The organism is Kineosporia mesophila (assembly GCF_021129235.1).
Lineage (GTDB): Bacteria > Actinomycetota > Actinomycetes > Actinomycetales > Kineosporiaceae > Kineosporia > Kineosporia mesophila.
In genome coordinates, this window is the sequence record NZ_JAJOMA010000033.1 from 1 (window position 1) to 57671 (window position 57671).

47 protein-coding genes and 1 riboswitch (1 of these 48 running past the window's edge) are annotated in these 57671 nt (G+C 70.8%); of the genes, 17 read left to right on the forward strand and 30 right to left on the reverse strand.

Annotated elements, in window-relative coordinates:
• The first annotated feature begins 138 nt into the window (after positions 1-138).
• Positions 139-1110 carry a nucleoside hydrolase gene (locus tag LR393_RS31350; RefSeq protein WP_231488819.1) on the forward strand — a complete coding sequence of 324 codons (972 nt, stop codon included), beginning with the start codon at positions 139-141 and terminating at the stop codon, positions 1108-1110.
• A 111-nt stretch (positions 1111-1221) separates the two neighbouring features.
• Here the strand turns inward: LR393_RS31350 and LR393_RS31355 are convergent, their stop codons facing one another.
• The gene (locus LR393_RS31355; RefSeq protein WP_231488820.1) at positions 1222-1773 is read right to left on the reverse strand and encodes a GNAT family N-acetyltransferase; all 552 of its coding nucleotides are present in this window, start codon (positions 1771-1773) and stop codon (positions 1222-1224) included.
• Positions 1774-1877: 104 nt separating this feature from the next.
• Between LR393_RS31355 and LR393_RS31360 the strand changes: the two genes are divergently transcribed.
• Positions 1878-2711, forward strand: a complete 834-nt coding sequence (locus LR393_RS31360) for an oxygenase MpaB family protein (RefSeq protein WP_231488821.1) — start codon at positions 1878-1880, stop codon at positions 2709-2711.
• On the opposite strand, the gene LR393_RS31365 is transcribed toward LR393_RS31360, so the two are convergent.
• Entirely contained in the window at positions 2702-3169 is a 468-nt protein-coding gene (locus LR393_RS31365; RefSeq protein WP_231488822.1) for a MerR family transcriptional regulator, read from the reverse strand. The genes LR393_RS31360 and LR393_RS31365 overlap by 10 nt on opposite strands.
• A 166-nt stretch (positions 3170-3335) precedes the next feature.
• Positions 3336-4364: an NAD(P)-dependent alcohol dehydrogenase gene (locus LR393_RS31370; RefSeq protein ID WP_231488823.1), complete on the reverse strand. Its 1029-nt coding sequence runs from the start codon at positions 4362-4364 to the stop codon at positions 3336-3338.
• Positions 4365-4480: 116 nt separating this feature from the next.
• On the opposite strand from LR393_RS31370, the gene LR393_RS31375 reads away from it, so the two are divergent.
• Positions 4481-5422 carry a hypothetical protein gene (locus LR393_RS31375; RefSeq protein ID WP_231488824.1) on the forward strand — a complete coding sequence of 314 codons (942 nt, stop codon included), beginning with the start codon at positions 4481-4483 and terminating at the stop codon, positions 5420-5422.
• Positions 5423-5425: 3 nt separating this feature from the next.
• On the opposite strand, the gene LR393_RS31380 is transcribed toward LR393_RS31375, so the two are convergent.
• Positions 5426-7780 carry an arylsulfatase gene (locus LR393_RS31380; protein WP_231488825.1) on the reverse strand — a complete coding sequence of 785 codons (2355 nt, stop codon included), beginning with the start codon at positions 7778-7780 and terminating at the stop codon, positions 5426-5428.
• A 162-nt stretch (positions 7781-7942) separates the two neighbouring features.
• Complete coding sequence (locus tag LR393_RS31385) at positions 7943-8182, reverse strand: hypothetical protein (RefSeq protein ID WP_231488826.1); 240 nt, start codon at positions 8180-8182, stop codon at positions 7943-7945.
• Positions 8183-8326: 144 nt separating this feature from the next.
• Positions 8327-8442: riboswitch (cobalamin riboswitch) on the reverse strand.
• 155 nt (positions 8443-8597) lie between these two features.
• On the opposite strand from LR393_RS31385, the gene LR393_RS31390 reads away from it, so the two are divergent.
• Together LR393_RS31390 and LR393_RS31395 are read left to right on the forward strand one after the other, a co-directional pair.
• Positions 8598-8921 (forward strand): BlaI/MecI/CopY family transcriptional regulator, encoded by a 324-nt coding sequence (locus LR393_RS31390; protein WP_231488827.1) that lies wholly within the window; start codon positions 8598-8600, stop codon positions 8919-8921.
• Positions 8918-9655: a M56 family metallopeptidase gene (locus LR393_RS31395; RefSeq protein WP_231488828.1), complete on the forward strand. Its 738-nt coding sequence runs from the start codon at positions 8918-8920 to the stop codon at positions 9653-9655. Before LR393_RS31390 ends, LR393_RS31395 begins: the two co-directional genes overlap by 4 nt.
• A gap of 17 nt (positions 9656-9672) precedes the next feature.
• Here the strand turns inward: LR393_RS31395 and LR393_RS31400 are convergent, their stop codons facing one another.
• Complete coding sequence (locus LR393_RS31400) at positions 9673-10899, reverse strand: sugar efflux transporter (RefSeq protein ID WP_231488829.1); 1227 nt, start codon at positions 10897-10899, stop codon at positions 9673-9675.
• Between the two features lie 196 nt (positions 10900-11095).
• Here LR393_RS31400 and LR393_RS31405 point away from each other — a divergent pair, with 196 nt between their 5' ends.
• Together LR393_RS31405 and LR393_RS31410 are read left to right on the forward strand one after the other, a co-directional pair.
• Positions 11096-11374, forward strand: coding sequence for a DUF4235 domain-containing protein (locus LR393_RS31405; protein ID WP_231488830.1), 279 nt, complete (start codon positions 11096-11098; stop codon positions 11372-11374).
• Between the two features lie 47 nt (positions 11375-11421).
• Positions 11422-12111 carry a VOC family protein gene (locus LR393_RS31410; protein WP_231488831.1) on the forward strand — a complete coding sequence of 230 codons (690 nt, stop codon included), beginning with the start codon at positions 11422-11424 and terminating at the stop codon, positions 12109-12111.
• On the opposite strand, the gene LR393_RS31415 is transcribed toward LR393_RS31410, so the two are convergent.
• On the reverse strand, positions 12108-12404 hold the full coding sequence (locus tag LR393_RS31415) for a hypothetical protein (RefSeq protein WP_231488832.1): 297 nt from the start codon (positions 12402-12404) through the stop codon (positions 12108-12110). The genes LR393_RS31410 and LR393_RS31415 overlap by 4 nt on opposite strands.
• 160 nt (positions 12405-12564) lie before the next feature.
• On the opposite strand from LR393_RS31415, the gene pflB reads away from it, so the two are divergent.
• Together pflB and pflA are read left to right on the forward strand one after the other, a co-directional pair.
• Positions 12565-14835, forward strand: coding sequence for a formate C-acetyltransferase (pflB, locus tag LR393_RS31420; protein ID WP_231488833.1), 2271 nt, complete (start codon positions 12565-12567; stop codon positions 14833-14835).
• Positions 14832-15638 carry a pyruvate formate-lyase-activating protein gene (pflA, locus tag LR393_RS31425; protein ID WP_231488834.1) on the forward strand — a complete coding sequence of 269 codons (807 nt, stop codon included), beginning with the start codon at positions 14832-14834 and terminating at the stop codon, positions 15636-15638. Before pflB ends, pflA begins: the two co-directional genes overlap by 4 nt.
• A gap of 45 nt (positions 15639-15683) precedes the next feature.
• On the opposite strand, the gene LR393_RS31430 is transcribed toward pflA, so the two are convergent.
• The 3 genes from LR393_RS31430 to LR393_RS31440 form a co-directional block, all read right to left on the reverse strand.
• Positions 15684-16550, reverse strand: coding sequence for a helix-turn-helix transcriptional regulator (locus LR393_RS31430; RefSeq protein ID WP_231488835.1), 867 nt, complete (start codon positions 16548-16550; stop codon positions 15684-15686).
• Positions 16551-16633: 83 nt separating this feature from the next.
• Complete coding sequence (locus LR393_RS31435; RefSeq protein WP_231488836.1) at positions 16634-17704, reverse strand: histidinol-phosphate transaminase; 1071 nt, start codon at positions 17702-17704, stop codon at positions 16634-16636.
• Positions 17701-19338: an alpha-keto acid decarboxylase family protein gene (locus tag LR393_RS31440; RefSeq protein ID WP_231488837.1), complete on the reverse strand. Its 1638-nt coding sequence runs from the start codon at positions 19336-19338 to the stop codon at positions 17701-17703. Before LR393_RS31440 ends, LR393_RS31435 begins: the two co-directional genes overlap by 4 nt.
• Before the next feature lie 93 nt (positions 19339-19431).
• Here LR393_RS31440 and LR393_RS31445 point away from each other — a divergent pair, with 93 nt between their 5' ends.
• Positions 19432-19917: an Lrp/AsnC family transcriptional regulator gene (locus tag LR393_RS31445; protein WP_231488838.1), complete on the forward strand. Its 486-nt coding sequence runs from the start codon at positions 19432-19434 to the stop codon at positions 19915-19917.
• On the opposite strand, the gene LR393_RS31450 is transcribed toward LR393_RS31445, so the two are convergent.
• From LR393_RS31450 to LR393_RS31460, 3 genes are all read right to left on the reverse strand, one after another.
• Positions 19907-21133, reverse strand: a complete 1227-nt coding sequence (locus tag LR393_RS31450; RefSeq protein WP_231488839.1) for a trans-sulfuration enzyme family protein — start codon at positions 21131-21133, stop codon at positions 19907-19909. The genes LR393_RS31445 and LR393_RS31450 overlap by 11 nt on opposite strands.
• 380 nt (positions 21134-21513) lie before the next feature.
• Positions 21514-22917 (reverse strand): hypothetical protein, encoded by a 1404-nt coding sequence (locus LR393_RS31455; protein ID WP_231488840.1) that lies wholly within the window; start codon positions 22915-22917, stop codon positions 21514-21516.
• 94 nt (positions 22918-23011) lie between these two features.
• Positions 23012-23626, reverse strand: coding sequence for a DedA family protein (locus LR393_RS31460; RefSeq protein WP_231488841.1), 615 nt, complete (start codon positions 23624-23626; stop codon positions 23012-23014).
• An 87-nt stretch (positions 23627-23713) separates the two neighbouring features.
• Here LR393_RS31460 and LR393_RS31465 point away from each other — a divergent pair, with 87 nt between their 5' ends.
• Positions 23714-24505 (forward strand): MBL fold metallo-hydrolase, encoded by a 792-nt coding sequence (locus tag LR393_RS31465; RefSeq protein ID WP_231488842.1) that lies wholly within the window; start codon positions 23714-23716, stop codon positions 24503-24505.
• A 3-nt stretch (positions 24506-24508) separates the two neighbouring features.
• Here the strand turns inward: LR393_RS31465 and LR393_RS31470 are convergent, their stop codons facing one another.
• Positions 24509-25432 carry a glycoside hydrolase family protein gene (locus LR393_RS31470; RefSeq protein ID WP_231488843.1) on the reverse strand — a complete coding sequence of 308 codons (924 nt, stop codon included), beginning with the start codon at positions 25430-25432 and terminating at the stop codon, positions 24509-24511.
• 64 nt (positions 25433-25496) lie between these two features.
• On the reverse strand, positions 25497-27614 hold the full coding sequence (locus LR393_RS31475; RefSeq protein ID WP_231488844.1) for an alkaline phosphatase family protein: 2118 nt from the start codon (positions 27612-27614) through the stop codon (positions 25497-25499).
• Positions 27615-27743: 129 nt separating this feature from the next.
• Between LR393_RS31475 and LR393_RS31480 the strand changes: the two genes are divergently transcribed.
• Positions 27744-28310 carry an NADPH-dependent F420 reductase gene (locus LR393_RS31480; protein WP_231488845.1) on the forward strand — a complete coding sequence of 189 codons (567 nt, stop codon included), beginning with the start codon at positions 27744-27746 and terminating at the stop codon, positions 28308-28310.
• Positions 28311-28402: 92 nt separating this feature from the next.
• Positions 28403-29365: a nucleoside hydrolase gene (locus LR393_RS31485; RefSeq protein WP_231488846.1), complete on the forward strand. Its 963-nt coding sequence runs from the start codon at positions 28403-28405 to the stop codon at positions 29363-29365.
• Between the two features lie 41 nt (positions 29366-29406).
• Here the strand turns inward: LR393_RS31485 and LR393_RS31490 are convergent, their stop codons facing one another.
• The 3 genes from LR393_RS31490 to LR393_RS31500 form a co-directional block, all read right to left on the reverse strand.
• On the reverse strand, positions 29407-31593 hold the full coding sequence (locus LR393_RS31490) for a RelA/SpoT family protein (protein ID WP_231488847.1): 2187 nt from the start codon (positions 31591-31593) through the stop codon (positions 29407-29409).
• A gap of 128 nt (positions 31594-31721) precedes the next feature.
• Positions 31722-33968 (reverse strand): putative bifunctional diguanylate cyclase/phosphodiesterase, encoded by a 2247-nt coding sequence (locus tag LR393_RS31495; protein ID WP_231488848.1) that lies wholly within the window; start codon positions 33966-33968, stop codon positions 31722-31724.
• Between the two features lie 72 nt (positions 33969-34040).
• A complete protein-coding gene (locus tag LR393_RS31500; RefSeq protein WP_231488849.1) occupies positions 34041-35693 on the reverse strand; it encodes a PucR family transcriptional regulator in 1653 nt (550 codons plus the stop codon).
• A 169-nt stretch (positions 35694-35862) separates the two neighbouring features.
• On the opposite strand from LR393_RS31500, the gene LR393_RS31505 reads away from it, so the two are divergent.
• The 3 genes from LR393_RS31505 (at position 35863) to LR393_RS31515 (ending at position 40459) form a co-directional block, all read left to right on the forward strand.
• Positions 35863-37389, forward strand: coding sequence for a CoA-acylating methylmalonate-semialdehyde dehydrogenase (locus LR393_RS31505; RefSeq protein WP_231488850.1), 1527 nt, complete (start codon positions 35863-35865; stop codon positions 37387-37389).
• A 9-nt stretch (positions 37390-37398) separates the two neighbouring features.
• Positions 37399-38742, forward strand: coding sequence for an aspartate aminotransferase family protein (locus LR393_RS31510; protein WP_231488851.1), 1344 nt, complete (start codon positions 37399-37401; stop codon positions 38740-38742).
• 106 nt (positions 38743-38848) lie between these two features.
• The gene (locus LR393_RS31515) at positions 38849-40459 is read left to right on the forward strand and encodes an amidohydrolase (protein WP_231488852.1); all 1611 of its coding nucleotides are present in this window, start codon (positions 38849-38851) and stop codon (positions 40457-40459) included.
• Positions 40460-40475: 16 nt separating this feature from the next.
• Here the strand turns inward: LR393_RS31515 and LR393_RS31520 are convergent, their stop codons facing one another.
• The 10 genes from LR393_RS31520 to LR393_RS31565 form a co-directional block, all read right to left on the reverse strand.
• On the reverse strand, positions 40476-41084 hold the full coding sequence (locus tag LR393_RS31520; RefSeq protein WP_231488853.1) for a hypothetical protein: 609 nt from the start codon (positions 41082-41084) through the stop codon (positions 40476-40478).
• 250 nt (positions 41085-41334) lie between these two features.
• Complete coding sequence (locus tag LR393_RS31525) at positions 41335-41727, reverse strand: PLDc N-terminal domain-containing protein (RefSeq protein WP_231488854.1); 393 nt, start codon at positions 41725-41727, stop codon at positions 41335-41337.
• Between the two features lie 237 nt (positions 41728-41964).
• A complete protein-coding gene (locus LR393_RS31530) occupies positions 41965-42639 on the reverse strand; it encodes a response regulator transcription factor (protein WP_231488855.1) in 675 nt (224 codons plus the stop codon).
• Positions 42636-43838, reverse strand: a complete 1203-nt coding sequence (locus tag LR393_RS36775) for a sensor histidine kinase (RefSeq protein ID WP_231488856.1) — start codon at positions 43836-43838, stop codon at positions 42636-42638. Before LR393_RS36775 ends, LR393_RS31530 begins: the two co-directional genes overlap by 4 nt.
• A 1-nt stretch (position 43839) precedes the next feature.
• Complete coding sequence (locus tag LR393_RS31540) at positions 43840-46020, reverse strand: MMPL family transporter (protein ID WP_231488857.1); 2181 nt, start codon at positions 46018-46020, stop codon at positions 43840-43842.
• 458 nt (positions 46021-46478) lie between these two features.
• Positions 46479-47717, reverse strand: a complete 1239-nt coding sequence (locus tag LR393_RS31545) for an alpha-hydroxy acid oxidase (protein WP_231488858.1) — start codon at positions 47715-47717, stop codon at positions 46479-46481.
• A 10-nt stretch (positions 47718-47727) separates the two neighbouring features.
• Complete coding sequence (locus LR393_RS31550; protein WP_231488859.1) at positions 47728-49185, reverse strand: rhamnulokinase; 1458 nt, start codon at positions 49183-49185, stop codon at positions 47728-47730.
• Positions 49182-51218 carry a bifunctional aldolase/short-chain dehydrogenase gene (locus LR393_RS31555; protein ID WP_231488860.1) on the reverse strand — a complete coding sequence of 679 codons (2037 nt, stop codon included), beginning with the start codon at positions 51216-51218 and terminating at the stop codon, positions 49182-49184. Before LR393_RS31555 ends, LR393_RS31550 begins: the two co-directional genes overlap by 4 nt.
• A 45-nt stretch (positions 51219-51263) precedes the next feature.
• Positions 51264-52427: an L-rhamnose isomerase gene (rhaI, locus tag LR393_RS31560; protein ID WP_231488861.1), complete on the reverse strand. Its 1164-nt coding sequence runs from the start codon at positions 52425-52427 to the stop codon at positions 51264-51266.
• Positions 52428-52932: 505 nt separating this feature from the next.
• Positions 52933-55170, reverse strand: a complete 2238-nt coding sequence (locus LR393_RS31565; RefSeq protein ID WP_231488862.1) for a glycoside hydrolase family 3 C-terminal domain-containing protein — start codon at positions 55168-55170, stop codon at positions 52933-52935.
• A gap of 103 nt (positions 55171-55273) precedes the next feature.
• On the opposite strand from LR393_RS31565, the gene LR393_RS31570 reads away from it, so the two are divergent.
• The gene (locus LR393_RS31570; protein ID WP_231488863.1) at positions 55274-55876 is read left to right on the forward strand and encodes a TetR/AcrR family transcriptional regulator; all 603 of its coding nucleotides are present in this window, start codon (positions 55274-55276) and stop codon (positions 55874-55876) included.
• Between the two features lie 16 nt (positions 55877-55892).
• Here LR393_RS31570 and LR393_RS31575 read toward each other — a convergent pair whose 3' ends face one another.
• Both LR393_RS31575 and LR393_RS31580 read right to left on the reverse strand, forming a co-directional pair.
• Positions 55893-56267, reverse strand: a complete 375-nt coding sequence (locus LR393_RS31575; protein WP_231488864.1) for a nuclear transport factor 2 family protein — start codon at positions 56265-56267, stop codon at positions 55893-55895.
• A 47-nt stretch (positions 56268-56314) separates the two neighbouring features.
• A protein-coding gene (locus LR393_RS31580; RefSeq protein WP_231488865.1) for an MFS transporter crosses the window boundary here: on the reverse strand, positions 56315-57671 show its 3' portion. It continues 134 nt past the right edge of the window; only the last 1357 of its 1491 coding nucleotides appear in the window; the start codon falls outside the window, past its right edge; its stop codon occupies positions 56315-56317.

Below are 57671 nucleotides of genomic sequence, written 5' to 3' on the forward strand. Positions count from 1 at the left end.
AGGCCCGGCCGGCAACCACCAACACAAGGCAAGGGGTACGTCGTCCTTCATCCCTGTGCATGATCACGGAGGGGGAGAGAGGACTGCGGTGCGGACAGGTGGCACTGCGTTGGCTCGTCCATGGGTGAGGATAAGCGGGTGACTGACGACACCGCCCCCGCGCGCACGGTCCTGATCGACTGTGACCCCGGGCACGACGACGCCATCGCTCTGCTACTGGCCCAGGGCAATCCGTTGATCGATCTGGTGGCCGTCAGCACCGTCGCGGGCAATCAGACGCTGGCCAAGGTGACGCGCAACGCCCAGGCGATCGCGGCGGCCGGGGGCTTCAGCCATGTCCCGATCGCCCAGGGCGCTTCGCGAGGGCTGATCACCGAGCCGTTCGTCGCGGAAGAAATCCACGGCGAGACCGGTCTGGACGGGCCGCAGCTTCCTTCGGCCCAGGCCGAACTCGATCCGCGGCACGGCGTGAACCTCATCATCGACACCGTCATGAGCCGCCCGGCCCGGACGGTGACCCTGGTCGCGACCGGTCCGCTGACCAATCTGGCGCTGGCGGTACGGCTGGAGCCCCGCATCGTCGAGCGTGTGCAAGAAGTGGTGTTCATGGGCGGCGCCATCAACGGGGGCAACTACACGCCGGTGGCCGAGTTCAACATCGCGGTCGATCCGGAGGCCGCGCACGTCGTGGTGCACGAGAACTGGGACGTCACGATGGTGGGCCTCGACGTCACGCATCAGGCACTGGCGACGCCCCGGGTACGCACCGCGCTGGCCGCGGTCGGAACCCGGCCGGCGCAGATCGTGGGGGAGATGCTCGACTTCTACGGCGCCGCGTACACCGAGAGCCAGGGGTTCGAGCACCCGCCGGTACACGATCCGGTCGCGGTGGCATTGGTGATCGACCCGACGGTGCTCACCGTGCGCCGGGCCGTGCTCGATGTCTCGCTGGCCGAGGGGCCGACGCGGGGCATGACGGTGGCCGACCTGCGCAGTCCGGCGCCCGAGGGATGCCGCACCAGGGTGGCGGTGGGACTGGATGCCGACCGGTACTGGGAACTCGTGGTCGACGCGCTGACCCGGATCGGCGAGCCGAATCAGCCGGAATGAGACGGGCGCCCGTTGGAGCTTGGCCCCGGACGGTCACCCCTGAACACGCGATCCCAGCCTTCGGACGGGGAAGGTTTGCATGATCACGGAGAGAGGGGTGGGGCGCCGCAACTAGGAGCGGTCGAGCCACTCCTCGCGGGTGATCGCGTACTCCACCTCACCCTGCTCGGAACCCGGGATCGGCTCGTCCCAGTGCTGATGGAACGTGCGCACGTGACGCAGGCCGATCTTCGACATCGTGGCCCGCGAGCCCTGGTTCACGGCCATGGTCGCGCCGAACACCCGCTGTAGCCGCAGGTCTTCGAATGCGTGACGCAGGAGCTCCACCGATCCTTCGGAGGCCAGGCCGCGACGCCAGAAGGTGGGCAGCAGCCGGTACCCGATCTCGGCCTCGCCGTCGCGCCCGATGGAGGGTTCGAGCAGCCACCAGCCGACGAAGGCGCCGTCGAGGAGACCGGCCCAGAAGCCGTACCCGGGATGGTCTTTCCCTACGGCCAGGCGCCGGTGATGAGCTGCGACGATGTCTTCGAGGGGGCGGGGCCGGCCGTTGAACAGGTACCGCATCACGTCCGGGTCGGAGTCCAGCTCGATCTCCTGCGGCAGGTGCGCCGGCGTGAGGGGAACGAGCACGAGGTGGGACGTTCGCAAGGGCGCCTGGGTCATGGTCGCCAGTGTGCCGGACCCAGCCACCCCGGAAGGTGAGCTGAGGTGCGTCCACCATGTGAGCTTTTGGACGCTTCACAATGATTTAGCACTAGATTGCGCCAATGGTGGACGAATCGGCACGCGTGCAGTTGCTCGACCGGCGTTACCGCGAACTGGCCATGTCCACCTTCGTCTTCGAGAACCGGCTGGCCCACCGGCTGAGCTATCTGCGCGTGTTCGCATCACCCCGGATTGCGGGGCTGCTCAAGCACACCGGCCAGATACAGGCCGAGCCGCGGCGGCGCGCGCACGACACCGGTCTGCTCATGTACTCACTGATCGAGGCCGGCCTGGAGTCGCACGACGGTCGTCACGGGGTGGCCCGCCTCAACGAGATGCATCGTCGCTGGAACATCACCAACGACGACTACATCTGGGTACTGGGTACTTTCGCGGTGATGAGCATCCGCACCATCATGACTGCGGGTTGGCGACCGATCACCGAGGCGGAGAAGCAGGTGGTGATCGACTGGCACCTGGAACTGGGCACCCGGATGGGCATCGCCGACGTTCCTACGGATTTCGATTCCTACGACGCCTGGTTCAGCGCCTATGAGGCGCGCATGCTGCACCGCACCGAGGCCGGCGAGCAACTACGTGACCTGGCGCTGGGCGTACTCCTCACCCCGATCCCGCGTCCGCTGCGGCGCGCGACGAAGGCCCTGATTCCGGTTCTTATCGATGAACCCGCCCGCCGTGCGCTGGGTTTCCGTCGTCCGAATCTGCTGGCCCGGGCGACGGTCGCGACGATCCTGAGGGTCGGGGCGCGGCGTCGCCGCCGGAACGGCCCTCCGGCACCCTTCTTCGAGATGGGTGCCCCGAACATCACCTACCCCGACGGCTGGACGCTCGACGACCTCGGCCCGCACCAGGCCCGGCAGACCCATCAGAGGTGATGATCCGCCATCTCGACCGGAAAGCGTTCGGCGAACACCTCGTCCGCCATCTGGTCGGACTCCGGATCCTCGCAGTCCAGGCCGGACGCGACCATGGCCTGGTAACTCACGAGCTTCGCCCGGATCACGGCGCGGTCTTCCTGTAACTGGGCCAGCTGCTCGTCGATCGCCGTGGACTGCTTCTCGAGCAGCTCGAGCCGGCGCTCGTGCTTCTCCATCGGCTCGGGCCCGGCGTGGATGAACTCGCGCACCTCGGACACGGGCATTCCGGTGCGGCGCAGGGCCTGCACGGTACGCACCCACCGCAGCATCATCGGCGTGTAGCGCCGCCGGCCGTCCGGACCCCGCTCCACCCCGACGAGCAGGCCCTCCTTCTCGTACCAGCGCAGCGTGTCCACGCTGATGCCCGTGCGTTCGGAGACCTCACGAATGCCGATCGCGTCCGGTTCGTCAGTCACGTCCACCACGATAGGTGGTCTCGTGCGGCGCTGCAGAACGTCGGGTCGGGTGGGCGCAATGATGGACGGGCCGGCCCGGACACGCCGCGGGGAGCCATGGACCAGCGGGGCGTGCCGGTGCCGTTCGTGTTCGTCCTGCGCCGCAAGCCCGGCGCCACCCCCTGATTCAGGCGTCTACCGTGAGGTTCACCACGAACCTCCAGCGCGCCTCGTTACGGGCGAGCCGGTCCAGGGCCTCCTGAATCCGGTGGGCCGGTAGCACTTCGACATCCGCGGTGATGCCGTGCTCGGCCGCGAAGGCGAGCATCTCGCGGGTGTCCCGGACCCCGCCGGAGCCGGACGAGGTGACGTGCCGCCGGCCGAGCAGCAGGGCCATGGCGTCGACCTCGTACTTCGGCGGGATCCCGAGCATGCAGATCGTTCCGTCGTAGTCCAGGGCGAGCGCATAGGGCGAGATGTCGTGGGCGGCGGAGGCGGTGTCGATGATGACGTCGAAAGCGTAGCCGTGGGAAGCCATGTCTTCCGGTGAGGTGGAGAGCACCACCTCGTCGGCCCCGAGGGCCAGAGCTAGATCGCGCTTGGTGGACGAGGTGGTGAACACTGCCACCGAGGCACCCAGCGCCTTGGCGAACTTCACAGCCAGGTGGCCGAGCCCACCCAGACCGACGACGCCGACCCGGGTGCCCGGACCGACGCGCAGACGGCGCAGGGGCTGCCAGACCGTGATGCCGGCGCACATCAGGGGCGCCACGCCGGCCGGGTCAAGTCCTTCGGGCATGGCGTAGACGAAACGGTCACGCACCACCATCTCGTCCGAGTAGGCACCGTAGCGGGGCGTGCCGTCGTGCCGGTCCACGCCGCCGTAGGTCAGGGTGGGGAACGCCCGGCAGTACGACTCCTCCTCGTCCAAGCAGGCCGCACAGGTACCGCAGGAGTCGACGATGTTGCCGACGGCCACGGGGTCACCGGCGCTGAACGTGGTCACGGCGGGGCCGACCTCGGTCACGACGCCGGTGAACTCGTGACCGGGTACCAGGGGCAGTTGCGAGGCGTCCTCGATGGCATGCAGGTCGCTGTGGCACACACCGCAGTGGGTGATGCGGATGCGGACGTCGTCGGGTCGCAGGTCACGGCGCTCGAAGGTCCAGGGCTCGAGCTTTCCGCCGGGGTGGAGCAGGGCATATCCGGTAGTCATGAGGAAGAGGCTAGGAACTGGAGTGCACTCCAGCGCAAGCCGTGGCGCGCCGGAGGGTTCTCCTGGTGCCCGGGAACGTCATAGTGGTGCCCTGCTCGTGAGAAGCCTTGGGGGACATGGTGATCGCAAGAGTTTTGGTGGCCTGTGTCGCGTTTCTGGCGATGGCCGGGTGCGGTGCGCACGAACCGGCGGAGATCAGGAACGAGAAGCCGGCCGCCGGCGACGCCCCGCCGGAGGGGTGGCGCTGGGAGACCTACCGGAACGTCCGGCTCGCGGTGCCGGAGGGCTGGGGTTACGGGACAACTGGACGCCAGTGGTGCGGGAGGGCGGACGACGAGAGTCCGTTCGTGGGTCGTCCGGGCTCCCTGCGCATGTACGGCTGCGGGTCCCAGGTCGAAGGCACGATGCTCGAGTCCGGCGGCGAGTTCGTCTGGTTCGGGGCCGATGCCGGCCCTGGTGCACCGGCCCGGGTCGCGGGGCGCATCGGGAATGCGCAGATGACGGGCGAACGGGCCTACCTGCAGGCGGGCCTGGTCACAGTCGCGGTACAGGCCCCGGAAGTTCTCCGGCAGAAGATCATCGACAGCATCGGCCTGGTGAACACCGACCAGAACGGATGCTCCGCGAAGGCGCCCTTCGCCGGGAACCCTGACTGGCGTCCTCAAGCAGTTGCGGTCACTGAACTGGTCGGCATCGAAGCGGTTTCGGCCTGCCAATACGTGGAAGCGCACTTGCGCTCGTCGACCCGGCTGACCGGCGACGAGGCGGTGCGGGCCGTCCGGGCCATCACCGAGGCGCCGCTGGGCGCCGGGCCGAACTCTCCGGCGAGCGAATGCGTACCGGACGAGATCACCACCATGGAACATCTGGTGCTGCAGATCGACGCCGAGCGACCGGGTGTCGTGGATCTGCGCTACGGCGGTTGTTTCCATCGCGGACTGGACGACGGCACGACGGTGCGCACACTCACGCGCGCCGCCGTGCAGCCGTTCGTCCAGGGCCCCAACCGGGTGTGGGGGTGGAGCGGGGACGAGCTCTCCGGGATTCTCGAGCCCTGAGCCCTACTGCGCGCCCATCACCCGCGCGTACTTCCCGCCGTCGTTACCGCTGTGCCCGCTCTGGTCCTCGCCCAGATCGATGCGGACCTCGTGGACCAGCCCGGTCAGGGCGTTGTCGAGACGCGGGTACTCGGTGCTCACCGGCGTGCCGAGATCGACGCCGATGTTGAGGGTCTCGTCGAAGGAGAAGTAGTAGGGGATGGTCGCCCCGACGCGGCCCTTGCCGTCGCAGACGTCGTTCACGTAGATGTCCACCGAACCACCCAGCCCGGCGCCTTCGCCGTCGTAGGTGAACTCGGCCCGCACCTGGTGCCGGCCGGTCGGCAGCGGGCTCTGTGTGCGAATGGTGAACCGCTGCAACGCGAAATAGTTGTAGTGGTAGGTGGGGTAGCCGTCGACCAGATACAGGCTCCACCCGCCGAACGCACCACCCTGGGCGATCACCACACCGTCCGCACCCTCGGCCACCTCGATGTCGGCGGTGATGGAGTGCGAACGGTTCTTCACGTTCGGGGTGGTCTCCTCGGTGAGACGCCGCATCCCGCCGTGGTAGGTGATCGAGCGCCGTTCCCCGAGCAGGTCGATACGGCCCGCGAGCGTGGGGTTCTCCCGCTCGGTGACCCGGTCGTCGAGCGGGAACACCTGGTGCTTGGCCGCTTCCACCAGGAACAGGTCCTGCAGCTGACGGAGCCGCCCGGGTTGCGCGGCGGCCAGGTCGCTGGACTGCGTCCAGTCGGTGGTGAGGTCGTACAGCTCCCACACGTCGTTCTCGAAACGCCGGTCCGGGTCGGGGATCATCTGCCACGGGATGCCGTGACGGGTCACCGCCATCCAGCCCTCGTGGTAGATGCCGCGGTTGCCACACATCTCGAAGTACTGCGTGGTGCGGCGGTCGGCGGCCTGCGGGTCGTCGAACGTGTACCGCATGCTCGTACCCTCGATCGGCTGCTGCTGCACGCCGTTCACCGAGACCGGCGCGGGCACGCCCACGCAGTCGAGAATGGTCGGCAGCACGTCGATCACGTGGTGGAACTGGGGGCGGATCCCTGGGCCCTCGATACCTTCGGGCCAGTGGATGACCAGACCGTCGCGGGTGCCGCCGAAGTGGGAGGCGACCTGCTTCGTCCACTGGTAGGGGGTGTTGAGCGCCACGGCCCACCCGGCCGGGCCGATCGCGTAACTGTCGGGAGTGCCGAGCAGATCGATCTCGTTGATCATCACGTCGGGGTCGTCGGCGATGCCGTGCCCCAGGCGGTGCTCGTTGAGAGTGCCGTCCACACCGCCCTCCCCCGAGGCCCCGTTGTCGCCGAGCAGGTACACGAAGATGGTGTTGTCCAGCTCGCCGAGGCCTTCCAGGGCGTCGACGAGGCGCCCGACCTGGGTGTCGCAGTGCTCGGTGAACCCGGCGAAGGTCTCCATGAACCGGGCCGAGATCTGCTTCTGGTTGTCCGACAGCTCGTCCCAGTGCGGCAGTCCGTCCGCCCAGGGGGCCAGCTCGGCGTCTTCCGGGATCACCCCGAGTTCCTTCTGCCGGGCCAGGATCTCCTCGCGGGCGACGTCCCAGCCGGCGTCGAACCGGCCGGCGTACTTCTCCCGCCACTGCGGGGCCACGTGCAGCGGTGCGTGCGAGGCGCCCATGGCCAGATAGGTGAAGAAGGGACGCCCGGGGGTCAGGGAACGCTGGGTGCGGATCCAGTCGATGCTCTGGTCGACCAGGTCTTCGGACAGGTGGTAGCCGTCTTCGGGGCGCCGGGCCGGCTCGAACGGCGTGGTGCCGCGGTACAGCTGCGGGTACCAGTGGTTCATCTCGGCGCCCATGAAACCGTAGAAGCTGTCGAAGCCCTCACCGGTGGGCCAGCGGTCGAACGGGCCGACCGGGCTGATCTCGCGCGGCGGGGTCTGGTGCCACTTGCCGAAGGCCGCCGTGCTGTAGCCGTTGCCGTGCAGGATCTGCGCCAGCGTGGCGGCGCTGGCGGGCCGGAAACCGCTGTAGCCGGGCGCGGCCGTGGCCATCTCGGTGGTGCCGCCCATGCCCACGGAATGGCAGTTACGGCCGGTCATCAGCGACTGGCGCGTCGGCGAGCACAGGGCGTTGACGTGAAACCGGTTGTAGCGCAGGCCCTGCGTGGCCAGGCGCTCGGCCGTGGGCATGTGGCAGGGGCCACCGAAGGCGCTCGAGGAGCCGAAACCCAGGTCGTCGAGCACCACGATGACCACGTTGGGCGCCGCGGGCGGCGGCGTGGTCGGGCCGATCGCCTCGAACGGCGCGTGCTGGTCGTGGATCCCGACCGCCGTCACCACGGTCTGCTTGCGTTCGGGCTCGGGCAGCACGTGCCGTCCGGCTTCAAAAACCGCCACGGGCAGCTCCACTTCGTACACCAGTCACACCGGTCATCATCACGAGCCAGGTTGACATGATCGCGGGCCGCCGGACAACGAGCGGTGCCGGGGCAAGCGATACGGGTTCGTAATGGGTGTCAGAGGTGGGCGCTATGAGTGCATATGGCGCCACCTCCGCGATCACCCGAGTGCGGCCGGTAATGACGGCTCGTCCCGCACCGGTGTCTCCTGCCCCAGCACGCCCCGGGCTCGCAATCGCGCGGCCACCGACAGCACCCGGGGCCGGCGCAGGCGGGCCGGCGTGAGCAGCGTGTCGTCGCCCAGAAGTTTCTCCGGCGGTCCTTGCCGCACCAGGCTACCCACCAGCACGGCGACCCGGTCGGCCCAGGCGAGCGCCAGGTCGACGTCGTGCGTGGCCACGACCAGGGTGGTGCCCCGGGCGAGCGCGGCGATCGCCTCCTGGCCGGCGGCCGGGTCGAGCCCGGCGGTCGGCGGGAGGGCGGCCTTCAGGCCCAGCGGGCTCAGCTCCTCGGGTCCGCGCCCTGGATCGATGCGAGGGCCGAAGTCTCCTGGCTTCCCGGACCGAAGCTCGCCCCGGCCTGGTCGGACAGGCCAGGGCACGGCGTGGGGCCTGCTCCCGGTGGCAGTGGCGGGACCGCGCCGGATTCTCACCGGCTTCCGTCACTGCCGTCGCGGTTCGTGGTCGATTGGTGGGGGAATCTGACCACGCGGTGTCCGATATGCGCACCGCGCTCCTGTCTAGACTCAGGCTCCCTACGTGCGGCAGGGAACGGGAGGACGCGGCGTGGTACGGCGGGATCATCTGGAACGGGCTGTGCTGGAGTCTCTCTGGGGCAATCCGGACGGCCTGACGGCGCCGGAGGTGGTGGATCTGCTCGCGGATCGTCACCTGGCCCTGACCACGGTGCACACCGTGCTCGACCGGCTCCGGGCCAAGGACATGGTGGTGCGTGAACGCGACGGCCGGGTGTTCCGGCACCGGGCCACCCGTGACCGCGAGGAGATGACCGCCGACGCGATGCTCGCGGTGCTGGCCGACAGCGCCGACCACACGCTGGCCCTGTCGATGTTCGTCCGGTCCGTCTCCCCGGCGGACGCCGAGGCGATCAGGAAGGCGCTGGGCGGGCGGCGGGTGTGACCGGGGTCTTCCTGCTGCTCCTGGCCGCACTGCTCGGGCCGGTGCCGCGTCTGCTGTCGAACGCGCGCTGGGCCGGCCGGGTGCCGCGGGCGGCCGCGATCACCTGGGTGGTGTACGCGTTCGTCACGGCCTACCTGCTGTTGCTGAACCTGGTCTTCGTCATCTCGTGGCTGGTCGCCGGGGTGCTGCTGGCCTGGATGATCGGCCGGCTGGTGCACACCGTGCTGACCCTGCGCCGCACGCAGCGCCGCCACCAGGAGATGCTCGCCATGGTGGCCGAGTGGGACCCGGGCCGGCGGGTGCACGTGATCGACGACGACCGGGCCCTGGCCTACTGCCTGCCCAACGGCGCGGCCCCGATGGTCGTGGTCACCCGCGGCTGCCTGGAACTCGCCGACGACGCCGAGCTGCGCGCCATTCTCGCCCACGAGCGCAGCCACGCCCGGAACCGGCACGACCTGTTGGTCGCCGGATTCCTGGCGTGGCAGCGCATCCTGCCCTTCGTACCGTCCTGCCGCCTGGCGGCCGACGCGGTCGGGGCCGCGACCGAGGCCTGGGCCGACGACGCGGCCGTCGCCGCGGTCAGCCACGACGTGACGCTGCGGGCCATCATCCGGATGGGCTCCGGCGGCGCGGACGGGCCGGTGTGGGACCCGGACCCGCCCACTCTGCGGCGGATCCGGCGGCTGCTCGACCAGATGCCCGGTCCGAGGGCCGGGCATCTGGTGCGTTGAGTGGTGCCCGGAACAAATCAGACCTCGACCAGTTCGGACTCCCGCTCGACCGGACGCCGCGAGATCCGCGTCGTGCGGGTGATGCGGGCGCCGGTCAGGGTCGGGCGCGCCACGAGCAGCAGCACGAAGGCCACGGCGCACAGCACCGCGCCGATCAGGTAGGCCTGCCGGTAGCCGAAACCGGCGGCGGCGCCGAGGATCGGGCCGGCCAGCATAGCCCCGACGGGCCCGGCGCTGATGAACAGCGTGGAGGCGTGGCCCGGGCGGCTGGGCAGCATGTCCTGCACGTAGCTGATGCCCAGCCCCTGGAGCAGCGCGATCGCGGCCGCGTTGACGACCTGCGCCGCGGCGAGCTGCCAGGTGGCGGACGAGACCGCCACGACCGCCGTGTAGACCAGGGCCAGCGCCGGCCCGGCCAGCATCAGCCGGCGCAGTGGGAACCGGGCCGCGAGCAGACCGAAGCCCAGCATCAGCGGTATCTCCAGCCCGGCGCACAGGCCCAGGATGAGGCCCGCGTCACCCAGCCCGGCGTGCAGTTCGCTCTTCAGGAACAACGGAAGTGCTTGCAGCGAAAGGTTTCCGGTGCACTGCAGGAGCACGAGCGCAATCATGGTGAGCACGAGCACCCGGCGGCTCTCGTCCTGGCCGGGCTCCGACTCCAGGGTCTGCGCCGTGACGGCGGCCGTCGGGACGGGCGTCGCGGGGAACATCCGCCACGTCACCACCGCGGCGATCGTGAACATCGTGGCCGCGAAACCGTAGACGGCGGTGAAGTCACCGGCGGTGAGCAGCATCGTCGCCAGGAACGGCCCGCCCACCCAGGACAGCGAGAGCACTGTGCGCAGGGTGGTCATGGTCATCACGGCACTGGGTGAACCGGCCAGGCTGACCCGCGCGTGGGCGAACACCTGGGGCACGAGCGCGCTCGCGATGGCCGTCGCGGTGACGGTCAGGCCCAGGAGCAGCCAGTAGTCCCGCAGCCAGGCCGTCAGCAGGGAGCCGACGGCGCCGGTCAGCGCGGCCGCGACGATCAGGCCGCGCCGCGAGGGCAGACGGTCCGACCAGCGGGCGAGCGCCAGGGACACCACCACGGACGACAGCGGGGCGGCGACGAGGAACACGGTGATCTGCAGACCACTGGCGTGCACCGCGTCGGTGAGGAAGAGGGTGAGGAAGGGAGCGGCCATCGCGCTGGCCAGGCCGACACAGAGGAAAACCAGCGCCAGGGGGAAGTGCTGGCGCACAGGGTGAAACACAAAGACCTCAAGACAGGCAGAACGAACGGTCGGACACGAGGCGCTGCCGCCCTGCAGGGCCCCGCTGTTTCTAACGGCACCAGCGTCCCCGGTGTTACACCTCGGGTCGCTCCACTTGCCGATCCGCCGGGGCAGGCCACCGTAGAGACGCACTATCCATACTCGTGACCTGCAAGGAGAGACCGTGGCCAACACATCCGCCCGAATTCTGTACAAGCCCTTCGGCCTGGCGGGCAGCGTCGGTGCCGGCCTGATCGCGGGCGTGCTCTTCAAGCAGGTGTGGAAGCACGTGTCCGACGCCGACGACACCCCCGAGGCCAACGACCGGCGCTTCGGCTGGGGTCAGGTGCTGCTGGCCGCCACGGTCCAGGGCGCGATCTTCGCCGCGGTGAAGGCCGCCGTCGACCGCGGGGGAGCCGTGGCGTTCGAGCGCTGGACGGGGGAGTGGCCCGGCGAGGAGTGAGGAAAACCGGGTGCGCGCCCGCCCCCGGACGGCGCACACTCGGGTGCATGACGGCTCAGCTGGTCGCTTTGTGCTTCGACACCGAAGACCCCGCCCGCCTGGCCGGATTCTGGGCGGGGTTCCTGGGCTGGGAGGTGCGGGACGGCACCACCGCGTACGCCCCGGCCGCGCTGGATCCGGGTTTCGTGCTGCGGTTCCTGCCCACCGACGAGCCGAAGACCGCGCCCAACCAGATGCACTTCGACCTGACCAGCAGTTCCCTGGACGATCAGCGGCAGACCGTCGAGCGGGCCCTGGCCCTGGGGGCGCGGCACCACGACGTCGGCCAGCGGCCCGAAGAGGGGCACGTGGTGCTCGCCGACCCGGGCGGCAACGAGTTCTGCGTGATCGAGCCCGGCAACCGGTTCCTGGCCGGGACCGGCGCCATCGGCGCGCTCGCCGGCGACGGATCGCAGGCCACCGGGTACTTCTGGAGCCAGGTGCTGGACTGGCCGCTGGTCTGGGACCAGGACGAGGAGACCGCGATCCGGTCTCCACGCGGCGGTCCCAAGATCACCTGGGGCGGTCCGCCCGTGGCCCCGAGAACCGGCCGCCGGTATCGTCCCCACTTCGACATCGCCCCCGCGCCCGGCACCGGCCGGCCGGCCGAGCTGGAGCGCCTGATCGGCCTGGGCGCGACCGTTCGCACCAGCGGGCAGCTGGCCGACCCCGACGGGCACGAGTTCTGCCTGCTCTAAAGCCCCCAGTGCTGGTGCAGCCGGAAGGCGTCACTGAGCCGGCGCAACTGCTGGGTGTGTAGCTCGGCGATGACCGGCGACTGGTCGCCCGAGGCCTGGAAGTGCCCGTAAACGAAGGGGTAACACGTCGGACCGACAGCCGTCACGTGCTGCAGCACAGCTTTCCCGGGGACGGACGGGAGGCCGAGCCCACCCGCCGTGAGCGGTGCGTGACGGCTTCTGGTCAGGTGTTCCTCGAGCGCCGCGACCTGCGTCATCTCGAGGGTGGTGCCGGACATCGAACGGTGATTCATCTGCGCCTCCTGCCGATCTCGAGAATGGTGGCTTGAGGACGAGGCGCGCACCGGCCGTACGTCGGTGCGGTTACGGGACCAAGGGCCTTCGACCAAGGACTGTTTGAACAGGGGCACTTGGCCTCTACAGGTCCCGTTGCGGCGGGCGGACGATGCCGTCATGGACACCCTGCAGACCACGGAACATTCGGCCGCTCCGGCTGCCTGGCGTGGATTCGCCGGGCAGGAGTGGCGTAACCGGATCGACGTCAGCGCCTTCATCAAGGCCAACGTCACGCCCTACGAGGGCGACGAGACATTCCTGGCGACGGCGACCCCTCGCACGGAGTCGATCCACCAGCGCATCAGCGAACTGGCGAAGATCGAGCGCGAGCGCGGCATCCTGGATGCCGACGCGAAGACACCCTCGACGATCACCAGTCACGCCCCCGGGTACATCGACCGGGACGCCGAGCTGATCGTCGGGCTGCAGACAGACGCGCCGCTGAAGCGGGCCATCATGCCCAAGGGCGGGCTGCGGATGGTCGAGAACGGCCTGGCTGCCTACGGATACGAGATCGACCCGGTGGTGAAGGAGATCTTCACCCTGCACCGCAAGACCCACAACCAGGGCGTCTTCGACGCCTACACCCCGGAGATCCTGGCGGCCCGTAAGGCCGGCATCATCACCGGTCTGCCCGACGCCTACGGCCGGGGCCGCATCATCGGTGACTTCCGTCGGGTGGCCCTCTACGGCGTGGACGCGCTGATCGAGGACAAGGACCGGGAAAAGGCCCTGCTCAACGGTTTCCGCGCGAGTGAGGACGTGATCCGCGACCGCGAGGAACTGTCCGAGCAGATCCGGGCGCTGCGCGACCTGAAGACGATGGCCGCCGGCTACGGCTTCGACGTCTCCCACCCGGCGACCAGCGCCCAGGAGGCGATCCAGTGGCTGTACCTGGCCTACCTGGCCGGCGCCAAGGAGGGCAACGGCGCGGCGATGTCGTTCGGCCGCACCTCCAGCTTCATCGACATCTACGTGCAGCGTGACCGGGCGGACGGCTCGCTGACCGAGTCGCAGGCCCAGGAACTCGTCGACGACCTGGTGATGAAGCTGCGGATCATCCGCTTCCTGCGCACCCCGGACTACGACGCGCTGTTCTCCGGCGACCCGACCTGGGTCACCGAGTCGATCGGCGGCGTGACCCAGGAGGGCGTGCCGCTCGTCACCCGCACCTCGTTCCGGTTCCTGCAGACCCTGTACAACCTCGGTCCGGCCCCGGAGCCGAACCTGACCGTGCTGTGGTCGCCGCGTCTGCCGGAGGGCTTCAAGCGATTCTGCTCGCAGGTCTCCATCGACACCAGCGCCATCCAGTTCGAGAACGACGAGCTGCTGCGCCCGATGAACGGTGACGACGCGGCGATCGCCTGCTGCGTCTCGGGGGCCGCGGTCGGCAAGGCCATGCAGTTCTTCGGGGCCCGGGCCAACCTGGCGAAGGCCCTGCTGTACGCCATCAACGGGGGCCGGGACGAGGTCAGCGGTGCCCAGGTGGCCCCGGGTGCCCAGCCGGTCACCGGTGACACGCTCGACTTCGACGACGTGATGCGGCGTTACGACGAGATGCTGGACTGGCTGGCCGACACCTACGTCGACGCGCTGAACATCATCCACTTCATGCACGACAAGTACGCGTACGAGGCCGTGCAGATGGCCCTGCACGATTACCCGGTGCACCGGATGCTGGCCTGCGGCATCGCCGGCCTGTCGGTCGCGGCCGACTCGCTGTCGGCGATCCGGTACGCGTCGGTCACGCCGGTGCGGGACGAGACCGGGCTCGTGGTCGACTACTCGGTCGAGGGCGAGTACCCCTGCTACGGCAACGGGGACGACCGGGCCGACGCCATCGCGACCGACCTGGTGCACCGGTTCATGGAGAAGCTGCGCACCCACTCCACCTACCGCGACGCCGAGATCACCCAGTCCGTGCTGACCATCACCTCGAACGTGGTCTACGGCAAGAAGACCGGGAACACCCCGGACGGACGCCGCGCGGGGGAGCCCTTCGCCCCCGGCGCCAACCCGATGAACGGCCGGGACAAGCACGGTCTGCTCACCTCGGCACTGAGTGTGGCGAAGATCGACTACGCGGACGCCCGGGACGGCATCTCGCTGACCTCGACCACGGTGCCGCAGGCGCTCGGACGCACTCCCGAGGACCGGATCAGCAGCCTGGTCGGTGTGCTGGACGCGTACATGACCTCCGGCGGATACCACATGAACGTCAACGTGCTGGAGCGCGCGACACTCGTGGAGGCCATGGAACACCCGGAGAACTACCCGAACCTCACCATCCGGGTCTCGGGCTACGCGGTCAACTTCGTCCGCCTCACCAAGGAGCAGCAGATGGACGTCATCAACCGCACCTTCCACGGCGACCCGCTCGTCAAATGAACTCCATCAGCATCGCCCTGATGGCCGCACCGCGTCCGCCGCTTCCCGGGTACGACCCGGAGATCTGGCGGCGCGGGGAGGCCGGCTGGGTGCACTCGTGGGACACCTCCACGGGGGTGGACGGTCCGGGCACCCGGTTCGTGATGTTCACCGCCGGCTGCCCCCTGCGGTGCCAGTACTGCGAGAACCCCGATACCTGGACGCCCCGGGGCGGTCAGGTGACGAAGGTCGACGAGGTGCTGGACCGGGTGCGCGGCTACCGGGCGGCGCTGGTCGCCGGGAAGGGTGGTGTCACGGTCTCCGGCGGTGAGCCGCTCACCCAGCCCCGGTTCGTGGCGAACTTCCTGCGCGGCTGCCGCGAGATGGGGCTGCACACGGCCCTGGACACGGCCGGGTTCCTCGGTCATCTCGCGACCGACGAGATGCTGGACGACACCAGCCTGGTGCTGCTCGACATCAAGTCGTTCGACCCGGACACCTACCAGCGGGTCACCGGGCGCGAACTCGCCCCCACCCTGCGGTTCGCGAAACGTCTGGCCGAGATGGGCAAGCCGGTGAACATGCGGTTCGTGCTCGTGCCGGGCCTCACCGACGACCCCGCGAACATCGACGGGCTGGCCGATTTCGCGGCGGGCCTGGGCAACGTCGAGCGGGTGGACGTGCTGGCCTACCACCGTCTCGGGGTGGACAAGTACGACCGGCTGCGGATCCGGTACCGGCTGGAGGGCACCGAGCCGCCGACCTGGGAGCAGGTGGAGGACGCCCGCCGCCGGTTCGCCGACCGCGGGCTCACGGTGAGCTGAAGGGGAGGGCCCAGGAGGCCGGATCGCGCCGCAGCGGTCCGGCCTTCAGGCCTGTGCGGGTGAGACCGCCCAGGACGCGAGCATCTTCAGCGCGTCGGCGGTCGGGGTGCCGCTCGCGGCCGTGTAGATGTTCAGCCGCAGGTCGGGCTCGGAGGCCAGTTCCATCGACTCGAAGTCCAGGTCGAGCTGCCCCACCACGGGGTGCCGCAATCGTTTCGTGCCGCTGCGGTGGAACTTCACGTTGTGCGCGGCCCAGCGCTGCCGGAAGAGCTCCGAATGCGTGGACAGCTCACCGACCAGCTCGATCAGCGCCTTGTCGTTCGGCCGGCGCCCGGCCTCCAGCCGCAGCATGGCCGCGGCGTCGGCGGCGATGCGGTCGTAGTCGACGAAGAAGTCCTCGGCGGCCGGGTCCATGAAGACGAACCAGGTGGTGTTGGCCGGCCGGCGGACCCCGGTCAGCACGGGGGAGTACAGGGCCCGGGCCATCTGGTTCATCGCGATGATGTCGTGCCGGCCGTTGCGCACCCAGGCCGGGGTGTCCGGCATGGCGTCCAGCACCTGCTGGATCACCGGGCGCACCTTGGTGTGCGGCGCCGGCGAGCGCCGCGACCGGGTCACCGGCGCGCTCTGGTGGGCCAGGTCGAACAGGTGGGACCGCTCGGCCTCGTCCAGGTGCAGCGCGTCGGCCAGGCCCTCCAGCACGCTGTCGGAGGCGCCGCTGAGATTGCCGCGCTCCATGCGCACGTAGTAGTCCACCGACACGCCCGCGAGCATGGCGACCTCCTCGCGGCGCAGCCCCTTGACCCGGCGGTTCCCGCCGTAGGCGGGCAGACCGGCCTGTTCCGGGGTGATCCGGGCCCGCCGGCTGGCCAGGAAGTCGCGGATCTGGGTACGGACCTCGGTGGAACTCATACCCCCACGGTAGACACGCCCGCCGCGTCGTGGCAGGTACTGGCGTTACCGGCCACGCCCAGACCTCACCGACCTCACCGACCTCACTGCCGGAACAGGCGCGGCAGCGCGGCGAGCACCCGGTCGCTCGTCGCGCGGTCCGCGACGGTGATCCGGATGCCGTCACCCGGATAGGCGCGCACCAGGATGCCCGCGGCGGCCAGGGCCTCGACCGTGTGCCGGCTGGCGGCGTCGTCCAGCCGCAGCCAGACGAAGTTGGCCGCGCTGTCGGGCCCGGACCGGCCCTGCGCCCGCAGCCCGGCGGCCAGGTAGGCCCGCTCGGTGACGACCTCGGCCACCCGGTGGGAGATCTCGTCACGGGCGTCCAGCGAGGCGATCGCCGCGTCCTGGGCCAGCGCCGTGACCCCGAACGGGATGGCGGTGCGCCGGGCGCCCTCGGCCAGCTCGGTCTGCGCGATCGCGTACCCGATGCGCAGGCCCGCCAGCCCGTACGCCTTGGAGAACGTTCTCAGGACACAGAGATTCGGGTGCCGGCGGTAGGCGGCCAGCGCGTCGGCGCGGTCGGGACCGGTGACGAACTCGATGTACGCCTCGTCGAGCACCACGAGCACGTGCGCGGGCACCGCGTCCAGGAAGGCCGTCAGCTCCCGGTGCGAGATCGCCACGCCGGTGGGGTTGTTCGGCGAGCAGAGCAGCACCGCGCGGGTGGCCGGGCCGATCGCCGCGAGCATCCCGGGCAGGTCGTGGTGCTCGTCCGGGGTGAGCGGCACCGGCACGCTGACCCCGCCCGCGATCGCGATCAGGATCGGGTAGGCCTCGAAGGAACGCCAGGCGTGCACCACCTCGTCACCCGGGTCGAGCACGGCCTGCAGCAACTGCTGGAGCACACCCACGCTGCCCGGACCGGCGACCACCTCGTCCGCACTGGTGAGACCGAACTCGGCCGCGATGCGCTCGCGCAGGGCCAGGCAGCTCAGGTCGGGGTAGCGGTGCACCCGGTGCGCGGCGTCGAGCACCTTGGCCCGCACCGAGGGCAGCGGGTCGAAATGGCTCTCGTTGGAGGCCAGGGCGGCCACGTCGGCGCCGGCCGAGCGGCGGCCGGGGACGTAGGCGGGCAGGCTGCTGACGGCGGCGCGCAGCAGGGGGCGGGTCACTGCGCACCCCCACCGTTGCGCCCGGCCAGTTCCTGGAGCAGGGGCGGGGAGTCGAACATGTCCAGAACCACCTCCAGCAGCACCATCTCGTCGGTGGGCGCCTCGGCCAGGGCGGCCTCGAGCTCACCGTTGGTCCACACCGTGCGCGTGCTCACCAGGCCACCGCCCAGGGCCAGCGCGAGCGCCGTCCAGTCCCAGGCGGCGATGTCGTTGTAGGCGGCCTTCGGGCTCTGCAGGGCCCGCTCGATCGTGTAGCCGTCGTTGTTGATCAGCACCACCACCGGGGTCAGCCCGGCCCGGACGATCGTGCTCAGCTCCTGCACGGTCATCTGGGCCGCGCCGTCACCGACGAACAGCACCGGGCGGCGGTCCGGTTCGGCCAGGCCCAGGCCGAGCGTGGCGGGCAGCGCGTACCCGATGGAGTTCCAGACCGGCTGGCCGACGTACACGGTGTCGTCGGGCAGGGTCATCCGCACCGAGCCGAAGAACGCGGTGCCGGTGTCGGCGAGCACGGCCGTGCCGGACGGGAGCCAGGTCTCGATCGTCTGCCAGAGCGATTCCTGAGTGAGGGCGTCGTCCGGGTCGACCGGCACCGGGGTCCGCGGCGGCCGGGCCGGGTACTCCCGGTCGGGGAACCGCACCGTGGCACAGACCTGCGCCAGGACCCGTACGGCGTCGGCGAACAGGACCTCGTGCTCACCGGCGCGGGTGGCCGAGAAGTGGATGTCCCGAACGTCTTCCACCCGGTGGGTGAAGAAGCCGGTGAGCACGTCACTGGCCACCGTACCCAGCTCGACGACCAGGTCCGCCTCCGCGACCAGAGCCGCAGTCGACGCGTCCACCATCGTGCCCGCGTAGTCGCCCCGGTGCAGCGGCTGGGAGGCATCGATCGCGCCCTTGGCGGCGAGCGAGGTGACCAGCGGGATGTTGGCGGCGCGGGCGGCCTCGAGCACGGCGGCGGAGAGATCGAAACGGGGAACGAGGTGCCCGACGACGAACACGGGTTTCGTTGCGCCGGTGAGCCTTCGGGTCAGATCGGCGGTGAGGTCCCGGAGCCCGGCGGGGTCGCTGAGACTGCGCAGCGGGGTGGTCAGGCGCCCGGCGTCGAGGGGGAGCGTGGCCAGGTCCATCGGGATGCTCAGGTAGGTGGGGCGGCGGTGCGTGGTCGCGGCGAGCAGCACGGCGTCGATCTGCTCGGCGGCGCGGTCGGCGGTCACCGTCTCCTGGTGCACCACCACCTGGGCGAACGCGGTCGAGAACCGGTCGAAGACCCCGTCCGCCAGCGTGTGGTGGACCTTCCGGCCCTGAGTGACGGCCGCGGTGGAGGGGCTGCCGACGATGTGCACCACGGGCACGTCCTCGGCCGCGCTGCCGGCCACCGCGTTGAAAGCACTGAGTTCGCCCACGCCGTAGGTGGTCACGAGTGCGGCCAGGCCCCGGGAGCGGGCGTAGGCGTCGGCCGCGTACCCGGCGTTGAGCTCGTTGGGTGAACCGGTCCACTGCAGGTCCGGGACCTTCGTCAGGTGGTCGAGCAGGGTCAGGTTGAAGTCGCCGGGCACGCCGAACAGGTGCCCGACGCCGGCCTGCCGCAGTCGGTGCCCCAGGTACTCCGCCAGAGTGATCTGCTCCGTCATCCCAACAACATGAGGGTTGCGCGGCAGAATGCGCAATATGCTGTTTTGAGGTTGAGCAATCTGCTCAATGAGTCGTCGTCGAAAGGATTGGCATTGAGCAAGCTGACACCTGTGGATGCCACCGACGCGCGCATCCTGCTGGCCCTCGACCGCGACCCTCAGGCCACGGTGGTCGCGCTCGCGAACGATCTTCAGCTGGCCCGCAACACCGTGCAGGCCCGGTTGCGGAGGATGAGTGAGAACGGCGCCCTGAGCCGCATCAGCTGCCGGGTCGAGCCCGAGGCCGTGGGGTACCCGCTGCTGGCGCTGGTGACGGTGTCGATCAGCCAGCGCATGCGGGAGGAGGCCACCCGGGCGCTGGACTCGCTGCCCGAGGTGGTCGAGCTGCTCGCCACCACCGGCGACGGCGACCTGCTGGCGCGGGTGGTGGCGAGGGACACGGGCGACCTCAACCGGATCACCGAGATGCTCGTCGACATGCCCGGTATCGAGCGCACCAGCACCGCGATCGTGCTGCGGCGGGTGCGGTCGCTGCGGATGGACCCGTTGCTGGAGCGTCTGGCCGGCTCTAGGGAGTGATCTCGGTCCGGTCGAGCGCCGAAAGCAGGTCATGCAGCAGGTCTTCGGGGTCTTCCAGGCCGACCGACAGGCGCAGGTGGCCGTATCGCAGGAACGGCTCCGGGTAGTGCTCGCTGCCGCCCCGGGCGTCCGGGCCGACGTGCACGACGAGCGACTCGTCGTGGCCCAGCGAGACGGCCGACGTGATCACCCTCAGCTGCCCCACGAACCGGTTCTGGGTGGCGGAGTCACCGGCCAGGGCGAAGGCCATCATGCCCCCGAAACCCCGGCCGCCGAACTGTTCCCGGGCCAGGTCGTGCTGCGGGTGGGACGGCAGGCCGGGATAGGCGACGAACGCGATCCGGGGGTCGCCCGCGAGGAACCCGGCGACCCGTTCGGCCGACGCCAGATGTTGTTTCAGCCGCAGCGGCAGGGTCACCGAGCCGCGCATGATCATCCACGCGTTGAACGGCGAGATCACGCCGCCCACATCGACAATGGCGTCGTGGCGGATGCGCCCGATGGTCTCCGCGTCACCGATCACCGCCCCGCCCATGGCGTCGCCGTGGCCGTTGATGTACTTCGTCAGCGAATGGACGACCAGGTCGGCTCCGTCGGTCAGCGCGCGGTAGAGCGGTGGTGGGGTGAAGGTGGCGTCCACGGTCAGCCGGGCGCCGGCGGCGTGGGCGATCTGCGCCAGCTCCCGGATGCCGGCCACCTTGGTGGTCGGGTTGGCGATGGTCTCGACGTGGACGATGCGGGTGTTCGGCCGGATCGCGGCGCGCACGGCGTCCAGGTCGGCGACGTCGACGAACGTCGCCTCGATGCCGTAGCGATCGGGCAGCAGCTGGGCGAACAATCGCCACACGGCCTCGTAGGTCACGTCCGAGACCACCACGTGGTCACCGCTCTTCAGCAGGGTGAAGAAGACCCCGTGCAGCGCCGCGACCCCGGTGGCGAACACCGCCGCCGCCTCACCACCCTCCATCGCCGCGAGCTTGCGCTCCAGCCCGGCCTGGTTGGCGTTGCCGTTACGCGTGTACAGCGGCCGGTCGGTGGCCGACCAGTTCATCGCCGCCGGGTCTTCGGGCAGCCGGTAGGAGTTCGCCATCACCAGGGGCGTGCGGATCGCCCCGCTGCCCTCGTCCACCCGGTTGCCGCCGTGCACCGCCCAGGTGCTGTCACCCACACTGGCCGGGTCGTGCTTGTCGGGCCGGTGTTCGTCCTCGATCTCCATCACCGCACCCTATTGATCAGTGCATGACCTACGGCCGGGCCACCCGGTAGCCGCCCGGCCAGGGCACCGACGCGTCCCTGATCTGGAGTTCGTGGGTGGTGGTCCCGCCCTGGCCAACCGGTTCGGCCTCGTCACGGGGGTGGACGACCCGATCGATGGTGGACGCGGGTGGGCCTCGTGCGGGTGCCGCGGGAGCAACCTGGGCGAGCCGGACGACCCGCCCGGCGTAGTTACCCGGCCCAGACCGATGCGACCCCCCACCTGTTCGTGATCATGCAAAACCTCCCCGGCGTTCTAGAACTCTGAAGGCCACAGTTCTAGAAGTCTGGGGAGGTTTTGCATGATCACGAACAAAAGGGGTAGGGAAGGGGGCCCGGTCGTCAGAGCCGCTCGGCCAGCAGAGCCCTCACGACCCTCGGCAGCGGACGCAGCATCCACCGGGCGAAACGCCAGGCCATCTGGGTGAACAGGGTGCCCGCGGTGCCGACGACCAGCCCGGACACGAAGGTCTGCATGGCCACGCGTTCCATCGTGAAGCCGGGTTGGACGTCGGGCCAGGACACGATGGTGACGTCGGTGATGAGCACCCGGGGGTCGGCCTCGGCGGACGAGCCGGTCACCAGCCGGGCCGTCAGCAGGTGGTCGCCGGCGCTGCCGTCGGCGAGCGCGATGTAGCGGCCCGAGGCGGGTACCGGGTAGCGCGCGAGGCTGATGAAGACGGGCACGGCGTCGAGCTCGAGCAGGATCTGCTCGGTGCCGTCACTACCGCTGACCTCGATGTCGAAGGTGATCAGCCCGTCGCCCGGCAGTAACCGCAAAACCTTGGCGGACGCGGGAAAACGCCGGTTGAGGTGCAGCTCGACATCGGTCACACGGCTGTCGCGGTGCGGGACGGGCAGGGGGCGCTGGGCGCCCATCAGCTGCTGCAGGCCGGCCCGGCGCCCGAGCACCAGGGGCTTCTTGCGGCCGCGCGAGTGGTAGTACGAGGAGAGATGGCCGACATCGGCGTCGTGCAGGGGCGACCAGCCGTACCCGACGCCGCGCGCGGCCTCGCGCACCGAGAGCGCGTACCAGTCCACGGCGTACAGGTGGGCTTCGGAAACCGCCTCGAAGAACGTGGGTCTCAGGGCGAGACCGGCGTACAGCGAGACGTCGACGACGGCCGACATCCCGCCCTTGCGATGGTAGGGACGGCCGAACACCGAGGCGTACGAGTCCACGAACGGGCCCTCGTCGTCGCGGGTGGGGCGGATGCGCGGCAGCACCACGTCGATCAGGTCCGCGGCGCCGCTGAGCCGGCTGAGCCGGTTCTCCGGGGCGTCGAGCAACGTCACCTGGCGCGGGGCGCGGCCCAGGGCGGCCGCGGCGTGCACGGCGACGGCGCTGCCGTGACTGTGGCCGATGAGATGAAGCTGGGCCTGGGGGTTTTTCAGCGACTGCTGCAGGGCCGCGGCCAGGCGCCGGCCGTTGACCTGGGTGGCCTGGCGTGAACGGTGGGCCATCATCACGCCGACGTCGGTCGCGGACTCGTCGATCCACGAGTAGTGCAGCACGCAGTGGTCGGGGCCCAGCGCCTCCAGGGCCCCCAGCAGCTCCACGTGGTACGAGCTGAGGGTGCGCCCGACCGGATCGACCAGGCGCGGGTCCCAGGCCGGCAGCGCGGGCACCAGGTCGGTGATGGCGTGCAGCCGTTCCTGCAGCCGGAAGCCGGGCTGCCAGCCGTGCACGAACACATGGACGTAGCGCTCGGTGACGCTGGACTCCTCGACAGGATGGAATATCACCCCGTCGAAACGACTCAGCCGACGTAACGGAGTGTCCCACCCTGCTCGCGCAGCGGCACCGAATCCCAAGCGCACGGTCCTACTTTGGCAGTAATCACGAGCGCCCCGGGGCAGCGGGGGAACGGCGGCGGTTCACCAGGGCGACGATCTGCGTCACCACCAGCGCGATCACCAGCGCGGCGACCACCCCCTGCCAGGGCTCGGGGAAGATGCGGCCGCCCACCGTGCCCATCGCCCCGTAGACGAGCGACCACAGAGCGCAGGCGGGCGCGTTCGCGACCAGGAAGGTGCGCCAGTCGAGCCCGAGGAACGCCGCGGCCAGCAGCACCGGGATGCGCCCGCCCGGCAGCAGTCGCGACACCAGCAGGGTCTGCAGGGGATGGGCGTTCAGCCGGTCCTCCACCGCGCCCAGGTGCTCGTCGTCGCGCAGCCAGCGCAGACGGCGGGCCATCGCCTGACCGCCCAGCCGGCAGATCGCGTAGGTGGCCAGGTCGCCCAGGTAGGCCCCGGCCGCCCCCAGCGCCAGCACGACGACCAGCACCCAGGGCTCGTTGTGCCAGGCGAACGCCGCCGACGCGCTCACGGCCGCCCCGGTCGGCACGACGGGCACGATCGCGCCCAGGGTCACGGCCAGGAACAGGCCCGCGAGCGCGGCGGCGCCCAGGCCCGAGGAGAGATCCACGGCATCGGCCGGACTGACTGCGTGCACGCCCGTGAGGCTCCTCTGCATCCGTGCTCGGCGCGGGCACGTCACCTCGACGTGCCGGGCGGGTCCGCCCAGGAGCATGCTGGCACGGTGCCGGCCGAAAATGTTCCCCGAAGTCCCCTGATCTCCTGGCTGGGTCACTCGACCGTGCTGCTGGAGGCCGGGGGAGCCCGGATCCTGACCGACCCACTTCTGCTCCGGCACAACGGGCCGCTGCGCCGCCGAGGCGCGCGACCGTCCTCCATCGTGTGGGAGAAGCCCGACGTCGTGCTGCTCAGCCACCTGCACCACGACCATGCCGAACTGCGCTCGCTGCGGCGGGTGGCCCCGGCCCCGGTGCTGACCGCGCCGGCGAACGCGGCCTGGCTGCGGGCCAGGGGGCTGAACGGGACCGGCCTGGAACCGGAGCAGGTGCACGACGTGCCGGGTACCAAGGCCCAGGTGCGCCTGGTGCGCGCCGATCACGGGCACCGGCCGATGCCGCACCGCCCCAACGCTGTGAACGGTCATCTGGTCACGGCGCCGGGTCTGTCGGTGTGGCTGGCGGGTGACACCAGCCTGCACGAGGAGATGGAGCGCCTGCCCGAGCTGGCCGGTGGCCGGATCGACCTGGCGGTCGTGCCGATCGGGGGCTGGGGCCCGCGGCTGTCGGGTGGTCACATGGACCCGGAACAGGCGGCGCTGGCGTGTGCCCGCGTGGGTGCCCGGGCGGCGGTCCCGGTGCATTGGGGGACGTTGCGCGCACCGGTCGTGGGCCGGTTCCCTCGGGGGTGGATGGACGCGGGTGGGCCCGCTTTCGCGCGGGCCCTGGAGCGGGTGGCCCCGGACTGCCGCCCGATGGTGCTGGGGCTGGGCGAGCAGGCCGGGATTCCCGTCCCCTAGAACTCAGCCTGCGGCGCGGTAGGCCTTACCGGCCTTGGTGGCGGTACCGCCCGGGCGGTACAGCCCGGTCTCGTCCTTGCCGTTGGTCGAGGTCGGGAAGGCGAACCAGGAGTAGTGCTCCACGTAGGAGAGCTTCTGGAGCATGGCCGTGGACTGCTTCACGAACGTCGCCTGGTTGGTGGCGGTCGGGAACTTGCTCCCGGCGCCGAAGTTGATCAGCGAGTACTCGGTGATCCAGATCTTCTTCTTCGGGTACTTCTGGTGCACCCCCTGGATGTACGACTTCAGCTGCTGCGTGGCGTTCTTGCTGTTGAAGTCGGAGCCGTACCAGTGCAGCGTGATGAAATCGACGCGGTAGCCGCGCTTCTTGGCGCCCTTCATGAACTTGTCGAGCCACTGGCCGTTCTGGTCGGCGCCCCAGGCCACGGCCGGGCTGCCCAGACGCATCTTGGTCTTCTCCAGCTTCGGCCACAGGTTCAGGGCCTTCGTCACGCTCATGTTCGACTGCTCGGCCAGGTCCGGCTCGTTGAAGCCCAGCAGGGTGTCGCCGTTCTTCCTGGCCGTGGCCAGGTTGGCCGTGGTCACCGAGTCGGCGCCCCAGATCATCGGGACGAAGTCCACGCCCTGGGGCGCCTTCACCCCGTTCGGGGCGGACGACCAGTTGTAGAACCAGGAGACGCCCGAGTTCTTCAGCGACTGGGTGATGCCCTTCTGGTTCCAGAGGGCGGCGCCCTTCTTGACGCTGCCGATGGTGTCCTTCCGGGCGGCGGGCCGGGTCACGGCGGTCTGGGTGACAGAGGACGACGTGGTCGCCTTCGCGGTGTCACCGGAGGTCTTGTTCACGGCGGTGGCCGCGGTGGCGGACGCGGTCAGGGCCACGGCCGCGGTCGCCACGAGGGCAGTGGTGCGCTTGGTCAGGGACGGCATGGTGGTGGAGCCTAGGACCCCGCGGAGCCTGCCGGAGTAGGGCAAAGGTCCTGGCGCGGAGATTTCACGCAGGCTTGGACCGGTCTTGAATGTCTTCGTCCGGAAACACTTCCGAGGACGGCGCCCGCCGTGCGCCGCAGCGTTCCAGCCAGCGAACGAGCTGCTGGTGCACGACGTCGGCGCCGTAGAGTAGTTCCTCGCCCTCGACCGAGCGGTCGAGCAGGTCCTCGTCGACGAACCAGCCGGCCGGGTGCACCAGCGCCGCCTGGTTCTGCCAGCCGCCCAGCCCGCCGTGGGATCCGACGAGTTCCTCGAAGGCGTGCACCTCACCGGTGCGCGGGTGGATCGAGGAGTGCACGTACAGGTCGGGGCAGTTCTTCATGGTGGCCACCCGCAGCAGGTCCTTGACGGCGCGGGGCCCGAACGGGGCGAGGGGGTCCTCACCCTCCACGGCGTTCTCGAGCAGCAGGCGCACCCCCTGGGGGCCGATCACCAGAGGACCGCGCACGCTGTCGGCCAGGACGAAGCCCACACCGGGCTCGGTGACCAGGCCGGGAATGAGGCCGGGATGAATCTCGGTGAAGGTCTCCACGGTCACCCGCCCGGGCAGGCGCGGGAACCAGACCAGGCCGAGGTTGCCGGAACCGACGACGACCAGTTCCGGGCGCTCCTTCTCTTCCTCGTCGTCACCGCGCTGGGGGCCGACGAGCACACCGGCCGGGCTGCGCCGGCTGGCCCACCGGGCTTTCGGGCGGGACGCGAGCACGTCACCGAGCAGGGCGTTGATGGGGCCCCAGCCCTCCACGTCACCGGTGTTCTCGACGCTGCGGCCCGTCGGGGCGCCGCAGTACGAGCGCACCGCGGCCTCCAGCGTGCGCCCGGTGAGCTGCCGGAACGTCGAGCCCTGGCTCTGGCCGTGGTCGGACAGCACCACGAACCGGTACTCGCGCGGAGCGGCGTCGGCCACCCGCTCCAGTGTGTGCAGCACCAGGTCCAGGCCGGTCAGCGCGTCCATCGACTCGCTGCGGGAGACCCCGGCGTGGTGGGCGATCTCGTCGTAGTCGACGAAGTCCACAAAGATCGACGGGGCCCCGGCCATCATGTGCTCGGCGACCAGTGCCACGTTCAGGTCGCGCAGCACCACGTTGGTCAGCCCGCGCAACGCGACGTACGAGCCCCGGCGGCGGATCCGCGGCTCGATGCCGCGCACCCGCTGCTGACGGCCCTGGTAGAGCTCCTTGACGATCTCGGCGACCGTCAGCACCAGGGCCCGGGCGAGCACGAACGGGCTGAAGAAGAAGCGGATGTACGCGCTGCCCGGCCCCAGGTCGCCCCGGCGGGCGGCGCGGCTCATCACCATCAGGGCGGTCGGGGCGTCACCGCTGAACATGTTGCTGACGCTGACCCCGCCGTCGGCCAGCAGACCGCGTCCGTCGGAGAGCCGGTCCTCGATGATCGCGGCGTCGGCCGGGCGGTTGGCCACCATCAGCCGCCCGGAGTCCTTCTCGTACCAGCGGAAGGCCGGGATGCCGTCGTTGCTGCCGTGCAGCAGCGCGGCCTGGCTGGCCGGCGTGGTCGAGGGCACCCGGGCCCACCACGGCATCATCTCGTGGCTGCCCGAACGCACCCAGCGCGACAGCGTGGGCAGCACCCCGGAGACGATGCCGCTCTGCAGCAGGGGGTAGGGCAGGCCGTCGATCTGCACGATGACGACGCCGGCCGGGTCGTCGTGACGCCGGTGGTGCCCGTTGCGCCGCCGGCGGGACTCCCCCCGCCGGATCAGGTCGGCGACCAGGTAGGAGCTGTCGTTGACCCCGACCAGCCAGCGGGTGCACGCGGCCAGCAGGGCGGCCAGCAGCAGGGTCTGCGCGACCGCGTCGATCCCGGTGAACACCACGCCCGGCACCACGAGCAGCGCGGTCATGATCAGCACGAGCTGGGCGCTCAGGCCGAGCGCCAGGGCGGTGAAGGCCCCGGCCAGACCGGCCACCAGCCGCAGGGCCGGGCGCGCGAGCGCGTCGACCGCGGCGGTCACCGCGGCCACCGCGAACGCCCACCACCAGTGGTCGATCTCCAGGTCGGCGAGGATCCACGACGACACCAGGAGGGCAGCCGCGTTCGGCACGAGGCCGATCAGGGCGTCGCGCAGGTCCCGGCTGCTGATGTTCAGCCCTTTCGGCATTCGGGCAGGTTACGGGGTTGCGCGAGGTGTCCCGCGTCACAGGAGTCCCGGGAAATATTTGAACATTCAACTACCTTGAGGATGGTGCGGCTGCCGGACGGGCAGCCCCCGGATCGCGAGGAGCACGACATGACGCACGTCAGCATCATCGGTAACGGCAACATGGGCCCGGCCATCGCCGACCTCGTCACCAAGGGCGGCAACACGGTCGAGATCCTGGGCCGCGACGACCGCGTCACCGGCGAGATCGTGGTGCTCGCCGTGCCCTTCCCGGCTGTCGAGGGCATCGTCGCCGCCCGCCGCGACGAGCTGGCCGGCAAGATCGTCGTCGACATCACCAACCCGCTGAACTTCGAGACCTTCGACTCGCTCACGGTGCCCGCCGACTCCTCCGCCGCGGCCCAGATCGCCGCCGCCCTGCCGGACGCGCGTGTGCTCAAGGCGTTCAACACCAACTTCGCCGCCACCCTGGCCACCCGCACGATCGGGTCACAGGCCACCACCGTGCTCGTCGCCGGGGACGACACCGACGCCAAGAACCTGCTCGCCGCGGTCGTGACCGCCGGTGGCGCCCGGGCCGTCGACGCCGGATCCCTGCGCCGCGCCCGCGAGCTGGAGGCACTCGGATTCCTCCAGCTCACCCTCGCCGCCTCGGAGAAGATCTCCTGGACCGGCGGTTTCGGCCTGAACAACTGACATCCGGCGCCGGTGGGGGTGCCCCGGAGTCCATCCGGGCCCCCACCGGCTAGATTCCTCCCGTCAGACCTGGACGTTGGAGGAAGAAACCCGTGAGCATCCCCCTGGTGATCGACACCGACACCGCGCAGGACGACTGCGTCGCGATCCTGGCCGGCCTTCTCACCGAGGGAGCCGACCTGCGGGCGATCACCATGGTGGCCGGTAACGTCGGCTTCGACCGGCAGGTGCGCAACGCGTACCTGACCCTGAACGCCGGCGACCGGCTCGGTGCCGTGCCCATCCACCTGGGCTCGCGTCGTCCTCTGGTACGCCCGTGGGTCTCCGCCGAGAACGTGCACGGTGACGGCGCCGGCGGCCTCGACATGGACTTCGCCGGGCTGGAGCCCGAGACCGAGCACGCCGTCGACGCCCTGCTGCGCCTGGCCGACGAGGCCGGCGGCGAACTCAGCATCGTGGCCATCGGGCCGCTCACCAACATCGCGCTCGCCGTCGTCAAGCGCCCCGAGTTTGCCCAGCAGGTCAAGCATCTCGTGGTGATGGGCGGCTCGAACAACGCCCGCGGCAACATCACCGCCGCGGCCGAGTTCAACTTCTACGTCGACCCCGAGGCCGCGAAAATCGTTTTCGACGCCGGGTTCCACGTCACCGTCGTGCCCTGGGCCCCGTTGACGTTGCAGCAGGCCGTCTTCGGGCGCCCGGTGCTCGACCGCATCGCCGCCATCGGCACCCCGCTGTCGGACTTCTTCACCCGGGTCTGCTCGTCCACCCTGGCCTTCGACGAGAGCGTCGGCATTCCCGGCACCACGCACCCGGACTCGCTGTCGGTGGCCGTGCTGCTGCGCCCGGACCTGGTGACGAAGTCGGCGCAGTACCACGTCGACATCGAGACCGGCTCCGAGCTGACCCGCGGCTACGCGGCCATGTCGTGGGGCGTGCACGGCCTGACCCCGAACGCCACGGTGGTCGAGGAGATCGACGCCCCCGGCTTCGAGGCGTTCCTGCTCGGGATGCTGGCCACGCCGACCACCCCGCCCCGCCCCTTCACCGCTTAGACCCCGGAAACCGCCGTGATCACGAACCAGGGGGGCCGGGGTCAGCGCACCAGCGCCGAGCGCACCCCGGGCAGCTCGCGCAGCCTCGTCGACAGCTGCGACCGGCTGCCCGGGTGCACGACCTCGTAGGTCTGGTGCCCGGCGCCGTCCTCACCGATGTACGAGGACGACGACTCGATGTCGCAGTCCAGGTCGGCCAGGGCCAGCACCACCCGGGCCACCATGCCCGGGGTGTTCTCGCAGACCAGGTCGATCATCGACATCTGCGAGCCGGCGCGGACCCAGGCCAGGCGGGCGTTGCGGGCCGGGTCCCTGGCCAGGTGGGCCAGGGCCTGGGGGCAGCCGGAGGCGTGCACCACGACGCCGCGCGTGCGGGACAGCACGCCCAGCAGGCCCCGGCCGGGCACCGCGTGGCAGCAGCCCGGCCAGGTCAGGCTCACGCCGGTCAGGCCCGGGGCGGTGACGTGCAGGAGCGGCACGCCCGCCGGGGTGGGGGCCGGGCCGGGTGCCAGGTCGTCCTCGAAACCGGAGGGCCCGACGGGCCGGTCCGGGGTCGGGAGCGTGGGTGGTCCGGGCGTGTGCGGGGTGGAGGTCGCGGTGAGGACCTGGGAAAGGGTCTCCATCTCGATCCGCCCGGCGCCCACCTCCTCGGCCAGGGTGTCGAGGGAGTCCAGGCCGGTGGCCCGCAGCAGCGCGGTCTCGGCCTGGGCCCGGGGCAGCCGCCGGCGGGACAGCAACTGCACCAGGGCGGCCTCGCCGGTGGCGCGCTCGCTGTCGCGGCGGTGCCGGGTGTGCCAGGCCCGCACGCGCTGGCGGGCCCGGGCGGTGACGGTCCACTCCAGCCAGTCCAGCGACGGGCCGGTGGTGCGGCGGGTGATGATCTCGACCGTATTGCCGCTGATCAGGCGGGTGTTCAGGGGGACCAGGGCGCCGTTGACGCGGGCCCCGGAGGTACGGTCGCCGATCTCGGAGTGCACGGCGTAGGCGAAGTCGACCACGGACGCGCCGGCTGGCAGCGAGATCACGTCACCCCGCGGGGTGAGTACCCAGATCTCCTCGGACGTCAGTTCACCGGCGACGGCGGAGAGGTACTCGCTGTCGTCGGCGTCGTGCCAGTCCAGCACCCGCGACAGCCACTGCGGCTCGACGCCGGTCTCGTGCTTGTAGGCGTGATGGGCGGCGCTGCCGTGCTCGGCGGCGGTGTGCATCTCGCGGGTGCGCACCTGCACCTCGACCATGCGCCCGTTCAGCAGCACGGTGGTGTGCAGCGAGCGATAGGCATTGAACTTAGGGCGGGCGATGTAGTCCTTGAACCGGTCGGGCACGGGTTCCCAGAGGGCGTGCACCAGGCCGAGCACCCGGTAGCAGTCCTCCACGTCGTCCACCACGACCCGCACGCCGATCAGGTCGTGCAGGCTCTCCAGGTCGCGTCCGCTGGTGTGCGTCTTGCGGTAGATGCTCCACAGATGCTTGATGCGGCCGGTGATCTCGTGCTGGTTCGCGCCGGTGGTGCCGTCGGCCGCCTCGAGATGCGCCTGCAGGGCCGTCATCGCCTCCTGGAGGGTTTCCTCCAGGTGCGGGCGGTTGATCAGCTCGGCGCGCAGTTCCAGGTACTCGTCCGGGTAGGCCACCGCGAACGCGCGGTCCTCGAGCTCGGCCTTCAGCAGCGCGAAACCCAGCCGGTGGGCGAGCGGCCCGTGGATGGCCAGTGACTCCCGGCCGATCCTCGCCGCCTTCGCCGAGGGCAGTGAGCCGATCGTGCGCAGGTTGTGCAGCCGGTCGGCCAGCTTGATGGTGACCACCCGGGGATCGGCGGCCAGGGCCACGAAAAGCTTGCGCAGGCGCGCTGCCTCGGTGGTGTCCGGGTCGTCGCCGCGCACCGCGGCCACCTTCGTGGCGCCGTCCACGAGCACGGCCACCTGCGGGCCGAAGGTGGTGCGCACGTCGTCCAGTGTCACCTCGGTGTCCTCGACGGTGTCGTGCAGCACCGCGCCGATCACCGTGGCCGGCTGCGCCCCGAGTCCGGCCACGATCGTGGCGACCGCGAGCGGGTGCGTGATGTACGGCTCGCCGCTGCGGCGGAACTGCCCGTCGTGGGCCCGGATGCCGTAGTCGACGGCCTTTCTCAGGTCCTCGCGGGCGGCCGGTTCCCAGTCCGCGACCGCGCTCTGGAGGCTCAGGACCGCCGCGGCGATGTAACGGTCGTCGGTCGCGGGATCGGCAGGCACCCGGGTGCGATCGGCAGGAGGCGGGGTCGGGTGAAGCGTTTGCTTCCGACCTTCGCTGCCCGTGTGACGCACGAGAATCGACAATAAGCGGTAAAGCGGATGCCCGCGCGTCCGGCCGGGGGTGGCGCTCAGGCCGGGTGGTCGTTGCCGGCCTGTCGGGTGGCCACCGTCTCACCTGCGGGTTTCGGCCGTCCGAGGTAGTAGCCCTGGGCCAGCTCGCAGCCCATGGCGGCGAGCCGGTCGAGCTGCTCCCGGGTCTCCACCCCCTCGGCCACCACGTCGAGGTGGAAGGCATGCGCGGCGGTGACCATCAGTTCGACGAGCGACTGCGTGGCCCGGTCGTCGGCGTGCAGGAAACTCTGGTCGATCTTCAGGCTGTCGACCTGGAGCTTCTGGAGCTGGCCGATGCTCGTGTAGCCGGTGCCGAAGTCGTCGAGGCTCACAGCGACGCCCAGTGCCCGCAGGTCGCGCAGGTGGGCGTCGGCCGTCGGCTCGTCCATCAGGGCGGTCTCGGTGATCTCGAGCACCAGCCGGGCCGCCTCCAGCCCGCTGTCGTGCAGGGCCTGGCGCACCTCCTCGACCAGGGACGGCGAGGCCAGGTGACGGGCCGAGACGTTGACGGCCACGGTCACGTCGCGATGCGTCTGCGGGTCGGCCCAGATCCAGTCGGCCAGCTGCTTCGTGGCCGTGGCCAGCACCCAGCGCCCGACCTCGCAGATCAGCAGGGACTCCTCGGCGGCCGGGATGAAGTCGGCGGGCGGCACCAGGCCGCGCTCGGGGTGGTGCCAGCGGATCAGGGCCTCGTAGGAACGCAGCCGCCCGTCGGTCACCCCCAGCACCGGCTGGTAATGCAGCTCGAACTGCCCCTGCGCCAGCCCGGTGCGCACGTCCGACTCCAGCTGGGCGCGGGCCTCCAGCTCGGTGCGCAGAGCCTGGTCGAAGATCTCGGCCCGGCCGCGCCCGGCGCTCTTGGCCCGGTAGGCGGCCAGATCGGCGTCCTGCAAGAGTTTCTCCGGGTCGACCTCGCCGTCCCGAGCCAGCGCGATGCCGATGCTGGCGCCCACGGCCGCCTTGCCCCCGGCGGTCATGATCGGGTCGCTGACCCGGCTCACCAGGCGCTCGGCGATGGCCATCAACTCGGCCGGGGCCGGGACCGGGTCGATGAGCACGACGAACTCGTCGCCGCCCTGGCGCCCGATCACGTCGCCCGCGCGCAGCACGCTCTTCATCCGCTCGGTGACGGTGCGCAGGACCTCGTCGCCGGCGGCATGGCCGAGCTGGTCGTTGACGCGTTTGAAGAAGTCGAGGTCGACGAAGAGGACGGCGACTTCGCTGCCGCTGCGGCGGGCGCGTTGCATCTGGGCGGCCAGGAGTTCCATCAGGTAGGCGCGGTTGGGCAGGTCGGTGAGGGGGTCGTGGGCGGCTTGATGGACGAGGTCGTCGCGGAAGGCGTCGCGCTGGGCGGTCGAGAGCGCCAGCTGGTGGGTCGAGAGCCACATCCGCAGCGGCACGAGCAGGAACAGCAGCGACGAGAACAGCGCCAGCGGAAGGTGGTTCAGCCGCAACTCGTGGTACTTGTCGTACAGCAGGACACCCGGCACGACCATCAGGGCGGTAGAGGTGAACACCAGCCGGGTGGGGGAGAACAGACCGGTCGCGTCCGCGGGGGCCCGGACCGGGGAGGTGGCCGCGCTCAGCGCACCGTGGCCCAGCCCCACGAACATCAGCAGGAAAAGGGTCTCGAGCCAGCGCGTCTGCAGGCTGACGCTGCCGGCGGTGGCCCCGAAGACCACGTTGCCGCTCAGGCCGGACAGCACCCCGGCGGTGAAACCCGCTGCCGACCCGCGGTTCACTGGGGCGGGGGAGCGGTTCACCAGCGACATCACCGCGGCCAGCAGGACGAAGGAGAACAGGGGGTAGAGGAGCCCGACGACCTCGGCGAAATCGAACCCGTTGTGCAGTGACCCGGACGAGGACACCCAGAGCACCAGGCCACCGGCCCCGCTGATCACGGCGGTGTCGAGCAGGCCGGCGGTGTCCACCCGCCGGTCACGTTGCAGCAGGACCAGACCGAGACCGATCGCGATGTAGGTGGCCAGCCAGCCGGCGTCCGACCAGGCCGGGAAGGGCAGGGGCACGCCTTGCGCGGCGGCCAGGGCGTCACCGGCGACGCTGGTCGCCGTCCCGAGGCAGAAGAGCAGCCAGATCCCGCGCCGCTCCCGGTCCCGGTGGAGCGCCACCGCCATCGCCAGGCACGAGGAGGAGGTCACGGCCAGCTGCGCCAGGGCCCGGGGCACACCTCCTGGTACCAGCCAGTAAAAGCCGAGCAGGACAGCCGCGACGATCAGGTACCGCCGTCCGGCGTCGAGGCGCATGGTCTGACTTCGGGCCGGGCGGGCCCGCGGTTCAGTCGTGGCCCCGCGCGTCATCCGAGCGACGGGCTCCGGTCACTCAGAGCGACGCTGCCGGGCCAGTTCGTCCGCCACCAGGGCCACGTGCAGCGAGACCCGGATGTCGGGGTCGTCCAGGTCCAGGCCGAGCAGTTTCTCCAGGCGGGCCAGCCGGTCGTAGAAGGCGGCGCGGGACAGGTGCAGGGCGGCCGCGGCACCGGACTTGCTGGCCGGGTGGGTGAGCAGGGCGCGCAGCACCGGCAGCAGCGGGGCGGCCCGGCCCCCGGGAGCGGCGTCGTGCTCCCGCAGCGGGCGCAGTTCCCGGTCGGTGAACAGGCGCAGCCGGTCGTCGTCGCCCAGCAGGGTGAGCAGTCCGCGCAGGTGCACGTCCTCGAGCCGGTGGACGCCGGTGCGCGCCTGCTCGGGGCTCCCGGACGCGCGCACGGGGAGGGAGTCGGCGACCTGGCGGGCCTCCAGCAGGGTGCGGTCGATCGTGGCGGGGTCGGAGGAGACCCGTCCGGCGCAGACCACCACGGCGTGCCGCTGGGCCACCCGCCCGGCGAGCCGGTCGACGTCCCCCTCGACGTCGGCGGCGCGCGGGATCGAGACGAGAACCCGGATCTCCCGGTCGATCTCGCAGACCAGGGCGGGTGTGCGGGTGGCGTGGGAGGCGCCCACCACCGCGGCGATGAGGTCGTCCAGGTCCTGCCGCCCCGCACCCACCAGGGCGGGGCGGAACACCAGCCCGACGAACTGGCGGTGGTCCACCGGCAGCCCGGCCAGTTCGCAGCGTTGCAGCACGTCGTCGCCCGCCGGTCCGGTCTGCAGGGTCACCAGCAGCTCGTGATGGCGGCGCCGGGTCAGGTTGTCGCGGTCCCGGTCGTGGAGCCGGTGCAGGGCCAGCGACGCGGCGGCCCGTTCCGCGACGGCCACGAGCCGTTGCGGCGGTGGGGCGGGGGAACCGATGACCAGGCGCCCCCACGAGCGCTCCCGGGTACCCAGACGGGTCACCAGCCAGCCGTTGTCCTCGTGCCATCCGGTACGCCCGGTGATCGTGACCCGGGACGAGCGTGCCTGCCAGCCCTCCAGGAAGGCGGGCGACCCGTCCGGCCCGGGCAGGAAGTCCAGGGGCCGGTGCTGCTCGTTCTCCAGCACGACCGGGGCGGCGGCCAGAGCGCGCACGGCCTCCAGCACCTCGGTGTGCCCGGCCTCGCCGAAGCTCAGCTCGGTGAACGTCTCGTGCACGCGCTCGGCGTCGCGCAGCTCGGCGACCTGCCGGTCCACCACGAGTTCGCCGACGGTCTGGATCACGGCCGCGAAGCGGGTCTCGTGGGTGAGTGCCACCAGCGGCAGGCCCAGGTCCTCGCAGGCACCGACCAGGGGAGCCGGCAGCCGGTCCTGCCAGCGTCGTCCGTACTCGACCATGATCCCCGCGCACTCGGCCTCGGCGAGACTGCGCGCGAACCGCCGCAGCGCCGCCGCGTCGACGTCGTCCGGCAGCCCGACCCCGGTGGTCAGCACCAGGTCACCCGGTCGCAGGAGCGGGGCGATGTCGGCCAGCTCGGTGGCGTGCACCCAGCGCAGGGGCCGGTCCAGGCCCGCCCGTCCGGCCAGCACCACCGGGCCGCCCTGGCGGACGACGGGCAGGCGCAGCACGTCGGCAACGGTCAGGAGCGCCGTCGGGCCGGCCGCGGGACGAGGGTGGGGCACACCTGACAGTCTGCCGGAGCAGGGCGCCCGGGACCGGCGGTGTGTCGTTCCGGACATCACGGCCGGGATCCGGTGCCCCGGGGCCGTCGACGTTGTGTCCAGGAATTAACACGACCGCCGACGGATTGTCGGCGGCGATCATGGGCCCGGCGTTGCAGCATGCTGAACCATGAGCGCAAACATCACGCACTGGGTCGACGGGGCCGGGTTCGCCGGGACGTCGGAGTTGTGGGCCGACGTCACCAACCCCGCCACCGGCAAGGTCAGTGGTCGCGTGGCCCTGGCGAGCGAACGGGACGCCCAGTTCGTGATCGCCGCCGCGGCCCGCGCGCAGGAGGCCTGGGGCGACACCTCCCTGGCCCGCCGCACGCAGGTCCTGTTCGCCTTCCGGGAGCTGCTGAACGCCCGCAAGGGCGAACTGGCCGCCATCATCACCGCCGAGCACGGCAAGGTGCTCTCCGACGCCATGGGTGAGATCGCCCGCGGCCTGGAGGTGGTCGAGTTTGCCTGTGGCATCAACCACCTGCTCAAGGGCGGCCACACCGAGAACGCCTCCACCGGCGTCGACGTGCACTCCAAGCGCGCGCCCCTGGGCGTCGTGGGCGTGATCAGCCCGTTCAACTTCCCGGCCATGGTGCCCATGTGGTTCTTCCCGGTGGCCGTCGCCGCCGGCAACGCCGTCGTCCTCAAACCCAGTGAGAAAGACCCCAGCGCCTCGATCTGGCTGGCCCAGCTGTGGAAGGAGGCCGGTCTGCCCGACGGCGTCTTCAACGTGCTGCAGGGTGACAAGGTCGCCGTCGACGCGCTGCTGACCTCGCCGGACGTCCAGGCGATCAGCTTCGTCGGCTCCACCCCGATCGCCTCCTACGTCTACGAGACGGCCTCCCGGCACGGCAAGCGGGTGCAGGCCCTGGGCGGTGCCAAGAACCACATGGTGGTGCTGCCCGACGCCGACCTCGACCTGGCCGCCGACGCCGCCGTCAGCGCCGGGTACGGCAGCGCCGGCGAGCGCTGCATGGCCATCAGCGTGCTCGTGGCCGTGGAGTCGATCGCGGACGACCTGGTCGCCCGGGTCGCGGAACGGACCCGCACGCTGCTGATCGGCGACGGTGGCCGCGAATCGACCGCGGGTCACGACCGCGAGGCCGACATGGGCCCGATCGTCACCCGGGCCAGCCGTGACCGGATCGCCGGTCTCATCGCCTCCGGCGAGACCTCCGGGGCCAAGCTGGTCATCGACGGCCGCCAGGTGCAGGCGCGCGGCGGGGCCGACGGATTCTGGCTCGGGCCCACGCTCTTCGACAACGTGAAGCCCGACATGGAGATCTACACCGAGGAGATCTTCGGCCCGGTGCTGTCCGTCGTGCGGGTGGCGTCCTACGCCGAGGCGGTGGAGCTGATCAACGACAACGCCTACGGCAACGGCACCGCGATCTTCACCAACGACGGCGGCGCCGCCCGCCGCTTCGAGAAGGACGTGAACGTCGGCATGATCGGCGTCAACGTGCCGGTCCCGGTGCCGGTGGCGTACTACTCGTTCGGCGGCTGGAAGCGCTCGCTGTTCGGCGACACCCACGCGCACGGCACCGAGGGCGTGCACTTCTTCACCCGTGGCAAGGTCGTCACGACCCGCTGGATCGACCCGGCCAACCGGCCCTCCGGTGGTCTCCAGCTCGGCTTCCCGCAGAACGACTAGGAGCTCCCGATGTCAGACCTCGACGCCACGCACGACCCGCAGCGGGCCTACGACCTCGACCGCGCCCACGTCTTCCACTCCTGGTCGGCCCAGGGCTCGCTGAAGCCCATGGTCATCACCAAGGCAGAGGGCCCCTACATCTGGGACGGTGACGGAAAGCGCCTGCTGGACTTCACCTCCCAGCTGGTCTACACCAACCTCGGCCACCAGCACCCGCGCATCGTGGCCGCGATCCAGGAACAGGCCGCGACGCTGTGCACGGTCGCGCCCGCCTACGTCAACGGGGCCCGCTCGGAGGCCGCGCGGCTCATTGCCTCGCACACGCCGGGCGACCTGAACCACGTGTTCTTCACCAACGGCGGCGCCGACGCCAACGAGCACGCGATCCGGATGGCCCGGCTGCACACCGGTAAGCACAAGGTGCTCTCCACCTACCGCTCCTACCACGGTGGCACGCACCTGGCCGTGAACGTGACCGGGGACCCGCGGCGCTGGGCGAACGACAACGGGTCGTCCGGCACCGTGCACTTCTTCGGGCCGTTCCTGTACCGCAGCGCCTTCTCGGCGACCACGCCGCAGGAGGAGTCGCAGCGCGCGCTCGCCCACCTGGAGCAGGTGATCACGCTGGAGGGCGCCTCCACGATCGCCGCGATCGTGCTGGAGTCGATCCCCGGCACCGCGGGCATCATGATCCCGCCGCCCGGCTACCTGGCCGGCGTGCGGGAACTGTGCGACCGGTACGGCATCGTGTTCATCGCCGACGAGGTGATGTCCGGGTTCGGCCGTTCCGGGCGGTGGTTCGCGATCGAGCACGCCGATGTCGTGCCCGACCTGCTGACCTTCGCCAAGGGCGTCAACTCCGGGTACGTGCCGCTGGGCGGCGTCGCCATCAGCGACGCGATCTACGCGACCTTCGCCGAGCGCGTCTATCCCGGCGGGCTGACCTACTCGGGCCATCCGCTCGCCTGTGCGGCGGCGGTGGCGACGATCCGCACGATGGAGGACGAGGAGACCGTCGCCGGGGCGGCCTGGCTGGGTGAGGACGTGATCGGCCCCGCGCTGGCGGAACTCGCCGGGAAGCACGACTGGATCGGCGAGGTCCGCGGCACCGGGGCCTTCTGGGCCCTGGAGCTGGTGGCCGACCGCGAGACCCGGGAGCCCCTGGCCCCGTACGGGGGCAGCAGCCCGGCGATGGCGGCGGTGCTGACGGCGTGCCGGGAGCAGGGTCTGCTGCCGTTCGCCAACTACAACCGCATCCACGTGGTACCGCCGCTGAACATCACGGAGGATCAGGCCCGGGAGGGCCTGGCCGCCCTGGACGCCGCCCTGACCCAGGCCCGCGCGGCGCTCTGATCGCACGTCGGCCCGGTCCGGACCTGCACGTCCGGACCGGGCCGGGGTGTTTCCCCAGCTTCCCCGGCAGACCCTTGGACGCCTCCACCGAACGGATCCCGCCCCGATGCCCGACCGCACCGCCGATCTCGTCCTCGTCAACGGGCCCACCGAGCTGGCCGTGACCGGCGGCCGCATCAGCGCGGTCGGCGCCGGTGCCGCCGGCACGGCCGGTCCCGGCACCGAGGTGGTCGACCTGGCCGGGCGCCGGGTGCTGCCCGGGTTCCAGGACGCGCACGTGCACGCGGTCTTCGGCGGGCTCGAACTGGGGCAGTGCGACCTGTCCGGCACCACCGACCTGGGGGAGTACCGCCGCCGGATCGGGGAGTACGCCGCCGCCCACCCGGAGCGGGAGTGGATCCTGGGTGGTGGCTGGTCGATGGAGAGCTTCCCGGGCGGGGTGCCCACGGCGGCGATGCTGGACGACGTGGTGGCGGACCGGCCGGTCTTCCTCTACAACCGCGACCACCACGGCGCCTGGGTGAACTCGCAGGCCCTGCGCCGGGCCGGGATCTCCCGCGACACGGTCGATCCGGCGGACGGGGTGATCAACCGGGACGCGGACGGTCACCCGGTCGGCTGCCTCCAGGAAGGAGCCGTGGCGCTCGTCGCCGATCTCGCCCCGAAGGCCACGGCCCAGGACCGGCTGGACGCCCTGCTGCGCGCCCAGAAGCTGTTCCACTCCCTGGGGATCACGGCCTGGCAGGACGCGATGCTCTGTGCCACGAACGGTTATCCCGATGTCTCCGACGCCTACCGCACCGCCGCGCTCGACGGCTCGCTGACGTCCTCCGTGGTGGGTGCCCTGTGGTGGGACCGTGACCGCGGCGCCGAGCAGATCCCCGAACTTGTCGCGAAACGCGACCATTTCAGCGTGGGCCGGCTGCGGACGTCCACCGTCAAGATCATGCAGGACGGGGTGGCCGAGAACTTCACCGCGGGCATGACCGCCCCCTACCGCGACTCCTGCGGCTGCGCGACCGGCAACAGCGGACTGAGCTTCGTCGATCCGGTGGCCCTGCGCGAATACGTCACGGCGCTGGACGCTCTCGACTTCCAGGTGCACGTGCACGCCCTCGGCGACCGGGCCGTACGGGAGGCCCTCGACGCCATCGAGGCGGCCCGCACCGCCCACGGATTCCGCGACACCCGGCCCCATCTCGCGCACCTGCAGGTCGTGCACCCGGACGACGTGAAGCGTTTCGCGCAGCTGGGGGTCACGGCCAACCTCCAGCCGTTGTGGGCCGCCCACGAGCCGCAGATGGACGAGCTCACCATCCCCTTCCTGGGTGGCGACCTGGCCGACCACCAGTACCCTTTCGGCGACCTGCACCGGTCCGGCGCGCGACTGGCGGCGGGCAGCGACTGGCCGGTCAGCAGCCCCGATCCGCTGGCCGGCATCCACACCGCCGTCAACCGGCAGGTCCACGGCCACCCCGCACCGCCGTTCCGGCCGTCCCAGAGCCTCGACCTGGGCACGGCCGTCGAGGCGTACACCGCGGGCAGCGCCTACGTGAACCACCTCGACGACACCGGCGCGCTGACGGTGGGCCACCGCGCCGACCTGGTGGTGCTCGACCGCGACCCGTTCGCCGGCCCGCCGCCGGAGATCGGTGCGGCGGCGGTGGATCTCACCTTCGTCGAGGGTGCCGAGGTGTACCGGTCGGGCGCGGTGTGATGACGGCGGTCCGGCCTCAGATCACTTCGGGCGCCGGGCTTTCCGAGGTCTGGGCGGCTCTGGCGTACTCGTAGAGGTCGTTGAGGGAGGTCAGTCCCGCGGCCTCGAGCACCAGCTGGTGCACGTCGGGGCACTGTTCCCGGGTACGGGTGTCGAACTGGGCGTCGGCGAAGCTGCCCGCCTCGCCGACGCCGGTGGCCGCGATCGGCCGGGCCCAGAAGATGCCGAGGTTACGGGCCGTCTGCTCCGGGGTGTAGCTGTGCGGGATGCTGATCATCTGGACCGGCAGAACCTCGCAGGCCACGTGCCCGAGCCCGGCGACCCCGACGGTCGTGGCCATGTCGTACAGCACGTCGTTGGTGCGGTCGATCAGGTCGGCGTAGGCGGTCAGGGCCACCGGGCGGTCGTCCTCCACCGCCGGCCAGATCTTCGTCATCGTGGTCCTGATGTCGTCGAGCTCGGCCGTCCACGCGGTGTCCTGGGCGGGGTCCACGTCCCAGGTGCTGCTCACCGTGGGCACGGGGCCGCTACCGAACGCCGAATGGGGTTCCGAGGTCACCGGGGCGCTCGTGCACGCGGCCAGCAGCAGGGCGGCCAGGGGTACGGCCGCCGCGGATCCCAGCACCGAGAGCCTCATTGTTCCTTTCGGTCGCCCGACGTGACGTGACCCGGCCGGACGCGCAGACAACGGGTGGCGGCTGACCAGGCTACCGAGGCCGATGGCCGTCAGCCTGTCCCACCCACCACCCCTGTCGTGATCATGCAAAACCTCCCCGGAGTTCTAGAACTGTGAGACCTGGAGTTCTAGAACGCCGGGGAGGTTTTGCATGATCGCGGAAGAATGGGGTTTTCTTCGCAGCGCCCCGGCCCCAGTCCTAGGCGCCTTCGCCGAGCTTGCGCTCGCGCTCCTTCAGGCTCTCCTCCCACTTGCGCAGGGCCTCCTCGTGCTCTCGGTCGACGCGTTCCTGATCGCGGCGTAGCTGCTCGTCGATGACGGCGGCGTCCTGCCGGTAGGTGCCCGGGCGCTCGTACTCGGGGAAGCCGGCCGTGGCCGTCGAGCGCCACGGCACCGCGTTGCCCGCCTGCGACGGCCAGGTGCGGCCGGCCACCAGCCAGGCGATCGAGCCGATCAGGGGCAGGACGATGATGAGGATGATCCACAGTGGCTTGGGCAGGTTCCGCACCAGCACCGGGTCGGTCTGGATGCAGTCGATGAGGCAGAAGATGAGCAGCCCCAGCTCGACGAACACCGGCAGGAACCGCACCATCAGAATCTCCTAGGTCAAGGCACGAAGTGTCACCAGCTGCCGGATCGTAGCGCCCTCACAGTCGACGGGCATGGACTTTTTGATCACCTTTGAACACCGAGAATTCCGGCGGGGTGGACCGGGCGCGCACCCAGGCCTGAAACTGAACAGGCACACCGCGTCGATGTCCTGGGCGACCATGCAGTTCCTGCGCGTGGGCGGCCTGGCCCTCGCGGCCCTGCGCCACGCCCAGGCCGGTCAATTCTTGCGAGCGGGAGTCACCAGCCCCGCCTCGTAGGCGAACACCACCAGCTGGGCCCGGTCGCGCGCCCCGGTCTTCATCATCGCCCGGTTCACGTGGGTCTTCGCGGTGGCCGGGCTGATGAACAGGCGCATCGCGATGTCCTGGTTGGAGAGCCCGGCGCCGACCAGGGTGGTGATCTCCTTCTCCCGCTCGGTCAGGGCGACCAGGGCCTGGGTGCTGACGGCGGTGGTGATCTGCGGCTGCTCCAGGAACCGCCCGATCAGGGCCGTGGTCGCGGACGGGGAGAGCAGCGACTCACCGGCCGCGACGGTGCGCACGGCGGCGATGAGTTCCTCGGGGGAGGCGCCCTTCCCGAGGAACCCGCTGGCCCCGGCCTGCAGGGCCCGCACCACCAGGTCGTCGGTCTCGAACGTGGTGAGCACGAGGATGCGCACCCCGGCCAGGTTCTCGTCGGCGGTGATCTGCCGGGTGGCCTCGATCCCGTCCATGTCCGGCATCCGGATGTCCATGACCACCACGTCGGCCCGGGTGCTGCGGGCGAGTTCGACCGCCTCGTGCCCGGTTCCGCCCTCCCCGACCAGGTCGACGTCGGGGGTGGCCCGGAACAGCAGGCCCAGGGTGGAGCGCAGCAGCGCCTGGTCGTCGACAAGAAGGACACGGATGCTCATGCCGGGGGCTCCTGCGCGGTGTGGACGGGGATGCTGGCGCGCACGTCGAATCCTCCGGTCCGGGTGGGGCCGGCGGACAGCGATCCGCCGGCGGTGACGGCACGCTCGCGCATGCCGATGAGGCCGTGGCGGGTGCCCGGCCCCTGGAAACCCGGGGTGTGGCCCACCGGGTTGGTGATGCTCAGCGTCAGATTCCGCCGTTGCCAGTGCAGGCCGATCTCGACCGGGGCGCCGGGGGCGTGCTTGGTGGCGTTGGTGACCGCCTCCTGAATGATCCGGTACACGGCGAGGTCTTGCCCCACGGGCAGTTTCACCGGCTCACCGGTGGTCAGCAGTGAGACCTGGGTGCCCGCGGACCGGAAACCGTCGAGCAGCTCGCCGAGCTGGTCGGTGCCGGGGGTGGGGCGCAGCGGGTCGCCGTCGGAGGAGTCCCGCAGCATCCCCACCGTCGCCCGCAGCTCGTCCAGCGCCTGCCGGGTGTTGCCCGCGATGTCCCGCAACGCGTCGGAGGCGGCCGCCGGATCGGTGCGCAGCAGGTAGTCGGCCACCCCGGCCTGGGTGTTCACCAGGGTCAGGTGATGGGCCAGCACGTCGTGCAGGTCCTGGGCGATCCGGATCCGCTCGGCCACCACCTCACCGCGGATCTCCGTCTGCCGGTCGTGCTCGTCGCGGGCGACCCGCTCGCGGCGGTTGCTGATCAGCACCCCGGCGCCGACAGCCATCAGCGCCAGGTCGAACGCCACGAAGCTGGTCGCCAGCAGCACCCGCCCGTGCACGGCGATGCCGATGGCCAGCAGCGCGCACGACGCCGCCACCCCCGGCGCCCAGCCCCGGCGGCCCGGGACCAGGGCCGCGAGGGTGAACGCGGCCGCCATCGTGGCCAGGGGTACCGGCTGGAATGCGCCCATCGCCACGTTCGCGGTCGGATCGGGCGGCACCGAGACCCCGATCGCGATGTGCACGACCTCCACGAAGGCCACGACCGCCAGCACCGCCGCCGGGTACCGGCGGCGCCGCAGCAGGGGCAGCCAGGACACCAGGACGAACGTGGTCAGCTCCGGGCCCGGATAGTCCCGCCCGCTCTCGCGCACGGTCGCGGTGACGAACATGCCCAGCAGGTAGAGCAGGTCGAACGCGGGCCAGGCCCAGGAGAAGGTTCTCTCCCGGGCCCGTCCACCGGCCGTCACGGCCTCTCCCACGTCATCTCGTTCCCGTCGTCGTACCGGAGTTTCCGCTGTAGCTGTATACCGGCTCCGGCTCGGTCGCGGGAACCGGCGACTCGGCGTTCTCCAGCGCCAGCCGTGGCGTGATCGCGTCCAGCGGCTTCGGGTAGTACCAGTTGGCCCGCCCGATCAGCGTCATCAGGGCCGGCATCAGCGTCAGCCGGATCACGAACGCGTCGACCACCACCGAGATGGCCATGCCCAGCCCGATCGCCGACACGATGCGCTGGCCGCTGAAGGCGAACGAGGCGAACACCGCCAGCATGATCGTGGCCGCCGCGACGATGACGCCCGCGCTCTCGGCCAGGCCGTCGCGCACCGCGGTGCGGTTGTCGCCGCTGCGGTGGAAGTTCTCGTGCATCGAGCTGACCAGGAACACCTGGTAGTCCATCGAGAGGCCGAAGATCACGCCGGCGATCAGCACCGGCACCAGGTAGAGGATCGGGGCCCCCTCTCCGACCCCGAGAAGTTCGCTGCCCCAGCCGAACTGGAACACCGCGGTGATCACGCCGAGGCCCACGCAGATCGTGGCCAGGTTGGTGACGGCGCCCAGCAACGGCACCAGCAGACTGCGGAAGGCCAGCACCAGCAGCAGGAACCCGAGCACGGCGACGAGCACCAGGTAGATCGGCAGTTTGTCCATGATCGCGTCGGACAGGTCGATGTTCGTCGCGGTTGTCCCGCCGACGTACACGGTGACTCCGCTGTCCGGGATCACGCTGTCGCGCAAGGTGTGCACCAGGTCGGAGGTCTCCTCCGTCTGGGCGCTACCGGTCGGGGTCAGTGCCGCCACCGAGATGCCGTCGGCCTGTGAGGTGAGCACGGCCGAGGCGACGTCCGGCACCGTCGGCAGGGTCTCGACCATGTCGGCGAAGGCCTTGACCGAGGAGGCATCGGGGGTCTTGCCGACCAGGAGCAGCGTGGCGTCGGCACCCTCGCCGAAACCTTCCGACATCAGCTCGAAGTACTGGCGCGAGGCCGATCCGGACGGGTCGCTGCTGGCGTCGGCGTTGCCCAGCCGCAGGCTCAGGGCGGGCACGGCCAGGGTCGCCACGACCACCAGCGCGGCCACGGCGGCCAGGATCGGATGGCGCTGCACGCCGTCCGCCCAGCGGGCGGCCAGTTTCGGCCTGTCTGATGGGGGACGCGTGTCCGCGTGGACCTGGGTGCGCTGCCGGCGGGACAGAACCCTGAGCTTGAGCACCCGCAGCAGCGCGGGCAGCAGGGTGTTGGCCGCGACCACGGTGGCCAGCACGGTGAAGGCGGCCGCGAAGGCCATGCCGGTGAGGATGCCCACACCGATCACGTACATCCCGACCAGGGCCGCGATCACGGTCAGGCCGGCGAACACCACGGCCCGCCCGGACGTGTTCAGAGCCTGGGCGATCGCCCCCGGCAAGTCGGAACCGGCCATCAGCGCCTTGCGGTGCCGGTTCACGATGAACAGCGCGTAGTCGATACCGACCCCGAGCCCGATCAGCGCGCCCATCGTCAGCGAATTCGCGGACAGGTCGACCACGTGCGACACGGCCATCACACCGAGCAGCGAGACCCCGACCCCGGCGACCCCGGTGACGATCGGCAGCACCGCCGCCGCGAACGACCGGAAGAACAGGAGCAGCAGCACCAGCGCCACGATCAGCCCGATCGCCTCGGTGCCGCCACTGGCACCCGGCTGCTCCGTGAACGCCTGCCCACCCGCCTCGATCGCGAGCCCACCGGCCCGCGCGCTGTCGACAACGTCCACCATCGGCTCGATGTCGGCATCGGCGGCGACCGTGACCGTCGCGAACGCGGTGTTCGCCTCCCGGTTGATCTGGCTCGCCCCCGCCTTCGTGTAGGGGCTGACCACCTGGAGCACACCCTCGGTGTTCTTCAGGGTGCCGAGCAGGGTGGTGATCTCGGCGCGCGTCGCCCGGCCGGTCACCGAGGTGCCGTCCGCGGTCTGCCAGACGATCCGGCCGGTCTCCGTGTCCGCGCTCGCCGAGCTACCGAGAAGGCTGTACGCGGTGGCCGATTCGCTGTCGGGCAGCTCGGCCGAGTCGGTGAAGGCGGTACCGTTCGCCACGACGAGCCCGGCGAGCGCGATCAGCGCGACCAGCCAGCCCCCGATGACGAGGTACCACCTACGGGTGCACCAGTTTGCCAGTCTGACCACGGGAAGTTCCTTCGGCTCAGGGGTGATGGGGGACGACGACGCACTCGCCGTCGTACCCACCACTCTTCCTTCGCCGGGCCCGCAGGACGTCAGCCCCGCGGGGCGTCAGCCGTACCGCGGGCGCGGTACTTCCCGGCCGACGGTGGTCTCGAGCGTCACCGGGATGTTGCCGCAGGTGGCGTTGGAGTAGGGGCACACTCCGGGCGCGGCCTCGGCCAGCTCGTCGGCCGCGGCCTGGTCGATCGGGCCGATCTCTGGGCGCAGGGTGACATCCAGGGCGAAACCGGTGTGATCGGCGGTCGGGCCGAGGCATCGGGCACCATCGAGCCGGCCGGGCCGCTCGCTGTCAGCGACGATCTCGACCCCGACCGGGCCGGGCCCGGAGATCGTCGCCCCACCAGGACAGGCCCTCGAACGCCGGGGAGGTTTCGCCTGATCACGGAAGGTTCGTGGGGTGGTCAGCTGCGGCGGACGGGGGCCAGGCGTTCCAGCTGGGTGACGTGATGCGGGGTGAGTTCTTCCAGGGAGTGGGCGCCGAGCAGTTTCATGGTGCGGACGATCTGGTCGGAGAGGATCTCGACGGTCTTGTCCACGCCCTGGCGCCCGCCGGCCATCAGGCCGTAGAGGTAGGCGCGGCCGATCAGGGTGAACTTCGCGCCCAGGGCGATCGAGGCGACGATGTCGGCGCCGTTCATGATGCCGGTGTCGACCACCACCTCGACGTCCTGGCCCACCTCCCGCACCACGGTGGGCAGCAGGTGGAAGGGGACGGGGGCGCGGTCGAGCTGGCGGCCGCCGTGGTTGGACAGCACGATCCCGTCGACACCGAGGGAGGCGAGCTTGCGTGCGTCCTCGAGGTTCTGCACGCCCTTGATCGCGATCCGGCCGGGCCACATCTCGCGGATGATGCGCAGGTCCTCGTAGCTGATGGTGGGGTCCATCGCGAAGTCCAGCAGCTCACCGACCGTGCCGCCGGTGGCGGACAGCGAGGCGAACTCCAGCTTGGGCGTGGTCAGGAAGTCGTACCACCACCAGGGCCGTGGGATCGCGTTGAGGATGGTGCCCGCGCCGATCTGCGGCGGGATGGAGAAACCGTTGCGCTTGTCGCGCAGCCGGGCGCCGGCCACCGGAGTGTCGACGGTGAAGAACAGCGTGTCGAAACCGCTGGCGGCGGCGCGTTCCACCAGGGCGTAGGAGATCTCCCGCTGCTTCATCACGTAGAGCTGGAACCAGTTACGGCCCAGCGGGTTCGTGGCCTTCACGTCTTCGATCGACGTGGTCCCCAGCGTGGACAGGCAGAACGGGATGCCCGTGGCCGCGGCGGCCCCGGCCCCGGCGATCTCGCCCTCGGTCTGCATCAGCCGGGTGAAACCGGTCGGCGCGATACCGAAGGGCAGCGCCGAGGGCCCGCCGAAGACCGTGGTGGAGGTGTCGACCTGGGCGACGTCGCGCAGCACCGAGGGGTGGAACTCGACGTCTTCGAAGGCCTGCCGGGCGCGCTCGAGCGAGAGCTCACCCTCGGCGGCGCCGTCGGTGTAGTCGAACGCCGCGCGCGGCGTGCGGCGCCTGGCGATGTCGCGCAGGTCGTAGATCGTCAGCGCCTTGTCGAGACGGCGCTTGCGGCCGTTGAACTCGGGCTTCTTGAACTGCAGCAGCTCGAAGACCTCGGCGGGCCTCGGGAACTGGCGTTGCACCACGATGTGCTCCTTACTGGGTGCGGGGCTCGTAACGGTCCGGGGTGAAGGCCCGCGCGACCAGGTCGCGCATCGACGCGAGATCACCCTCGACCAGGCCCGCGGTGCGGCCCTGCACGAGGATGTTACCGACGGCGGTGGCCTCGACCGGGCCGGCCAGCACGGGCAGTCCGCCGCGGTCGGCGGTGGCCTGGCACAGCAACCGGTTCTGGGCGCCGCCACCGACGAAGTGGATCACCTCGACCGGGTGGCCGGCGATCTTCACGGCGGCCAGCACGGTGTCGGCGAACGCCTGGGCCAGGCTCTCGATGATCGCCCGGGTGAACTCCGCCGGGGTCCGCGGCGCGGGCAGGCCGTGTTCGGTGTACCAGCCCGCGATCCGGGCCGGTATGTCGCCGGGGGCCATGAACCGCGGGTCGTCGACGTCGAAGATCTCGGCCGGTGGGGGTACCGAAGACGCCTCGGCGAGCAGCTGCTCCAGGGTGCTGGACCGCTGGCTGCTGTTGGCGGCCCGGTCCCACGAGCGCACCGACTCCGACAGCAGCCACAGGCCCATCACATTGTGCAGGAACCGGATCCGGCCGTCGACGCCGCCCTCGTTGGTGAAGTTGGCCTCCCGGGCGGCATCGCTGAACACCGGTTCGTCGAGCTCCAGCCCGACCAGACCCCAGGTGCCGCAGGAGATGTAGGCGAAGTCGCGCCCGGTGTTGGGCACGGCCACGACCGCCGAGGCGGTGTCGTGCGAGCCGACGGTGACGACCGGAAGAGCTCGCCCGACCACGCCCGCCGCCTCGGGGCCGAGGGAACCGACGTCAGTGCCGGCGTCCACCAGCCGGGGAAGCAGGGACGACGAAAGACCCAGTTCGCGGGCCAGAGCCAGGTCCCACCGACCCGTGCGCGGGTCGAGGAGGCCGGTGGTGGACGCGTTGGTGCGCTCGGCCACCACGGCACCGGTGAGCCAGTACGTCAGCAGGTCGGGGATCAGCAGCATGGTCTCGGCCACGTCCAGGAAACCCTCGCAGGCCAGCTGGAACACGGTGTTGAACGGCAGGTGCTGAAGGCCGTTGCGCCGGTAGAGCTCGGCGGCGCCGAACCGCTCGTGCACGGTGTCGACCCCGGCCGCGGTGCGGGCGTCCCGGTAGTGGAACGGCACGCCCAGCAGCTCGCCGCCCCGCAGCAGGCCGTAGTCCACGGCCCAGGAGTCGATGCCGACGCTGACGATCTCGCCGGGAGCCTGCCGCTCGGCCGCCGCGAGCCCGGACAGGATCTGCCGGTAGAGCTCCACGACGTTCCAGTGCAGGCCGCCGCCGAAACTCACCGGGTCGTTGGGGAACCGGGCGACGTGACGCATCTGCAGGCCGCCGTCGGCGAACGATCCGAGGATCACCCGGCCGCTGGTGGCACCCAGGTCGACGGCGGCCACGGTGGCCGGGCCCTGCGGCAGAGCCCGGCCGGGCGAGGTGCTCGTCATCGCAGGAAGGCTGCCGCGACACCGCTGTCGACGGGCACGTGCAGGCCGGTGGTGCGGCTGAGCTCGTCACCGGTCAGCACGAACACCGCGTCGGCGACGTGCTCGGGCAGCACCTCGCGCTTGAGGATCGTGCGGTCGGCGTAGAACTGGCCCAGATCCTCTTCCTTGACCCCGTACGTGGCGGCGCGGTTGGCGCCCCAGCCGGAGGCGAAGATGCCCGAACCGCGCACCACGCCGTCGGGGTTCACGCCGTTCACCCGCACGCCGTAGGCGCCGAGCTCGACCGCCAGCAACCGCACCTGGTGGGCCTGGTCGGCCTTGGTGGCGGAGTAGGCGATGTTGTTCGGGCCGGCGAAAACGCCGTTTTTGGAGGAGATGTAGATGATGTCGCCGCCCAGGCCCTGCTCGATGAGCGCCTGGGCCGCGGCCCTGGACACCAGGAACGAGCCCTTGGCCATCACGTCGTGCTGCAGGTCCCAGTCGGCCTCGGTGGTCTCCAGCAGCGGCTTGCTCAGCGACAGCCCGGCGTTGTTGACCACCAGGTCCAGGCCGCCGAACGCGAGAAGGGCCTCGTTGACGGCATTCTGGACGGCCGTACCGTCAGCCACGTTCGCCGCCACCCCGATCGCCACGTCGCTGTTCCCGATCTCGGCCGCCGCGGCCCGGGCCTTCTCCAGGTCCAGGTCGGCCACCACGACGCAGGCGCCCTCGGCGGCCAGGCGCTGGGCGATCGCCTTGCCGATGCCCGAGGCGGCGCCGGTGACGAGGGCGATGCGGCCGGCGTGCGGCTTGGGCTTGGGCATGCGCTGGAGCTTGGCCTCTTCCAGCGCCCAGTACTCGATGCGGAACTTCTCCGCGTCCGAGATGGGGGAGTACGTCGACAGCGACTCGGCGCCGCGCATCACGTTGATGGCGTTGACGTAGAACTCACCGGCCACTCGGGCCGTCTGCTTGTTCGCGCCGTAGCTGAACATGCCCACGCCCGGGATCAGCACGATCAGCGGGTCGGCGCCGCGGATGGCGGGACTGTCCGGCGTGGCGTGCTTCTCGTAGTAGGCGGTGTAGTCCGCCCGGTACTCCTCGTGCAGTTCCTTCAGCCGGGCGATGCTCTCCTCGACGCTCGCCGCGGCCGGCAGGTCGAGGATCAGCGGCTTGACCTTGGTGCGCAGGAAGTGGTCGGGACAGCTGGTGCCCAGAGCGGCCAGCTCGGGTGCCCTTTCGCTGGCCAGGAAGTCGAGCACCACGTCGGCGTCGGTGAAGTGACCGACCTGGCGCTTGTCGCGGCTGGCGATACCCCGCACGGTCGCGGCCAGAGCCGCGGCCTTGGCACGGCGCTCGCCGGCGGGCAGGGCCTCGTAGCCCGCGCGGACCTCACCGAAGGGCTTCCCGGATCCGTTGGCCTCGATGTAGGCGGCCGCGGTCTCGATGATCCACAGCGAGTTCTTCTCGGACTCCTCGCTGGTGTCGCCCCAGGCCGTGATGCCGTGGCCGCCCAGGATCGTGCCGATGGCCTGCGGGTTGGCCTTCTTGATCGCGGCGATGTCCAGGCCGAGCTGGAAACCCGGGCGGCGCCAGGGAACCCACACCACCGCCTCGCCGAAGACCTGCTGGGTCAGCGCCTCGCCGTCGGCGGCGGTCGCGATCGCGATACCGCTGTCGGGGTGCAGGTGGTCGACGTGTGCGGCGTCGACCAGCCCGTGCATGGCGGTGTCGATGCTCGGCGCCGCGCCCCCCTTGCCGTGCAGGCAGTAGTCGAACGCGGCGACCATCTCGTCCTCGCGCTCGATGCCCGGGTAGACGTTCACCAGGGCGAGCATGCGGTCCAGACGCAGGGCGGCCAGGCCCTTCCCGGTCAGGGTGCCCAGGTCGCCACCCGAGCCCTTGACCCAGACCAGTTCCACGGGCTGCCCGGTGACCGGGTCGGTCTCGGTTCCCTTGGCCGAGGTGTTGCCCCCGGCGTAGTTGGTGTTCTTCGGGTCGGCGCCCAGGCGGTTGCTACGGGCGATGAGCGCGGCGACGGTTTCGTTCGTCATTGCTTCCTCGTCTTGTCTTGGGGGGTGGTCGGGGGAACAGGGGATTCAGGCGCCCCAGCCGGCCTGGGCCCCGCCCACCCGGTCGGCCTCGATCTGCTGCTGGTAGCCCGACTCGGCGTAGGCCTTCATCGGGTCGGCCGGAAGCCCCCGCGACTCGCGCCATTGCGCCAGTCCGGGACGCACGTCGGTGTAGAAGGCATCCATCAGGATCGCGTTGGCGCCGAGCACGTCGCCGGCCTCCTGCGCGACCTTCAGGGCCCCGGTGTCCACCAGCAGGGCCCGGGCCGTCATCTCCTGCACGTTCAGCACCGAGCGCATCTGACCGGGGATCTTCTGCTCGATGTTGTGGCACTGGTCGAGCATGAAGGCCACGTCCGGGTTGGCGTAGCCACCGCCGCGCACCACCTCGAACAGGATGCGGAACAGCTGGAACGGGTCGGCCGCGCCCACGATCAGGTCGTCGTCGGCGTAGAACCGCGAGTTGAAGTCGAAGCTGCCGAGCTTCCCCAGCCGCAGCAGCTGCATGACGATGAACTCGATGTTCGTGCCCGGGGCGTGGTGACCGGTGTCGAGGCAGACCACGGCGCGCTCACCGAGGGCGCTGACCTGCGCGTAGGAGGTGCCCCAGTCCGGCACGTCGGTGTGGTAGAACGCCGGCTCGAAGAACTTGTATTCGAGCACCAGGCGCTGGTTCTCACCGATGCGCTGGTAGATCGTGGCCAGTGATTCGGCCAGCCGGTCCTGCCGCCCGCGCAGATCGCCCTGGCCCGGGTAGTTGGTGCCCTCGGCCAGCCAGATCTTCAGGTCGCGGCTGCCGGTGGAGTCCATCACGTCGATGCACTCGAGGTGGTGGTCGATCGCCTTGCGGCGGATCGCGGCGTCGGTGTGGGTGAGGGCGCCGAGCTTGTAGTCGTCGTCCTGGAAGGTGTTGGAGTTGACCGTGCCCAGCTGCACCCCAAGGTCTTCCGCGTGCTGACGCAGGGCGTCGAACGACTCGACCCGGTCCCAGGGGATGTGGAGGGCGACGGAGGGGGCCAGCCCGGTGTACCGGTGCACCTGCGCGGCGTCGGCGATCTTCTCGAAGGGATCGCGCGCGGTGCCGGGCGAGCCGAAGACCTTGAAGCGCGTACCCGAGTTACCGAAGGCCCAGGAGGGAAGCTCGATCGCCTGCTGCGCCAGCTGGGGGGCGACATCGATGAGTCGAGTCATGACGGCGTTGTCCGTTCGTCGCTGAAACGTTTCAAGGGAACGTAGCACGGGCGGGGCGGGGGCATCCAGTACGCGTCGGCGGGAGATTGCGGCCGTCGGTGGGCGGTCACCCGGGTGGGCGCCGAGAGGTTCGTAGGGTGGCGCGAAATGGTGGACGACAACCGGCTCGCGCGAGCCCGGCGGCATACCGGCCCGGTGCCTGGTGAAACGTCTCAGTAAGGACGGGCGGCCTGATCCGGGCAGAACGGTCGCCCGGTGCGCCTCGCAATGACGGCCCGACACGAAGATCGCGCCGGGCCTCGAACGTTCACGGATCAGGCGGAGTCCCGCCGGCGGGACGGCCCCCGTTTCGCAACACGCTCGCGTTGCGGACAGGACGGGCAGGGTGTGCGGCCCGGTCCTGAGCGGGCTCATCCCCCGGGTCGCACCGGAGCGCCACGGATGAACCAGCGGATCGGGGAAGGTTCGTGCGGCCGCACCGCACGAACCTTCCCCGATCTCCGGGTCAGGCCCGGGTCTTCTGCAGCAGGGTGTTCAGGGTGCCCTGGATGTCGGGCTCGCCGGTGAACGAGAGCATGCTCGTCATCGGGATGCCGGCCAGGAGCTTGCGGCTCTCCGGGTCGCGGAACATCGCGGCGCTGTCGCCCAGGCCGGCCAGGAACTCCTCCAGCACCTTCGAGCCCTGGGGGTGAGCCTCGAACTCCTCGAAGGTCGACTCGGTGTCGAGCTCGGGGGTGGGGAGGTCCACCTCCAGGGTGATCGACTCTCGGTGCCGGATGTCGCGGGACGAGGCACCGACCTCGATCACGTACGACCCCGGCTCGACCAGCCAGCCGGTCTTCGACCAGTAGGCGAAGGCCCGCTCGTCGAGTTCCAGCCTCACCCGCTGCGACTCGCCCGCGGCCAGGCGCACCTTGGCGAACGCCCGCAGCTCGTGCGCCGGGCGGTCGACGCCGGCCACCGGGTCGGCGACGTAGACCTGCACGACCTCGGCGCCGGCCCGGTCGCCGGTGTTGGTCACGGTCACCTCGACCGTGGCGGTGGCCACGCGGGAGTCGGGGACGGTCACGGACGCGTCGGTGAACGAGAAGGTGGTGTAGCCCAGGCCGTGGCCGAAGGGGAAGGCGACGTCGCGGTCGATCGTGTCGTACCAGCGGTAGCCCACGTAGACGCGCTCACCGTAGACGACCTCGCGGTCGCTGCCCGGCCAGTTCAGGTAGGCCGGGGTGTCCTGCAGCCGCACCGGAACCGTCTCGGCCAGCCGGCCCTGCGGCTCGGCCGTGCCGAAGAGGATGTCGGCCGCCGCGCTGCCGCTCGCCTGGCCGCCGAGCCACATCTCCAGCACCGCCTGGGCGGGGCCGGTCACATCGCCGAGCGCGACCACGGAACCGTTGCTCAGCACCACGACGATCTTCTGGCTGACCGCGGAAATGGCCTTCAGCAGACCGGTCTGGACCGCCGGCAGATCGATGTGCGGGCGGTCGAAGCCCTCCGACTCCTCGGCGTCGGGCAGTCCCAGGAAGACGACCACCACGTCCGCCGCCCGGGCCGCCTCGACCGCGGCGTCCTGCAGCGCCTGCGAGAACTCACCGTCGAGGGTGAAGCCGGGCTCGTAGGCCACGGCGCGGCTCGTGGCCGCGCGGATCGCGTCGAGTGCGCTGTCCAGGCGGGTGGGGTTGATGTGCGAGCTGCCGGCGCCCTGGTAGCGCGGGGTACGGGCGAACTCGCCGATCACGGCGATGCGCCCACCCTCGGAGGCCGAGAGGGGCAGCAGGCCGCCCTCGTTCGTCAGCAGCACCGAGCCGGCGGCCGCCGCGCGACGGGCCAGCTGGTGGTGCTGCTCGGTGGTGGTCTCCACCGACGAGGCCGGGGTGCGGGCCGCCCGCAGGCGGTCGTGCGTCGTCAGCACCCGCGAGACCGCCAGGTCGAGCAGTGACTCCTCGAGAGATCCGTCGTGAACCGCGTCCACAATCGCCGCCGGACCCCGCTCGCCGGAGGAGGGCATCTCCAGGTCGAGACCCGCCGCGACCGCAGCCACCGGGTCGACGACCGCACCCCAGTCGGACACCACGTAGCCCTCGAAACCCCAGTCGCCGCGCAGGACGTCGGTGAGCAGCCAGTGGTTCTGCGAGGCGAACACGCCGTTCACCCGGTTGTACGAGCACATCACGGTGGCCGGCTGCGAGGAGGTGACGGTCTGCTCGAAGGCCGGGAAGTAGATCTCGCGCAGCGAGCGCTCGTCGACCTGGGCGCTGACGCGCATCCGGTCGGTCTCCTGGTTGTTCGCCGCGTAGTGCTTGAGCGAGGCACCCACGCCGCGGGACTGCACGCCGGTCACCCAGGCGGAGCCGAGGGCGCCGGCCACCAGCGGGTCTTCGGAGAAGTACTCGAAGTTGCGGCCGCACAGCGGGGAACGCTTGATGTTGACGCCCGGGCCGAGCAGCACGTCGACGTCCAGGGCGCGGGACTCCTCGCCGAGGGCCTGGCCGATCTCCTCCACCAGCGCGGGGTCCCAGGACGAGCCCAGGGACGCGGCGGTCGGGAACGCGGTGGCGGGGTGGGCGGCGTTGATGCCGAGGTGGTCGGCATTGCCGGCCTGCATGCGCACGCCGTGGGGGCCGTCGGTCAGGGTCGCGCCCTGGATACCGACCCGTTCGACACCGCGGGTGGTCCAGAACGAGGCGCCCGACACCAGCGAGGCCTTCTCCTCGAGCGTCAGTTGCGCGATCAGCGGGTGAGTCATGAGTGGTCTCCTCGTCGAGGGTGGTGAGCTGACCATAACCGAAATTCGACCAAGTGGTCGAGGATGGTTCCGCAGGTCACCCGTCAGCGGCTAATCTCGCGGAATGTCCAGCCCAACGGCCCGCCGGCGGGGACCGTACGCGGGTACGGCCCAGCGGCGGCGCGCGATCCTCGAATCCGCGTTCGAGGTGTTCTCCCAGGTCGGTTACCGCAGTGGCTCGATGCGCGACATCGCCCAGCGCATCGGCATCGCCCACACCACGCTGCTGCACCATTTCCCCACCAAGAGCGAACTGCTGGCGGGCGTGCTGGAGCTGCGCGATGAGCAGACCAGCCCGGCGCCGGCCGGCGGCTCGGGCGCGGACTTCCTGCGGGGGATGGTCGAGGTGGTGCGCCGCAACCAGGGCACGCCCGGCCTGACCGAGCTCTACTGCATCCTCTCGGCCGAGGCGACGAACCCCGGGCACCCGGCGCACGAGTACTTCCTGCGGCGCTACGAGGCCACCCGGGAACGGGTGCGGCAGGGGCTGGAGGAGATGGCGGCGCGGGCGGAACTGCGCGAGGGAGTGGACCCGGGCCGGGAGTCCCAGCGCATCATCGCGATGATGGACGGTCTTCAGGTGCAGTGGTTGCTCGACCGGGATTCGATGGACATGGCCGAGCAGGCCCGCGAGTACTTCCAGAGTCTGAGCGTGGCCCCGATCTGACGAGATCCAACGCGATCTAACGAGGTGCCAGCCGCGGGTCGCTGCCGGTGTCGGGGGTGTGCTGGCGGAAGGCCAGGGCCCAGCCGGTGATCCAGGTGTACACGCTGGAGACGCGGGCGGTGTAAGGGTGGCCGTCAACCTGGCGGGCGCTGACCCGGTAGGACAGCACGGCGGTCTCGCCGTTGATCAGGACGTCACGCCGCTCGGCCAGGGTGTACTCGGCCCAGGCGGCCCGGTCCTGCCACTGCTGCAGCAGGTCGTCGCGGTTCAGCACCCGGTCGGGGACGACGACGAAGGCGTCCGAGGCCAGCACCCGCGCGTAGTGCTCGGCCACCCGCCCCTCGATGCCGGCCTGCCAGAAATCCTCTTCGCACTGCCACGCCTGATCCATAGAGCTGCCCTCGTCCGTAGTCGTTCCCGCGGACGACTGTGTAGCAGCTAATGGTGGGCGTCGGCCAGATCGAGGTCGCCCGGCACCCACCACCAGACCACGGCCGCGGTGAGCGCCACGGCGATCGCACCGGCCAGGCCGACCGTGGCGAAGGCGTCGACGAAGGACGCGGTGGCCGCCTTCTCGGAGGCGGTCCCCAGGGCGCCGGCCACCGATTCCGAGACCACGTCGTCCACCCCGCCGGGAAGGCCCGAGCGGTAGACGATCCCGGCCAGGCTGCCCAGCACCGAGACCCCGAGCACGGCACCGACCTCGAACGACATCTCCTCGATGGCGGCGGCCGACCCGGCCTGGTGGGCCGGGGCACTGCCCATCATCAGGGCCGACCCGACGCCCAGGGCGGCACCCCCCAGGCCGTTGCACAGCAGGGCGACGGCGATGCCCGGGTAGGGCATCGGATGCGGCAGCACGGCGATGACGCCGAGGCCGGTCGCGGTGGTCAGCAGGCCGGTGACCAGCACGGTGCGCACGCCGATCCGGGCCGCCAGGGCCGGGGCGAAGGGCGAGCCGATCATCCCGCCCAGCGCCATCGGCAGCAGCGCCGCACCGGCCTTGAGCGGCGACCAGCCCTGCACGAGCTGAAGCCACTGCGAGCCCACCAGCAGCAGGGCCATGGTGACGCCGCTGTGCGCGATCGCCGTGATCACACCCGAGCGGAACACCCGGTTGCCGAACAGGTCGACGGCGAGCATGGGCTCGGACTGGGTCAGGCAGCGGTGGGCGAAGGCGGCCATGGCCACCAGACCGACCGCGAGGATGCCCAGGGGCAGCGGCTCGAACCCGTCCTTGCCGAGCTGCTTGACGGCGTAGACGATCGCGACCATCCCGCCGACCGACAGCACCACCCCGACGGCGTCGAGGCGGCCGGGCCGGTCCGATCGGCTCTCCGGCAGCAGCACCAGGCCGGCGATCACGGCCACCACCATCAGCGGCACGTTCACCAGGAACGCCGAGTGCCAGCTGAACATCTCCAGCAGGGCGCCGCCCAGGATCGGGCCGACGGCGCTGCCGAGCGAGGCCGTGGCGGCCCAGATGCCCAGCGCGGTGGCGCGTTCGACCGGATCCGGGAACAGCGTGCGGATCAGCGAGAGCGTGGTCGGCATGATCATGGCGCCGCCCACCCCGAGCGCGGCCCGCAGGGCGATGACCTGGCTCGGGGAGTCGGCCAGCAGCACGAGCGCCGACGCGAGCCCGAACACGGTGAAGCCCGCCAGCAGCATGCGCCGCCGGCCCCACCGGTCGGCCAGGGAGGAGACCGGCACGAGCAGGCCGGCCAGCACCACGGGATAGGCGTCGACGATCCACAACTGTGACACGGCGCCGGGTTTCAGGTCGGCGATGAGG

Bases quoted from the DNA above. Each gene is read 5' to 3' on its own strand.
- LR393_RS31370 (WP_231488823.1), bottom strand. From the start codon at position 4,364: ATGACTACCGGATATGCCCTGCTCCACCCCGGCGGAAAGCTCGAGCCC.
- LR393_RS31570 (WP_231488863.1), top strand. From the start codon at position 55,274: ATGTCCAGCCCAACGGCCCGCCGGCGGGGACCGTACGCGGGTACGGCC.
- LR393_RS31430 (WP_231488835.1), bottom strand. From the start codon at position 16,550: ATGAGTTCCACCGAGGTCCGTACCCAGATCCGCGACTTCCTGGCCAGC.
- pflB (WP_231488833.1), top strand. From the start codon at position 12,565: ATGGACACCCTGCAGACCACGGAACATTCGGCCGCTCCGGCTGCCTGG.
- LR393_RS31530 (WP_231488855.1), bottom strand. From the start codon at position 42,639: ATGAGCATCCGTGTCCTTCTTGTCGACGACCAGGCGCTGCTGCGCTCC.
- LR393_RS31525 (WP_231488854.1), bottom strand. From the start codon at position 41,727: ATGGTGCGGTTCCTGCCGGTGTTCGTCGAGCTGGGGCTGCTCATCTTC.
- LR393_RS31450 (WP_231488839.1), bottom strand. From the start codon at position 21,133: ATGGAGATCGAGGACGAACACCGGCCCGACAAGCACGACCCGGCCAGT.
- LR393_RS31355 (WP_231488820.1), bottom strand. From the start codon at position 1,773: ATGACCCAGGCGCCCTTGCGAACGTCCCACCTCGTGCTCGTTCCCCTC.
- pflA (WP_231488834.1), top strand. From the start codon at position 14,832: ATGAACTCCATCAGCATCGCCCTGATGGCCGCACCGCGTCCGCCGCTT.
- LR393_RS31480 (WP_231488845.1), top strand. From the start codon at position 27,744: ATGACGCACGTCAGCATCATCGGTAACGGCAACATGGGCCCGGCCATC.
- LR393_RS31510 (WP_231488851.1), top strand. From the start codon at position 37,399: ATGTCAGACCTCGACGCCACGCACGACCCGCAGCGGGCCTACGACCTC.
- LR393_RS31375 (WP_231488824.1), top strand. From the start codon at position 4,481: ATGGTGATCGCAAGAGTTTTGGTGGCCTGTGTCGCGTTTCTGGCGATG.
- LR393_RS31415 (WP_231488832.1), bottom strand. From the start codon at position 12,404: ATGAATCACCGTTCGATGTCCGGCACCACCCTCGAGATGACGCAGGTC.
- LR393_RS31555 (WP_231488860.1), bottom strand. From the start codon at position 51,218: ATGACGAACGAAACCGTCGCCGCGCTCATCGCCCGTAGCAACCGCCTG.
- LR393_RS31440 (WP_231488837.1), bottom strand. From the start codon at position 19,338: ATGACGGAGCAGATCACTCTGGCGGAGTACCTGGGGCACCGACTGCGG.
- LR393_RS31515 (WP_231488852.1), top strand. From the start codon at position 38,849: ATGCCCGACCGCACCGCCGATCTCGTCCTCGTCAACGGGCCCACCGAG.
- LR393_RS31505 (WP_231488850.1), top strand. From the start codon at position 35,863: ATGAGCGCAAACATCACGCACTGGGTCGACGGGGCCGGGTTCGCCGGG.
- LR393_RS31575 (WP_231488864.1), bottom strand. From the start codon at position 56,267: ATGGATCAGGCGTGGCAGTGCGAAGAGGATTTCTGGCAGGCCGGCATC.
- LR393_RS31550 (WP_231488859.1), bottom strand. From the start codon at position 49,185: ATGACGAGCACCTCGCCCGGCCGGGCTCTGCCGCAGGGCCCGGCCACC.
- LR393_RS31565 (WP_231488862.1), bottom strand. From the start codon at position 55,170: ATGACTCACCCGCTGATCGCGCAACTGACGCTCGAGGAGAAGGCCTCG.
- LR393_RS31410 (WP_231488831.1), top strand. From the start codon at position 11,422: ATGACGGCTCAGCTGGTCGCTTTGTGCTTCGACACCGAAGACCCCGCC.
- LR393_RS31360 (WP_231488821.1), top strand. From the start codon at position 1,878: ATGGTGGACGAATCGGCACGCGTGCAGTTGCTCGACCGGCGTTACCGC.
- LR393_RS31495 (WP_231488848.1), bottom strand. From the start codon at position 33,968: ATGCGCCTCGACGCCGGACGGCGGTACCTGATCGTCGCGGCTGTCCTG.
- LR393_RS31475 (WP_231488844.1), bottom strand. From the start codon at position 27,614: ATGCCGAAAGGGCTGAACATCAGCAGCCGGGACCTGCGCGACGCCCTG.
- LR393_RS31470 (WP_231488843.1), bottom strand. From the start codon at position 25,432: ATGCCGTCCCTGACCAAGCGCACCACTGCCCTCGTGGCGACCGCGGCC.
- rhaI (WP_231488861.1), bottom strand. From the start codon at position 52,427: ATGACTCGACTCATCGATGTCGCCCCCCAGCTGGCGCAGCAGGCGATC.